The organism is Vibrio ouci (assembly GCF_004551525.1).
Taxonomy (GTDB): Bacteria; Pseudomonadota; Gammaproteobacteria; order Enterobacterales; family Vibrionaceae; genus Vibrio; species Vibrio ouci.
This window is the reverse complement of sequence record NZ_SATR01000001.1, coordinates 115,343-173,013: the sequence shown is the minus strand read 5'-3', so window position 1 is coordinate 173,013 and position 57,671 is coordinate 115,343. Positions and strand designations below refer to the sequence as shown.

The 57,671-nt window shown below is 45.6% G+C and carries 48 protein-coding genes and 1 other annotated feature (2 of these 49 running past the window's edge); of the genes, 21 read left to right on the top strand and 27 right to left on the bottom strand.

From position 1 onward, the window contains the following. Together ELS82_RS00740 and ELS82_RS00735 are read left to right on the top strand one after the other, a co-directional pair. On the top strand, positions 1 to 591 hold the 3' portion of the coding sequence (locus ELS82_RS00740; RefSeq protein WP_134833769.1) for a protein-glutamate methylesterase/protein-glutamine glutaminase. It extends 483 nt beyond the left edge of the window; only the last 591 of its 1,074 coding nucleotides appear in the window; its start codon lies off the left edge, out of view; the stop codon is at positions 589 to 591. Further along, positions 588 to 2,210, top strand: coding sequence for a bifunctional diguanylate cyclase/phosphodiesterase (locus tag ELS82_RS00735; protein WP_134833768.1), 1,623 nt, complete (start codon positions 588 to 590; stop codon positions 2,208 to 2,210). Before ELS82_RS00740 ends, ELS82_RS00735 begins: the two co-directional genes overlap by 4 nt. 38 nt (positions 2,211 to 2,248) lie before the next feature. On the opposite strand, the gene ELS82_RS00730 is transcribed toward ELS82_RS00735, so the two are convergent. Further along, positions 2,249 to 4,558 carry a YgiQ family radical SAM protein gene (locus tag ELS82_RS00730; RefSeq protein WP_134833767.1) on the bottom strand — a complete coding sequence of 770 codons (2,310 nt, stop codon included), beginning with the start codon at positions 4,556 to 4,558 and terminating at the stop codon, positions 2,249 to 2,251. Positions 4,559 to 4,740: 182 nt separating this feature from the next. Between ELS82_RS00730 and ELS82_RS00725 the strand changes: the two genes are divergently transcribed. The 4 genes from ELS82_RS00725 to ELS82_RS00710 all read left to right on the top strand — a co-directional run bounded on the left by ELS82_RS00725 (position 4,741) and on the right by ELS82_RS00710 (position 10,776). Then, the gene (locus tag ELS82_RS00725; RefSeq protein WP_134833766.1) at positions 4,741 to 7,224 is read left to right on the top strand and encodes an EAL domain-containing protein; all 2,484 of its coding nucleotides are present in this window, start codon (positions 4,741 to 4,743) and stop codon (positions 7,222 to 7,224) included. A gap of 54 nt (positions 7,225 to 7,278) precedes the next feature. Next, on the top strand, positions 7,279 to 9,753 hold the full coding sequence (locus ELS82_RS00720) for an EAL domain-containing protein (protein WP_134833765.1): 2,475 nt from the start codon (positions 7,279 to 7,281) through the stop codon (positions 9,751 to 9,753). A gap of 55 nt (positions 9,754 to 9,808) precedes the next feature. Continuing rightward, positions 9,809 to 10,489 carry an HI_1241 family integral membrane domain gene (locus tag ELS82_RS00715; protein WP_134833764.1) on the top strand — a complete coding sequence of 227 codons (681 nt, stop codon included), beginning with the start codon at positions 9,809 to 9,811 and terminating at the stop codon, positions 10,487 to 10,489. Between the two features lie 86 nt (positions 10,490 to 10,575). Continuing rightward, entirely contained in the window at positions 10,576 to 10,776 is a 201-nt protein-coding gene (locus tag ELS82_RS00710; protein WP_134833763.1) for a DUF4250 domain-containing protein, read from the top strand. Between the two features lie 37 nt (positions 10,777 to 10,813). Here ELS82_RS00710 and metR read toward each other — a convergent pair whose 3' ends face one another. Continuing rightward, positions 10,814 to 11,725 (bottom strand): HTH-type transcriptional regulator MetR, encoded by a 912-nt coding sequence (metR, locus tag ELS82_RS00705; RefSeq protein WP_134833762.1) that lies wholly within the window; start codon positions 11,723 to 11,725, stop codon positions 10,814 to 10,816. Between the two features lie 266 nt (positions 11,726 to 11,991). Here metR and metE point away from each other — a divergent pair, with 266 nt between their 5' ends. Beyond that, entirely contained in the window at positions 11,992 to 14,418 is a 2,427-nt protein-coding gene (gene metE, locus ELS82_RS00700; protein ID WP_370447424.1) for a 5-methyltetrahydropteroyltriglutamate--homocysteine S-methyltransferase, read from the top strand. An 88-nt stretch (positions 14,419 to 14,506) separates the two neighbouring features. Here metE and ohr read toward each other — a convergent pair whose 3' ends face one another. Next, a complete protein-coding gene (gene ohr / locus ELS82_RS00695) occupies positions 14,507 to 14,929 on the bottom strand; it encodes an organic hydroperoxide reductase Ohr (protein ID WP_134833760.1) in 423 nt (140 codons plus the stop codon). 124 nt (positions 14,930 to 15,053) lie between these two features. Here ohr and ohrR point away from each other — a divergent pair, with 124 nt between their 5' ends. Then, the gene (gene ohrR, locus ELS82_RS00690; protein WP_134833759.1) at positions 15,054 to 15,512 is read left to right on the top strand and encodes a transcriptional regulator OhrR; all 459 of its coding nucleotides are present in this window, start codon (positions 15,054 to 15,056) and stop codon (positions 15,510 to 15,512) included. Positions 15,513 to 15,531: 19 nt separating this feature from the next. Next, on the top strand, positions 15,532 to 16,089 hold the full coding sequence (locus ELS82_RS00685; RefSeq protein WP_134833758.1) for a GNAT family N-acetyltransferase: 558 nt from the start codon (positions 15,532 to 15,534) through the stop codon (positions 16,087 to 16,089). Positions 16,090 to 16,122: 33 nt separating this feature from the next. Here ELS82_RS00685 and ELS82_RS00680 read toward each other — a convergent pair whose 3' ends face one another. The 7 genes from ELS82_RS00680 to ELS82_RS00650 form a co-directional block, all read right to left on the bottom strand. Next, the gene (locus ELS82_RS00680) at positions 16,123 to 16,812 is read right to left on the bottom strand and encodes a DNA-3-methyladenine glycosylase I (RefSeq protein ID WP_134833757.1); all 690 of its coding nucleotides are present in this window, start codon (positions 16,810 to 16,812) and stop codon (positions 16,123 to 16,125) included. 135 nt (positions 16,813 to 16,947) lie between these two features. Further along, entirely contained in the window at positions 16,948 to 17,547 is a 600-nt protein-coding gene (locus ELS82_RS00675) for a thiol:disulfide interchange protein DsbA/DsbL (protein WP_134833756.1), read from the bottom strand. A gap of 82 nt (positions 17,548 to 17,629) precedes the next feature. After that, positions 17,630 to 17,974, bottom strand: coding sequence for a hypothetical protein (locus ELS82_RS00670; RefSeq protein WP_134833755.1), 345 nt, complete (start codon positions 17,972 to 17,974; stop codon positions 17,630 to 17,632). 110 nt (positions 17,975 to 18,084) lie between these two features. Next, on the bottom strand, positions 18,085 to 18,348 hold the full coding sequence (locus tag ELS82_RS00665; RefSeq protein WP_134833754.1) for a hypothetical protein: 264 nt from the start codon (positions 18,346 to 18,348) through the stop codon (positions 18,085 to 18,087). Positions 18,349 to 18,448: 100 nt separating this feature from the next. Then, positions 18,449 to 21,271: an Hsp70 family protein gene (locus ELS82_RS00660; protein WP_134833753.1), complete on the bottom strand. Its 2,823-nt coding sequence runs from the start codon at positions 21,269 to 21,271 to the stop codon at positions 18,449 to 18,451. A gap of 77 nt (positions 21,272 to 21,348) precedes the next feature. Continuing rightward, complete coding sequence (locus ELS82_RS00655; protein ID WP_134833752.1) at positions 21,349 to 23,274, bottom strand: Hsp70 family protein; 1,926 nt, start codon at positions 23,272 to 23,274, stop codon at positions 21,349 to 21,351. Beyond that, entirely contained in the window at positions 23,274 to 23,906 is a 633-nt protein-coding gene (locus tag ELS82_RS00650; RefSeq protein ID WP_134833751.1) for a DUF2760 domain-containing protein, read from the bottom strand. The genes ELS82_RS00655 and ELS82_RS00650 overlap by 1 nt, the downstream gene beginning before the upstream one ends. A 322-nt stretch (positions 23,907 to 24,228) precedes the next feature. Between ELS82_RS00650 and ELS82_RS00645 the strand changes: the two genes are divergently transcribed. Continuing rightward, positions 24,229 to 25,758: a sensor domain-containing diguanylate cyclase gene (locus ELS82_RS00645; RefSeq protein ID WP_134833750.1), complete on the top strand. Its 1,530-nt coding sequence runs from the start codon at positions 24,229 to 24,231 to the stop codon at positions 25,756 to 25,758. 88 nt (positions 25,759 to 25,846) lie between these two features. Continuing rightward, positions 25,847 to 26,377 (top strand): 3'-5' exonuclease, encoded by a 531-nt coding sequence (locus ELS82_RS00640; RefSeq protein ID WP_053438144.1) that lies wholly within the window; start codon positions 25,847 to 25,849, stop codon positions 26,375 to 26,377. 64 nt (positions 26,378 to 26,441) lie between these two features. Here ELS82_RS00640 and ELS82_RS00635 read toward each other — a convergent pair whose 3' ends face one another. The 3 genes from ELS82_RS00635 to ELS82_RS00625 all read right to left on the bottom strand — a co-directional run bounded on the left by ELS82_RS00635 (position 26,442) and on the right by ELS82_RS00625 (position 29,242). Next, positions 26,442 to 26,894, bottom strand: coding sequence for a tellurite resistance TerB family protein (locus ELS82_RS00635; protein WP_134833749.1), 453 nt, complete (start codon positions 26,892 to 26,894; stop codon positions 26,442 to 26,444). A 77-nt stretch (positions 26,895 to 26,971) separates the two neighbouring features. Further along, positions 26,972 to 28,873, bottom strand: coding sequence for a metallophosphoesterase family protein (locus tag ELS82_RS00630; RefSeq protein ID WP_134833748.1), 1,902 nt, complete (start codon positions 28,871 to 28,873; stop codon positions 26,972 to 26,974). A 3-nt stretch (positions 28,874 to 28,876) separates the two neighbouring features. Then, positions 28,877 to 29,242 (bottom strand): VC1380 family protein, encoded by a 366-nt coding sequence (locus tag ELS82_RS00625; protein WP_134833747.1) that lies wholly within the window; start codon positions 29,240 to 29,242, stop codon positions 28,877 to 28,879. A gap of 118 nt (positions 29,243 to 29,360) precedes the next feature. Here ELS82_RS00625 and ELS82_RS00620 point away from each other — a divergent pair, with 118 nt between their 5' ends. The 6 genes from ELS82_RS00620 to ELS82_RS00595 all read left to right on the top strand — a co-directional run bounded on the left by ELS82_RS00620 (position 29,361) and on the right by ELS82_RS00595 (position 39,334). After that, positions 29,361 to 30,686, top strand: a complete 1,326-nt coding sequence (locus ELS82_RS00620; RefSeq protein WP_134833746.1) for a MipA/OmpV family protein — start codon at positions 29,361 to 29,363, stop codon at positions 30,684 to 30,686. Positions 30,687 to 30,826: 140 nt separating this feature from the next. Beyond that, positions 30,827 to 34,771, top strand: coding sequence for an ATP-dependent RNA helicase HrpA (hrpA, locus tag ELS82_RS00615; protein ID WP_370447423.1), 3,945 nt, complete (start codon positions 30,827 to 30,829; stop codon positions 34,769 to 34,771). Between the two features lie 104 nt (positions 34,772 to 34,875). Beyond that, positions 34,876 to 35,373: an outer membrane beta-barrel protein gene (locus tag ELS82_RS00610; protein WP_134833744.1), complete on the top strand. Its 498-nt coding sequence runs from the start codon at positions 34,876 to 34,878 to the stop codon at positions 35,371 to 35,373. A 171-nt stretch (positions 35,374 to 35,544) separates the two neighbouring features. Continuing rightward, entirely contained in the window at positions 35,545 to 37,356 is a 1,812-nt protein-coding gene (locus ELS82_RS00605) for an ABC transporter ATP-binding protein/permease (RefSeq protein ID WP_134833743.1), read from the top strand. A gap of 53 nt (positions 37,357 to 37,409) precedes the next feature. Further along, positions 37,410 to 38,723, top strand: coding sequence for an ABC1 kinase family protein (locus tag ELS82_RS00600; protein ID WP_134833742.1), 1,314 nt, complete (start codon positions 37,410 to 37,412; stop codon positions 38,721 to 38,723). 161 nt (positions 38,724 to 38,884) lie between these two features. Next, positions 38,885 to 39,334, top strand: a complete 450-nt coding sequence (locus ELS82_RS00595) for a GNAT family N-acetyltransferase (RefSeq protein ID WP_134833741.1) — start codon at positions 38,885 to 38,887, stop codon at positions 39,332 to 39,334. 69 nt (positions 39,335 to 39,403) lie between these two features. Here the strand turns inward: ELS82_RS00595 and ELS82_RS00590 are convergent, their stop codons facing one another. From ELS82_RS00590 to trpL2, 8 genes are all read right to left on the bottom strand, one after another. Next, positions 39,404 to 40,663 (bottom strand): dicarboxylate/amino acid:cation symporter, encoded by a 1,260-nt coding sequence (locus tag ELS82_RS00590; protein ID WP_134833740.1) that lies wholly within the window; start codon positions 40,661 to 40,663, stop codon positions 39,404 to 39,406. A 338-nt stretch (positions 40,664 to 41,001) separates the two neighbouring features. Then, positions 41,002 to 41,808, bottom strand: a complete 807-nt coding sequence (trpA, locus tag ELS82_RS00585) for a tryptophan synthase subunit alpha (protein ID WP_134833739.1) — start codon at positions 41,806 to 41,808, stop codon at positions 41,002 to 41,004. Further along, positions 41,808 to 42,998, bottom strand: coding sequence for a tryptophan synthase subunit beta (gene trpB, locus ELS82_RS00580; protein WP_134833738.1), 1,191 nt, complete (start codon positions 42,996 to 42,998; stop codon positions 41,808 to 41,810). The genes trpA and trpB overlap by 1 nt, the downstream gene beginning before the upstream one ends. A 54-nt stretch (positions 42,999 to 43,052) precedes the next feature. After that, a complete protein-coding gene (gene trpCF / locus ELS82_RS00575; protein ID WP_134833737.1) occupies positions 43,053 to 44,480 on the bottom strand; it encodes a bifunctional indole-3-glycerol-phosphate synthase TrpC/phosphoribosylanthranilate isomerase TrpF in 1,428 nt (475 codons plus the stop codon). A gap of 21 nt (positions 44,481 to 44,501) precedes the next feature. Further along, positions 44,502 to 45,500, bottom strand: coding sequence for an anthranilate phosphoribosyltransferase (gene trpD / locus ELS82_RS00570; protein ID WP_134833736.1), 999 nt, complete (start codon positions 45,498 to 45,500; stop codon positions 44,502 to 44,504). A gap of 11 nt (positions 45,501 to 45,511) precedes the next feature. Continuing rightward, positions 45,512 to 46,102, bottom strand: a complete 591-nt coding sequence (locus ELS82_RS00565) for an aminodeoxychorismate/anthranilate synthase component II (protein ID WP_134833735.1) — start codon at positions 46,100 to 46,102, stop codon at positions 45,512 to 45,514. Positions 46,103 to 46,114: 12 nt separating this feature from the next. Beyond that, positions 46,115 to 47,689 (bottom strand): anthranilate synthase component 1, encoded by a 1,575-nt coding sequence (locus ELS82_RS00560; protein WP_134833734.1) that lies wholly within the window; start codon positions 47,687 to 47,689, stop codon positions 46,115 to 46,117. Between the two features lie 128 nt (positions 47,690 to 47,817). Next, positions 47,818 to 47,921 (bottom strand) — a sequence feature (Trp leader region). Next, positions 47,868 to 47,993, bottom strand: a complete 126-nt coding sequence (gene trpL2, locus ELS82_RS00555; RefSeq protein ID WP_004414369.1) for a tryptophan operon leader peptide — start codon at positions 47,991 to 47,993, stop codon at positions 47,868 to 47,870. It overlaps the preceding feature by 54 nt. 82 nt (positions 47,994 to 48,075) lie before the next feature. Here trpL2 and rnm point away from each other — a divergent pair, with 82 nt between their 5' ends. The 3 genes from rnm (at position 48,076) to rluB (ending at position 50,644) form a co-directional block, all read left to right on the top strand. Continuing rightward, the gene (gene rnm, locus ELS82_RS00550; RefSeq protein ID WP_134833733.1) at positions 48,076 to 48,942 is read left to right on the top strand and encodes an RNase RNM; all 867 of its coding nucleotides are present in this window, start codon (positions 48,076 to 48,078) and stop codon (positions 48,940 to 48,942) included. 36 nt (positions 48,943 to 48,978) lie between these two features. Then, on the top strand, positions 48,979 to 49,599 hold the full coding sequence (locus ELS82_RS00545) for an L-threonylcarbamoyladenylate synthase (RefSeq protein ID WP_134833732.1): 621 nt from the start codon (positions 48,979 to 48,981) through the stop codon (positions 49,597 to 49,599). 106 nt (positions 49,600 to 49,705) lie between these two features. Beyond that, a complete protein-coding gene (rluB, locus tag ELS82_RS00540; protein ID WP_134833731.1) occupies positions 49,706 to 50,644 on the top strand; it encodes a 23S rRNA pseudouridine(2605) synthase RluB in 939 nt (312 codons plus the stop codon). A gap of 129 nt (positions 50,645 to 50,773) precedes the next feature. Here rluB and ELS82_RS00535 read toward each other — a convergent pair whose 3' ends face one another. The 6 genes from ELS82_RS00535 to trxB all read right to left on the bottom strand — a co-directional run bounded on the left by ELS82_RS00535 (position 50,774) and on the right by trxB (position 57,202). Beyond that, on the bottom strand, positions 50,774 to 51,202 hold the full coding sequence (locus ELS82_RS00535; RefSeq protein WP_134833730.1) for a bactofilin family protein: 429 nt from the start codon (positions 51,200 to 51,202) through the stop codon (positions 50,774 to 50,776). Beyond that, positions 51,106 to 52,059, bottom strand: a complete 954-nt coding sequence (locus ELS82_RS00530) for a M23 family metallopeptidase (protein ID WP_134833729.1) — start codon at positions 52,057 to 52,059, stop codon at positions 51,106 to 51,108. The genes ELS82_RS00535 and ELS82_RS00530 overlap by 97 nt, the downstream gene beginning before the upstream one ends. 238 nt (positions 52,060 to 52,297) lie before the next feature. Further along, complete coding sequence (locus ELS82_RS00525) at positions 52,298 to 52,450, bottom strand: DUF1289 domain-containing protein (RefSeq protein WP_341867161.1); 153 nt, start codon at positions 52,448 to 52,450, stop codon at positions 52,298 to 52,300. A 141-nt stretch (positions 52,451 to 52,591) separates the two neighbouring features. Then, a complete protein-coding gene (gene cydC, locus ELS82_RS00520; protein WP_134833728.1) occupies positions 52,592 to 54,313 on the bottom strand; it encodes a heme ABC transporter ATP-binding protein/permease CydC in 1,722 nt (573 codons plus the stop codon). Further along, positions 54,306 to 56,093 carry a heme ABC transporter permease/ATP-binding protein CydD gene (gene cydD / locus ELS82_RS00515; RefSeq protein ID WP_134833727.1) on the bottom strand — a complete coding sequence of 596 codons (1,788 nt, stop codon included), beginning with the start codon at positions 56,091 to 56,093 and terminating at the stop codon, positions 54,306 to 54,308. Before cydD ends, cydC begins: the two co-directional genes overlap by 8 nt. A 146-nt stretch (positions 56,094 to 56,239) precedes the next feature. Continuing rightward, complete coding sequence (trxB, locus tag ELS82_RS00510) at positions 56,240 to 57,202, bottom strand: thioredoxin-disulfide reductase (RefSeq protein ID WP_134833726.1); 963 nt, start codon at positions 57,200 to 57,202, stop codon at positions 56,240 to 56,242. A gap of 403 nt (positions 57,203 to 57,605) precedes the next feature. Between trxB and ELS82_RS00505 the strand changes: the two genes are divergently transcribed. After that, positions 57,606 to 57,671: the 5' portion of a 2OG-Fe dioxygenase family protein gene (locus ELS82_RS00505; RefSeq protein ID WP_134833725.1), read on the top strand. It continues 591 nt past the right edge of the window; the window shows 66 of its 657 coding nt (coding positions 1-66); it begins with the start codon at positions 57,606 to 57,608; the stop codon falls past the right edge of the window.

Genomic DNA, 57,671 nt, shown 5'->3' with positions numbered 1-57,671 from the left:
TGTGCCAAAGGGTCTGGAGCAATGAAGGTGATTGTCATCGGTGCATCCACTGGTGGCACGGAGGCGGTTCGTCAATTCTTAAGTCAAACCTCATCAAATACCGCCCCCATTGTCGTTGTCCAACATATGCCAGAAAAATTTACCCGTGCATTCGCCAAGCGGCTTGATGATGAAGTGGCTCAACATGTGGTTGAGGCGGAACAAGGGATGCAGCTTCAGACTGGCTGGGTTTATATCGCTCCTGGCTCCATACACACCATGATAAAACGCATAAATGACGGATATTACCTAGAATTAAAAGACGGCCCGTTGGTCTCGCGACATAAGCCTTCGGTGGATGTGTTGTTTCGTTCTGCTGCGCAAGCCGTGGGTGAAGATGCCATTGGCGTGATCTTAACTGGCATGGGAGACGATGGGGCACAGGGGATGCTGGAGTTACATCAGTCTGGCGCAAGCACATTTGCTCAAAATGTAGAGAGCTGCCTTGTATATGGAATGCCAAAAGAGGCGGTCGAAAAAGGTGGTGTGTCTGGTGTTTATGCTTTGGAACTCTTACCTTACCAAGTACGTAAGTCTTTGGAGACGCGATGAAGAATTTGAGTGACCAAATTGAAGCAATGAATATCGCTTATGTCGTCGTAAATAGTGAAATGCAGGTGTTAGAAATTTCTACCCAAGCGTCGGAGCTATTTAGGGTCGACGGCGGGCAATATCTGTTTGGCTCAAATGTTAGCTTTATTGATGAAGAATTCAATTTTATCGATTTACCACAGCAGTTGCGCCGCGCAATAGAAGAGCAAATGGAAATCGAGCTAGAGGTTGGCTTGAGTTATCCCGACAAAAATGTGGAATGGGCCAAGCTATCACTGATTCGCTATAAAGATTTCTACATTATCTCCTTGATAGAACATGGTGAGCTTATTGCTGCGCGTCGTTTGAACCGCCAGCTGTCGACTCAAGACCCTCACACAGGGTTACTATACCGTGAAGCCTTCCTTTCCAAACTCAACCTTCTTGAGCAGAACGGCACCGTCTGCTGCGTAAGGATCTGTAATTATCAGCGCATCAATGAAATTTGGGGAACTGCGGTTGCCAATTTAGTGTTCATGGAAGTGCTCTCACGGGTACTGAGTGAGTTGCCTTCAGCGTTGTGCAGTAAGCATTCGACTGACAGTTTTAATCTGTTTATACCCCCAGAGACGGCATTTGATGTTGAGCGGTTTTATTCGCTCCTCAATGAGCCTTTTCACTTTAACCACCGTCACTTCTTTAGCAACGTTGCGCTTGGTTACTACGTTGAAAAAGAGGGCGATTCACATGAGCTGAGCCTCAACAAAGCTGAAATGGCGATTCTAGACGTGTTAACCGAACGTGTGCGGCTTGCCGAGTTCCAAGAAGAGCTAGCACGGCAAATTGAGCACCAAAACAACCTAGAAACTGAGTTTAGAGCTGCGTTAAACAAAGACAGGTTAGAGGAAGATTTCTATGTGCTTTTCCAACCTGTGCATGAGGCGGATTCACAGCGAGTTGCTGGTGCAGAATGCCTGATACGCTGGACGCTCAATGGGCAATTTGTCTCACCGGTGGAGTTTATTCCCATCGCCGAACGTATCGGTGATATTGGCTTACTGACGCAATTCAACATAGGTCAATTGTCTCGCTTAGTACTCAAGTTGGAACAGAAGGGCATTGATACCCAAACACTGTTATTCGCCTTAAATATTAGTGTGGTCGAAATCCTGGATGTCGAGTTTATTGATAAGCTAATGTCTTCGATCACTAAGCATCAACTGTCACCAAATCAAATTAAGTTAGAGCTAACTGAATCGGCACTGATCGACAACTTTAACTACGTCAATCAAACCTTAGAAAGACTCCAAGGTTACGGATTTAGAATATCGATTGACGATTTTGGTACCGGTTTTTCGAGTTTGAGTTACTTGTGCCGACTAAGCTTTGATGAGATAAAAATTGACCGAGCGTTTGTAACCAATGTCGTTGAGGATACCAAGCTTCAAACGGTGTTTAATTCTGTCGCATTGTTGGCGCAGAATATGATGAAGCCTGTTGTAGCCGAAGGGGTCGAGACGGTTGAGCAGCTTATCTATGCTAAGGCTAAAAAAGTAGAATATATTCAAGGCTTTTACTTTAGTAAGCCACTGCCAGAAGAGGAGTTCATCAACTATCTACTGGAGAGACAGCATACTTGAAACAAAAAATCGCAGCCTGAGCTGCGATTTTTACTGTGTTAACGATGTTTTGGTTTACGTCCTGCTGGCGGCTTGTTATTGCCTTGGCCAGCTGGCTTACCACCACGAGGTGTATTTGGTTGTCCACCTGATTTGCCATTACGGTTACCTTTGCTCTGGCTATTATTGTTACCTTGAGCATTAGGTTTACCGCGACCTTTACCATTACCACGTTGCTCACCATTCATCTTCTCGAATCCCGGTTGACTCTTCGTATGTTTGGTCGCAAAACGTTGTGAACCATGACGGCCTGACTTTCTGCGCTGAGCTGGCGTTTTTGCATCAACGTCTTCAGCAGGAACAAGACAGTTTGGTTTATCACCAATTAAATGCTTCTTACCCATGCTGATTAGAGCTCCGCGGATGATTGCCCAGTTATCAGGATCGTGATAGCGCAGTAACGCTTTATGTAGCCTACGCTGACGCTCACCTTTAGCCACTGGCACCTCTTCACGCTTTTTGTACTTCACGCGTTTAAGCGGGTTAGTTTCCGAGTAGTACATTGACGTCGCATTACACATCGGTGAAGGGTAGAAGTTTTGTACCTGATCACATTCGAAGTTGTTCTTCTTAAGCCACAGTGCCAAGTTGAGCATATCTTCATCTTCGGTACCTGGGTGCGCTGAGATAAAGTAAGGAATTAGGTACTGCTTTTTACCTGCTTCAGCACTGTACTTTTCAAACATTTCTTTGAAACGATCATAGGTGCCCATACCTGGTTTCATCATCAGATCCAGAGGGCCTTTCTCTGTGTGCTCAGGTGCAATTTTAAGGTAGCCACCTACGTGGTGAGTCACAAGCTCGCGTACGTATTCTGGCGATTCAATTGCTAAGTCATAGCGAACACCAGAGGCGATCATTACTTTCTTAACGCCTTCGACTTTACGTGCTTCACGGTAAAGGTCGATGGTATGTTGGTGATCGGTATTGAGTTTATTACAGATACCCGGGAATACACACGATGGGCGACGACAGTTGGCTTCTGCTTTAGGATCGCTACAACCCAAACGGTACATGTTAGCCGTTGGACCACCAAGGTCTGAAATTGTGCCAGTAAAGCCAGGTACCTTATCGCGGATCTCTTCTAACTCGCTCAAGATCGATTCTTTTGAACGGTTTTGAATAATACGACCTTCGTGTTCGGTAATCGAACAGAATGAACAACCACCAAAACAGCCGCGCATGATGTTCACAGACGTTTTGATCATGTCATACGCTGGGATCTTCGCTTTTCCATACATAGGGTGGGGTACACGGGCGTAAGCAAGACCGAACACATAGTCCATCTCTTCAGTCGATAGTGGGATAGGAGCTTGGTTGACCCAAAGCTCACGATCACCGTGACGCTGTATCAATGCACGACCAGAATACGGGTTGGTTTCAAGGTGCATAATACGGCTGGCATGAGCATACAAAATACGGTCGTTATTTAGCTTTTCAAACGGCGGAATTCGTACCGCTGTTGTCGCTGCATCATGGCGTGAAGGACGAATAGTAATTGGTTTCGCTTCCGGCTCTTCTGTTTTAGCCTTTGTGTCACATTGCTCTTCAACCGCATATGGGTTTGGCGGAATAAAGGCTTCTTTGCGCGGCTTTTCGATGCGCGAAGAGTCGATGATGTTATAGCCTTCAGGCTCGGCAGCTAGGTTTACTGCGGTACCACGAATATTGGTTAGAGTAGAAATATCTTCGCCATCAGCTAGACGGTGAGCAACCTCAACCAATGCACGTTCAGCATTACCGAACAGTAGAATGTCCGCTTTTGCATCAAATAGTACAGAGCGACGAACTTTATCAGACCAGTAGTCGTAATGAGCAAGACGACGTAAGCTTGCCTCGATGCCACCTAATACGAGTGGAACACCTTTGTAGGCTTCACGGCAGCGCTGAGAGTAAACAAGAGTCGCGCGATCAGGACGTTTACCACCTTCGTTATTAGGCGTATACGCATCGTCGTGACGAAGTTTGCGATCCGCTGTGTAGCGGTTGATCATCGAGTCCATGTTGCCCGCAGTAATACCAAAGAATAGATTTGGTTTACCAAGCTTCATGAATGCATCTTTATTGCTCCACTCTGGCTGGGCAATAATACCGACGCGAAAGCCTTGAGCTTCAAGCAGTCGGCCAATGATCGCCATACCGAAACTTGGGTGATCAACGTAAGCATCACCAGTAACAATAATAATGTCACAGCTGTCCCATCCTAGGGCATCCATTTCTTTTCGGCTTGTAGGAAGAAATGGCGCAGTGCCGAAGCATTCTGCCCAATATTTTTTGTGCTCATGAATAGGAGTAACGTTGCTGTACATATTTTGCTCTCAGTTTCAAGGAGCGCGAATTATAGCGACTTGGACGGCGACTATCTACCTCAAATATTTGTGATCTAATCGGCAGAAAGTACCCATAATTTACCTATGGAAATAGACGAGAGTTGAAAGTGTTAACCAAATAAAACATTGCTTCCATAAATTTCGCTACATTATGAGTCTGAGTGCTTATTTTGTCTGGGGGTATCGTGCCGAACGCGATCAATCAAATATCGAAGTCTCAAACCGTTCCGGTTCAGTGGGATAAATCTAGTGTTTATGATTGGCAAATTGATATAAAAAGCCAGATATTACAATGCGATGAAGAGCTTAAGGCTTTGTTGTTTGGTGACGAACAACATGAATTAAGTGCGGGGTTGTTGTTTGATTTATTGCCTAAATCGCAGCGTGCACAGATCAAACAAGCTTTTAAGTTGGTTTTAGAAAGCGGTAATTCGCAACGAGTGAGTTGTTGCTTATTAGCCCCAGATATTCTTTTTGCCTATGTTGAGATTAAGATTGAGCGGGTTAGTCCGCATCAACTTTCAGGCACCTTGTCCCCAAGCCTGGTCATCAATGATAAGCACCAATTAACTGAAGTGTTCTACTTTCTGTTCGAAAATCACCATCATGGTATTCTTGTCGCAGATGAGTTGACTAAAATCTTAGTCTGCAATCATCACTACGAAGAGTTAACGGGTTACGCCAATAACGAAATTACCGGACTGAAAACCAGTATCTTCAACGCAGAAAAGCACAGTGATGCCTATTACGACCATTTATGGGGGCAGCTAAAACAACAGGGTCACTGGAGTGGAACCATCCTAACTCGCCGTGCTGATGGTAGTGTTTTTCCTCAGGACCTGACCATTCAGAAGATTCAATCGACCAACCGCGCGCCTTTTTTTATCGGCCTCTCCGCTGATCTATCCGGTAAGTTAGAAAGAATCGACGACATTGAAAGTGGTGGCATCGATTTACTCACTCAATTACCCAATCGAGAAGGCTTCTTAGCGCTGCTCACTCACGCATGTAATGACATTCAAAAGGGGCAAGGTCTAGTCGTTGTTGCGCTGCAGCCAAAGCTGGACTCCACAGCGGAAGTGAAAAGGCAGTTTGCCAGTTATCTAAAAGACAATGCGAATACTCTTTGCTGTGGTTACCTAGGCCACGACTGTTTTGCTCTGTGTTTGCCGTTTGAATTTCAGAGTAATCAGCATGTGGTGGCTCAAATCGGCCGTTCTATTACCAAGTTATTTCATAGTTTTAAGCATGCTCAGTTACCAGTCGCCATGGCTTTAAAGTCAGGAGTTACCGGAGTTTCTGTGTTTCAGGCTGATGCGACCACACCGAGCCAACTTGTTTCTCATGCTTATCAGGCGGTTTTGGAACTGCACTCAGGCCATGAGCGAAGGATTAACTTTTATGATCGCCAGATCCATCAGCAGATTGAGCGCAAGAAACGTATTGAAGAACATGTCATTGCTACATTGAGCAAAGGCAACATCGAAGTCTACTTTCAGCCGATAGTTGACCTGAAGATGCAGCAGGTCGTGAAGTTTGAGGCGTTATGCCGTTTCCCTGACCATGAGGAGTTTGTCGCTTCAACCCAAGAGATGGTCGAGGCCGTTGAAGACCTAGATAAGGTGGTTGAGCTAGACGACCTTGTCTTAGTCAATGCGCTGCAGCAATTTCCAGATTTACAGCAACGTTTCGGTAGTCATGTTTCTTTGTCCGTTAACCGTTCATTGAAAACCACCACAGAGCTGACCGGCATTCTTGAGCGGGCAGCCAAGATCCTCGATGCTCAGGGAACGGAGCCTGAACTTATCACCTTTGAATTTACCGAAAGTGCATACTTTGATAGTGACGAAAAAAACAGGGAGATCTTATCGCTGTTGCGTGGCGCTGGCGTCAAAATCGCAGTTGACGATTTTGGCACGGGTAGCGCGTCATTTCGTTACTTGAAAGAGTGCTACTTCGATACCCTTAAAATTGATCGCACCTTTATTCAAAATATCACGCCTGATTCACGGCAGTACAATATCGTCAAGGCATTGGTACATTTATCCGAGAAGCTCGATTTGGAAGTGATCGCGGAAGGCGTTGAAACCGATCAGGAGCTTGATGCGCTGAGAGATCTTGGCGTCAACTTGATACAGGGTTACTACTTTTCTAAACCGCTTCCTCTGGCTGAATTGCGCACAGACCAAGATTGTTATCGAGTAGCGGAAAAGGAACAGCAGCTACTAGATGATTCTCTCGGTCATATTGTTGAGATTTCGCATCATATTGACCCAGGTGAACCACTTTCATTGATCTACCAGTACTTTAATGAAGGCGAGCATGAATGCTTCCCTGTGGTTGAAACAAAAGAGTGTGTCGGCTTTATCGACCGACCAAGCATCAATTTGCACCTTACTCCCAATATGGGGACGGATTTAGAATCAAACAAAGAAAATGCTTATTGGAATAAGCCGGCAAATAGAATCATGCAGCCTATTGTGACGACTTTGCATTGGCATACACCTCAAGCGGAAATTGCGCAACTTGTGGCAAATGCGACGCCTTTCCCGTGGTGCTTAGTTGATGATAAAGGAGAGTTTAAGGGTTTAGTCAGTCAGAAGTCTGCGTTGAAGTGCTTAGTTAATAATATTTATGTTACTTAGCCACTATTGTTCTAATCTTTAGTAGTAGTTATAGCTAAACTAAAGAGGCGAAAAATGGCCCAAGTGCATGGCTCTAGCACGAGTGCTCCGGCACTGTCGCGGTATTCTCACCATTTGTCTATCGAGTGGCGGTGGGATATTGCTAAGCATCGATTAGACATTGATGAAGAACGCTGCCGACAAGTTCTAAATGCTGATTTGCCTTCACTGACTGGCAATGTGTTAATGCCTTGCATGAGCTATCACGATCAAACCATCCTATTAGAGAAGTTGACCAACCTTAAGCCGAAAACGGGGTTGCAACGTTTTAATTGCTGTTTAAGGTTGGAGAGTGATCAATGCTGCTATGTTGAAATGACCTTTCAAACCGATGATGGAAAGCTGGCATCTGGGCATCTCACCCCCTTATTTTTCTTTCAAGCGACCGCTCTGAGTATCGGAGCCTTATTTGGTCAGTTGTTCAATAATGCCCATCATGGGGTGTTATTAATCGATGCAGAACGCAGCATTATAGTTTGTAACGATAATTTCCTGTCCTTGTCGGGTTACGCTAACTCTGAGTTAAAAGGGCAGCCTTTTGCGTCATTGCAGTCTGATCGGCATAGCGCCAATTTTTATACAAAAATGTGGTGTGAGATTGAGCAGTCAGGTCATTGGTCAGGGGTGATGCTACTTCAAAGCGCCGAAGGTCGAGCCTATCCTCAAGATGTGACAGTTCAACGTATCATGCTTGAAGAGGGCATCTTTTATGTCACAGTTCTGCTCGATCTTTCCAATAATATCTACCGTATTGAAGATGTCGAACATGGCGGGGTCGAGCTACTGACCCAACTGCCTACTCAAACCCAGTTCATTCGTGCAGTTACTTACCGAAGCCAACGCGAAGGAAGTCAAAAGGTGACCATGGTGGTTGCCTTTCAACCTCCGTTTGACCACACAGAGGACTTTGAACTTAAGGCGCTTCTATCTGAACACCTAACCAAAGAACCGCAAGCGGTAGAGGTAGGATATCTAGGCAGTAACCATTTCGTTGCCTGTGTGGAATGCAACAAAGTAAAAGGTCCATCTCAAGTAAGGATGATTCACCAAGCGATACGACGCTTTTTTTCCTCTATCAACCATCATGTCGGCACCCAGATTTACAATGCGATTATGACTGGTCGAATTGGCGTATCAGTGTTAGGTCAAGATACCCATGATCCCAAACTGCTGGTGGCTCACTCTGTTCAAGCAATGTTAGAACACAGCGTAACGAGTCGGGGACAAATTACCTTTTATCACGGCGTACTTCATAAACAAGTATTACGTAGAAAAGAGTTAGAGGAGTGGGCAGAAAAAGCCATCAAAACTAAAGATGTCGAGGTGTACTACCAGCCGATAGTCGATACCAAAAATTGGGACGTTGTGAAGTTTGAAGCATTGAGCCGTTTTAAAGGCCCAAATGGTAAGATGCTCAATACACAAGAGATGGTCAATATTGCCGAAGACCTAGATTTGGTTGCCGATCTAGACTGGTGTGTCGGTCAGCGAGCACTGCAGGACCTTAATCATATCCAAGAACGATTTGGTCAGCACTTAGGTGTGACGATAAATCGCTCCCTCAATACCAAGTTGGATACGGATGAGGTGCTCGCAAGCGCGGATTCGTTGGTCCATAAATACGCCAAACGTCCGGAAACCGTGACCATTGAATTAACCGAAAGTGCCTACTTTGACAGTGAATCTCGTCAGTCCTCTTTGATAAGAAACATTCGTCGTCGAGGGGTGCAGGTCGCGATTGATGATTTTGGCACCGGGTACAGCTCATTTTCTTACTTGAGTGACAGTAATTTTGATGTGATAAAAATTGATAAAGAGTTTGTCACCAACCTCATGGAAGGGACCAACAAATATTATATAGTCAAAATGATTACTCAATTAGCCCATACGCTTAATGTCAAAGTGGTTGCAGAGGGGGTAGAAACTCGAAATGAGCTTGAAGCGGTCTGCTCGTTAGGGGTTGATTACATTCAGGGATATTACTTCTCAAAACCGTTACCGATTCAAGAGCTTGAAAAGGCGTGGGACTATTGTGAAGAGCTTGAGCAGTTCCTCTCTGGCAAAGGCCGTAAATTGAAATCCAACATATTGAGTATTACTCAGGTGCACCTGCCTTGTTTATCGCCCGATGATACGATTGAAAGAGCGCGCTCGTTACTCACCTCAGATCAATATAACTTAGAAGTGATTCCGGTTCTCGACCGCAATGTGTGCGTCGGAGTGGTGGGGCTAGAGGAAGTGAATCTACATCTCTCGCCAACGGCGGGGACCAAGTTTGAAACCCGCAATGACATTGTAAATAGCCGCAAAACCTTAAATCAAGTCATGCGGCGAAATATCCATACTTTGGCGCTTGAAGAAAACAATGATCAAGTGGCTGAAACATTAAAGCAAGGGGTTAGCCCACCGTGGCTTGTGGTCAACTCGGTCGGAGAATATCTCGGCCTTGTGACGCACCAAGATATAATGTCTTACTTCACTGATAGCTAAAATCAACCAGTCTGCTATTATCCGCAGCCAGTAATAATTTTAGTTTGATGACACCATGATCCAGCAGCTACTTGCCGTGTTTGCGCCAATGTTATTGGGCGCTCAACTTCTCTTGACCCTTATTCTTGTTAAAGGTGATATTTGTCCCGGTCAACGAGGCCGTATCCATAAAATGTTGCCTTCTCTAGCGATACTTTGGCTTGCCGTTGCTTCACTGCGAATTGAAGCCATGATGATAGTGTTTGCTCTCGCTTATTTTTATTCTCAAGTGCAAACCAAGAAGACGCGTGACCAAGGTCCTATGTGGGTGATATATCTAGCCAATGGTCTTGCTTTGGCTTATGTCGGAATTGAGATCGGCGCACAAACTTCGATTGCTGCGGGTTTAAGTGTTCTATTCCAAGTGTTTTTGCTTGGCGCTTTACTGGCGCATTTATTACTTACTATCGCGCGTACACGTTTGCAGGCATTTCATCGTATTTTACCTGTCACGGGTGTGGTTGCTGCAATGATGATGTCATTAGCTATCTTGCTTAAAGCCTATGGCCTAGAGAGTGACGTGCTAACGTCTGTGACTCAGCCTCTGTTAACCAGTTTTGCGCTGCTGATTACTGCTATCGTTGCATGGGCTTGGCACTTGCTTGCATCGAAAGAGATCAACAAAGGCCAGCTTGCTATCGCACTGGTATTTTTGCTTCTATCAGCAACGTCAAATCAGGCGTTGTTTGTTCTGTAATCAGTTAAGAGTTTGAAGCTAGTTCACTTCAAGGCGGTGAATTTGCGTCTACTATAAAAAGAGTAGATGTGGAATAGGAGGCCGCCATGGACCTGAGCAATGTGAGCAACTTTGATAGCATCATCTTGTTAGGCATAGTGAATGAAAAGCTGCGTCTAGAGTGTGATAGCTTTGAAGAGCTTGTTTCTATGTATGAAATGGATGTAGAAACGGTGATTGGTAAGCTGGATGTGCTGGGTTATCAATACGATCCATTGACCAATCAGTTCAAATCTTATGAGAGATAGCAAAAAGGAGGCTTAGGCCTCCTTTTTAATTTTCTGCTTAAACAGTTTTGATCCCATCAAGATGACTTTGAGACTGCTGCCTCGCGGTATTAAAGAAAGCCTGCAAATAGCGTTTATCTTTGTCTGCATGACGCGTCGCTGCAAATAGGCGACGCCACAAACCACTACCCAGTGGAATACTACTGATTAAGCCTTGCCTCGAAAATTCACTGATTGCCCAGTTCGGCAAGGCAGCCACACCTAATCCAGCAGAAACCATCTGAATTAACATCAGTGTATTGTCGGCCTGTTTCCATTTAGCGGGTTCAATGCCAACCGGCTGCAAGAAATGCTTCACCACGTCTAAGCGGCTTTTCTGCACAGGGTAGGAGAGCATGGTTTGATCGGCAAGATCTTCAGGTTCGATGCACTCTTTTCCGGCCAATGGGTGCGAGATGGATGTCACCAGACGCATTTCAAAATCAAACAGCGGCTCATAATGCACTTCAGAACGTGGCTGAATGTCCGAAGTGATCACTAGATCCAGTTCGCCTGCCATTAAGGCGGGTAAGGGCTCAAAGCCAAAACCAGATGAAAAGTCGAGCGTCACACTCGGCCAAGCGACTTGGTACTCTTTAAGCGCTGGCATCAACCATTGGAAGCAAGAGTGGCACTCGATCGCCATATGCAGTCGACCGTTCACATCCTCTTTGAGACTCGCTATCTCATTCTCTGCTTTAGCCAATCGCGGCAGTACGTCATCTGCGAGCTTAAGTAAGATCTCTCCTTCCGAAGTAAACTTAACCGGTCTCGTTTTACGCAAAAACAGTTGCCCACCTATTCGAGCTTCCAAATCTTTAATTTGGTGAGAGAGGGCAGATTGAGTCAAGTGCAAGGTCGTCGCCGTTGCCGTGAGCGACCCTGTGTCTCTGAGTGTGGTGAGTGTTCGTAAGTGCTTTAGCTCTATCATGAATTCCCTTCAGCCAGACTGTTTAAGCATGAATATTATTAACCTAACGTGTTTTTGTAGGAGTGTAAACATCTAGACGTCTAAAAATCCAAGAGAGTTTAATTATTAGTTAAGTGGTTGAGAAACAAATCATCATGAAAAATTTTAATAAACAAGTTGAATATTTGTCGATTGTCGATCGTCCGGTTTAGCGAGATAGTTTAGCCATCCAGACATCCTAGGTGATGAGCTGAACAGAATAACAGATTTGAACTGCAGAATTAAGGATGAGCACAATGACTACTAAGACACACATACTCGGTTACCCTCGCATTGGTGAAAACCGAGAGCTGAAATTTACCTTAGAGAAATATTGGCGCGGAGAAGTCAGCCAAGCTGAACTGAAATCTGTCGGCAGCGAACTGCGCAATAAAAACTGGCAAACTCAGGCAGACGCGGGTCTAGACTTTGTCGCCGCGGGTGATTTTGCTTGGTACGACCATGTCTTAACCACGACACTGTTACTTGGGCATGTGCCTAAGCGTCACCAAAACGGCTTCCCAGATCTTGATACCCTGTTTAAGGTCGGCCGCGGTCAATCTCAAGCAAGCTGTGATTGTAGTGGTCATGCCGCATCAGACATGACTAAGTGGTTTAACACCAATAAACAACATAAAAGTGGTATCAGTGAAGATGAAAATTTAAACGAATTTGTGTCATGTCTGGACAAACCTTGTAACAAGGGGGCTGATGCTGCACCAAGTTCACTTTCGAAATGGTTTAACACTAACTACCACTATATTGTTCCTGAGTTCAGCAAAGACGATAGCTTTGAAGTGAGTTGGCCGCAGCTGTTTGAAGAAGTGAATGAAGCAGTTAAAGCGGGTCATAATGTAAAACCAGTACTGCTTGGCCCTCTGAGCTATTTATACCTAGGTAAAGAAGTTGAAGAAGGCTTTGACCGACTGTCATTGCTGCCACGTTTGTTGACTGCCTACCAAGCGATTCTGGCGAAACTCGCCAAGCAAGGTGTTGAATGGGTGCAGATCGACGAGCCTATTTTAGCGCTTGAATTGGACAAACCTTGGTTAGATTCATTTAAGCTGGCGTATCAGGTGATTCGCAGCGATGTAAAAGTATTACTGACCACGTATTTTGATTCAGTAGTTGATTCACTCGATAAAATCGTCGAACTGGCAGTAGACGGCCTGCATATTGATTTGTCGGCTTCTCCTGAGCAACTAGAGCAGGTTGCGGCGAAGTTACCAAGCAACTGGGTACTTTCAGCAGGTGTGGTCAATGGCCGTAACGTGTGGCGAGCAGATTTAAGTGCGCAACTTGAACTATTGAAACCAATAAAAGAGAAACTTGGTGACAAGCTTTGGGTTGCAAGTTCGTGTTCACTGCTGCATAGCCCAGTTGATTTAAACCTAGAGCCAGCTTTAAGTGACGAAGTTCAGAGTTGGTTTGCGTTTGCGAAACAAAAAGTGACCGAAGTGGCGTTACTCGGAAAAGCGCTGGATGGCAGCCAAGAAGCGATCCTTGCCTGTGATACCTACAGCGCGCTAATCCAGGCTCGCAAAACTGCAACCCATGTGAATAAGCCTCAGGTACAAGCTCGTTTAAACAACATCACTCAATCACTAACTGAGCGAAGTGCACCATACGCAGAGCGTGCAGCGCACCAGAATGAAGTGCTTGGTTTACCTCTGTTCCCGACCACGACCATTGGTTCTTTTCCTCAAACGAGTGAAATCCGAGTTCAACGCAGTGCTTACCGAAGCGGAAAGCTGTCTGAGCAGGAGTACCAAACGGCATTAAAAGGCCATATTGCAGACGCGGTAAAACGCCAAGAAGCACTGGATCTCGATGTCTTAGTACATGGTGAAGCCGAGCGAAACGACATGGTGGAGTACTTTGCGGAAAACCTAGCCGGTTTCCAAACCACCAAGTTTGGTTGGGTGCAAAGCTACGGTTCTCGCTGCGTGAAACCAGCCATTGTGGTTGCCGATATTGAACGTGAAAAACCTATCACGGTAGAGTGGTCTACGTACGCGCAATCATTAACTTCAAAGCAGATGAAAGGCATGCTGACTGGTCCGGTCACGATTCTATGTTGGACATTCCCGCGTGAAGATATCACTCGCAAACAAATCGCTGACCAGCTGGCATTGGCTCTGCGTGATGAAGTGTCAGACTTGCAAGATGCGGGTATCAACATTATCCAAATTGACGAGCCTGCAATACGCGAAGGCCTACCTTTGAAAAAGCGTGACCACAAAGCGTATCTAGAGTGGGCGGTAGATGCATTTAAGATCTCGGCAGCGAGCGCTAAGCCAGAAACACAAATTCATACACATATGTGTTACTCAGAGTTCAATGAAATCATCGACTCAGTCTCAGCACTTGATGCTGATGTGATTACCATTGAAACATCACGCTCAAACATGGAGCTACTTAAAGCGTTTGAAGAGTTCAATTACCCGAATGAAATTGGCCCAGGTGTGTATGACATTCACTCGCCTAACATCCCAACTAAGGAGTGGATCGAAGGCTTAATCAATAAAGCAGCCGAGAAGATCCCAGCTCAGCGCCTTTGGGTAAACCCAGACTGCGGGCTTAAAACACGAAACTGGCAAGAAACAGAAGCATCACTAGCTAACATGGTTCTTGCAGCGAAACAGTTACGTAAAGAGCATACCGAAGAAGCGTAATATACCTGCGATCATTTAACGCAAAAGCCGACCCAATTAAGGTCGGCTATTATATTGTCTATCGTATGGTGAGTTAGTTTGATAGCGCCTATATCGCTTCACCATTTACAGTCACAACCACATCAATATTTCCGCGTACGGCGTTTGAGTATGGGCAAACCTGATGAGCAACACGCACTAGCTCTAGTGCCTGCTCTTGAGGCAATTCGATAGCTGCAGCTAGGCTAACCGTTAGCGCAAAACCACCTTTGTCATTAGGGCCAATGCCCACTTCAGCAGTAACTGGTGCTTCTTTAAGTGCAACTTTACCTTCACGAGCGACGTGCAAAATTGCGTTTGAGAAACACGCAGAGTAACCCGCAGCAAATAGTTGTTCAGGGTTCGTTGCTAGACCTGAACCGCCCATTTCTTTTGGGTAAGACAGCTCAAGATCTAGAAGACCATCGTCAGTTTTTACATTGCCATTTCGTCCAGCTAGGGCAGTTGCCTGAGTTTTGTATAGAGTCGTCATGATGTCATCCTTATTAATTTAAGTTGTGCGCAATTTAATTGTTTGCAATATTAGATCGAGAAATGACTTGAATGCAAGTATATTGTGCGCAATTTATTTTTTAAATTACCTTTAGAAGGTGGATATGGCCAGTTGCGACAGTGACATGATTAGCGCTCAAGAAGAGAGTTTACGACTAGATAATCAAGTCTGCTTTCCTCTTTACAGCGCAGCAAATGCAGTTATTCGGACTTACCGTCCGCTACTTGATGCGATTGACCTGACTTACTCGCAATACCTAGTGATGATGGTATTGTGGGAAAGTGATGGTATTAGCGTCAAAGATATCGGTGCTAGGTTGCACCTAGACTCAGGCACCTTGACGCCTTTACTGAAACGACTTGAAACGAAAGGCTTTGTCAGCAGGGGTCGCAGCGAGCAAGATGAGCGGGTGAGGGTATTAAAGCTCACCGATGCTGGTGTTGAACTTAAGTCGACAGCGCTGTCTGTACCGCAAGCAATGAAATGCAAAATAGAGCTTGAGCTGGAAGAGCTAATTTTATTAAAGAAGCTGTGCGAAAAAGTTATTGCGACACTCGATTAATGATTAAGGGCAGGGAAGCATGTTAGAAACCGAACGTTTACGATTAAGGCAATGGCAAGATAGTGATGTTGAACCATACATTCGATTGAATGCTAACCCAGTGGTCATGCGCTACTTTCCATCTGTGATGACTGAAGAGGAAACGAGAGCCCAAATTGGCCGCGCGAAAGCTTACATTGAGAATAATGGCTGGGGATTCTGGGCGTTAGAGCTAAAAGAAACGGGCGAGTTTTTAGGCTTTGTCGGTTTGCTTGGGCAAGACGAACAACGAGAAATCCCTAACACGCCATTTGTTGAAATTGGCTGGCGTTTGGATGCGCAACATTGGGGTAAAGGTTACGCGCCAGAGGCAGCCAAAGCGGCGCTAGATTTTGCGTTCAACCAGCTCGATTTATTTGAGGTCTACTCGTTTACTGCGCTACCTAATCATCCTTCGCAACGAGTGATGGAGAAAATTGGTATGGTGAATACCCAGCAGAATTTTGACCACCCGAAGCTAGCCAAAGGGCATGAGTTAGAACGCCACTGTTTGTATCGAATAACTCAACAACAATGGCGAGACTCTAGTAAGTTCTAAAACCGGACCATTGAACCCAGCTACAAGACCCAATTATAAAACTCGGTTATCGCCTGTACTGTAGGCGATAACTTGACTGATCTGAGTTAGACTGCGGCCGCTTTCTTGTTGCCACTGAGCAAATGCCTCATTTGTCGCGGTCAGCGAACGTTTAGTATCTTTTCCGCCTTCAATAACTTTGCAGTTTCGTAGATAACTTTCGACATCTCCAGATAAAATGAAGGTATCTACACCTAATTGACGCAAACTATATGGTCCAGTATTGCCACCTAGTCGGTTACCATGTTTCTTCAAATAGAGCCACAAACCAGTAATATCTTCACTCGGCCAGTTGGCGACCATCTTAGCGAAAGAGCCGTGTTCGATAGACGCTTCATGGATCATTTGAGCATTGGCCAATATGGATTTCACTTTAGCGTGGTGACGAATGATTCGCGTATCCGCTGCTTTGTTATCCCATTGCTCTTCTGACAGCATTAATAACGGTTCAATCTTAAAACCGAAAAACACCTCTTCAAAATTTGGCCATTTGTTTCTAACCACTTTCCAAGAAATACCGCTTTGAAATACTTTCATACTGAGCGCTGCTAACCAGCGGTCATTGGGGATTTCTAACAGCTCCTCTCGACTTAAAGGAGTGGCCAATAGCGACTCTAAGTTGGCTTCTCCCCCTTTTCTAGCCGCGGCTCTATGGTAGATATCATCAAATTTCTCAAGTGTCATGGGGCGCTCAGTCTCGGAAGTTGCTATAGGTTTGCAGATATCCTACTACAAGTGATGACAGTTTCTTAGTCGGAAATAGGTAAACAAAAGCCAGAGTGAGTGGCTCTGGCTTTTATTCTATTAGGCTAACGTTAGTTACAGAGTCAGCAAGTAATTTACTAGCTTGTTGTACTCTTCGTATGAACGAATTTGGTCTGGTTTAACAATGTATTTGTCGTTGACCAAAACGCCTGGCACGCCAGTTAAAGTACTTTTCTCAAACTGCTTATCGAAGCCACGTTGCATCGAGTTGACGACAAAGCTGTTATAAGTTGAATCAAACTTGTCTGCATCAACGCCATTGTCGATAAACACTTGGCGTAGAGCCTGCTCATCTTTTGGTGCACTGCGCAGTTCATGGATCTGTTTAAACATGGCTGGAACCATGGTCTTTTCAGCATCAAGAGCGACCATAGTGGCATATGACTTCGCCATTGGAACAGCCATGTCGCTGCCCATAAACGCTACGTGTACTTTTTCAAATGTTGCGTTGTCAGGAAGTGACGCTTTAAGGTTATCGATCACAGGTTCAAATTTGTAGCAGTGCGGGCAATAGAATGAGAAAAACTCAGTTACTTTTGAGGTTGCTGATTTCTCAACATCCAGCACCTTGTAGTGAGTGCCTTCTTCAAATTGGGCCGCATGGGCAGAGAGTGACAGCGCCATAGTCGCGATAAGTGCGAATAACTTCTTCATTAGTGAAATCCTAAAATAATTCAGATAAATAGTTTTTAGACTCAATCAATTGATGGAGTCGAATCGTGGATTAGATTTAGGGTTACGCTATAGGAGGGCGGAAAAGCGTTTGAATACGAGAGACGGCTTTAGCAAATATATCTTGTCCTATCAGTGCTAAAGAAGCTGAGAGGGGATTGGTTAGCGATACAGACTGCGAAAGTGGCATCTTGAATAAGCATACTGAACCACAGCAGTGATGGCTTATGTTTTCGTTACCGTGATCGGTTTGAGGGCATTCTGCCGGATGCAGTTGACCGTTAACACTTTTGCTCAAATCACTGGATAAGTAGGAGAGCTCGTTTGTTTGTGCACTAGCAGCAACACCAGTCACAAAAACCAGTGCGAACGACATAAACAACGAGATGACTAATTTCCGATTGATCAAACTAGTGTTCCTAACCTACCTAGGCTGTAAGCTAACTAAAATCGCACCCAATGAGAAGAAAAGGTGTTTGAAGATGTTAACTTAAGGCCATTTTTCACGCTTGTGAGCGGTTACGAATTACGTGTTAACAGTCGAGATAGTTTATGGCCGATGGCAAAACAGACCACCATCACCGTCACAATGACTAGAACTGCGTAGACATGGCCAACCAGAGTTGATAAGCCAAAACCCCAGACGAAAGAAAATACCAGACCTTGGAACGCTTCATACGGCCATTGTAAGATTGGGAAATGTGAATCTGAGACGAGTAGCATCACCAGCCCCAAAAGCCCAAGTAAAGAAGTGAAACTACCAAAAATATTATGCTTATTCATGATTGTACTGCTGTTTGTTATAACGCCTTCAAGGGTACTTCTTGATTAGGAAGTATCAATGAAAAAGCATGCCAAACGAGATGTCGGCATGCTTTATCGGTTAATGATGAACTAAGGTTAAACCGCTCGGTAAAGCGTCACCAAAGACTCGCTTCGATTCGCTTTCTGACAATTCTTTCACTTGTTCGACGAGTGAGAGCCAAGAATCTGGAACCTTACTTTGTTTAAGCTTGGCGATGACCTGATTACGGAAGTCATCAGAGATATCAAATAGGCGATCGCCAGTTTTACGACAAATCATCACTGCCGCGAAGGCAATCATTGGCTCTTTCTGCCAGTTTTGCTCTAGCAGTTTTGGCAGCCATTGTTCAGCCTGTTCACGAGGGATCACACTGTGCTGACTACCGTACAATGGCGTGCGAGAGGCAAGTCGGCCTAATGCCCACCAATGCGCTTGTTCAAACTGGTTGTGGTTGATCGCCTTACTCAGACACCAAGAAGCGAGTAGCACTTTGTCTTCTACTTCTAAATGTTCTAACGATGCAGCCAAGCGCACCATAGATTCGTAACCCATATCTTGCGCCGCTTTGGCAGATTGAGGGTTCTTCATCGCGCCGGGGTGAAGATACTTGGCAATATCAGCCAGAATCGTTTCTTGTTGCTCTTGGCTAAGCCCGCCAGCGATACGACGCCAGAATACCCACCAATCAGTCCAGCCTTGGTGGTTCTTAAACTGAATCCCTTGTTGGTAGAGTCCCCACACTTGTTCTATACGCCATGAGTCGGTGGCATCGCCAAACCCAGGACGTAGTGAAAAGCCAGCCAGTCGTAACCAGTTTTTCTCGTGCGGTTCAGAGCGACGGCGACGTTTACGACCAAGAGCAAAAGCATCGAATAAATGGCGTAGAGTCGTGAAATCCCACTCATCACGTTTTCCGAGTTTTTTCTCTAGCTCTTTGGCCAACGTCTTAATTTCTTTTGAATCCGCACTCTTCTTATTACTGCTGTAAATGCGAGAAATCAGCTCTTTACACTCACCAAGGCGAGGGTGCAGATCTTGTTGCTGTTCGTCATCCGCTTTCTGATTGCGAACTTCAAATTCTAATGCCCAACGCTTTGAATCATCATCGACATGAACACATTCCATCTTAAGTGTGCCGACTTCAGTCAATTGGCATGCGAGTTGAACTTCGACCCGCTCTTTTTGGTTGGCTTGAAGTTCGGCACCTTCACCTTCTAATGTAGAGATGTAAGGTGGGAGAGGGGAGAACAAGTCAGGATCAACATCGACCATCACTCCGTTTTGAATCGCGGTGTTATTCGATAGCGTATCGTGAGTGGTTGTCAGTAGGTTGAAACGAACCGGTTCACCTAGAGTTAGCGAGAAGCGACGTCCGCTAAGACGAATTTCTTGACCTTCTTCGGTCCCTTTTGAGAGCAGGCAAAGCGCCTTACCCATCTTGTTCTTCTCTTGTAGGTGCAAGAAGTAAGAGCGTGCGGCGCCACCACCAATTTTTAGTTGAGCACCACGGCGAGCTTTACCAAAAGCTACTGCACCAAGCGCAACCGACCAGTCTGGATGTGGGTTATCTAATACCGTGACAGGAGCGCCGCGCCAATTACCGAGTAAGTTGGTGACACGCTCTGTAACTAGCTCACTGTTAAATACGCCACCATTGAGCAACAAGCCCACTGGTATCGCTGGCTGCGATTGGTCTTCTTGATTCAGCGCGGAGTAAGAAACTTGCTGATGCTGATTCAAAAACTCCGCGACGTGTTTACTCACCGCTGGGTCTGCGACATAAGGCAAACCAAATTCGACTACCGCACTGCGACGTTTGTCTGGCGTGTCATTAAAATCGCTGAGAGGGAAGAAACCATCTAGGGCAATTTGGTGCACTTCTTGTTTTGAAAGGCCGATACTCTTGGTGCCACCCAGCAGTTTTGAACCACTACCAAGCATAGTGATTTTTACTTCTTCAGGGGCATCTACGGAAAGCAGGTTCTCTTTCGCTTTTCGAGTTTGCTGAATTAGCTTAGTTAAGCTGGCGGCATTGAGTTTTTTCGATTGGTTAAAGCGAGTCTCTGCAAGGTGAGCGAGCGCAAGGTCAAGGTTATCACCGCCAAGCATCAGGTGTTCACCGACACCGATACGATCCAGTGACAACTCGTCTTGTGCGCCACTTTCAGCATTAAAGCGTGCTTCAATTAAGCTTAAGTCAGTGGTACCACCGCCGACATCACAGACCAGAATCAAAGGTAACTGTTTTAGCTCATCAGCAGCAGTGTGCTGGTGGCGAGCATACCAGTCGTAGCAAACAGCTTGAGGCTCTTCTAACAGCACGATCTTGTTAAGGCCAGCGAGTTGCGCCGCTTCTAGTGTCAGTTTACGCGCCGTTTCATCAAATGAGGCTGGCACTGTCACCACAACATCTTGGTCTTCGAGTTTATTACTTGGATTACGGTAGTTCCAAGCTTGGCGAATATGGTTGAGGTAACTCGCGCTAGCAATGACCGGAGAAACTTTATCGACGTCTGTAGCACCTGCCCAAGGCAGAATGTCACTACTGCGATCGACGCCTTGGTGAGAAAGCCAGCTCTTAGCACTAGAGACCTGACGACCTTCGACTTTAGCGCCTAGCTCACGTGCCCATTCACCAACGATAACGTTGCGGATGTCTCCCTCTACGGGTTGATCTTCCCAAGGTAGAGTGAGGTCGGATGGTGAAATTTGGCCTTGTGCAGGGTGGTAGCGAAATGAAGGTAGTAGAGGTTTACGTACTACTTCGCCGGGGCCAATTAACTGATCAATGTTGAATAGGGATACATCGGATTGTTGTAAGTCGTCGGTAATTTCACAGAATGCGACAACCGTATTGGTTGTACCTAAATCAATACCGACAAGAAAACGAGGAGATGCCATACAAACCCTTATTTTGCCAATGTGATGACGAATTCTTATTATAAAAGAGCGGCACCCAAGAGGGTGCCGCACATTGATTAAATTTGCTCGTTGTCAGCTGCGTTAGTGTCTTCGCGGACATCGAACTCAACGTGCCATTTTTGACCGTTGTCGGTTGCGATGGCTTCTAGGTAGAGTGTACCGAGCTCAGTAACGCGTGAGGCTAGAGTGACAGGAACCACTTCACCTTCACGGCGGCCTTCTGACACTGGAAGCGTCACTTGAATCTCTGGTAACTCATCAAGCTCTTCTGGACCCCAATGGTCGAGATGTGTTCCTGCTAGGTCTTCACGACGAACCGTTGAACCGAAGAACTGGAAGTTAACTGGCTGACCGATGATCAAACCGAATTCTTGACTCGGTACATCAACACTTGAACCTTCTTCCATACCAAATGGTGCCACACATAGAGCTTCCATTGGCGGCGCCATACCTGGAATTGCAGGCATCGCACTTTCGATACCTACGTAGTAGCTTGATGCGATACCGCCGCGGATACGAACACCTTGACCACGACGTACAGAACCGTAGTACGAAGCCCCACTTGCTACTGCAAGATCTAGGTCAACACCGGTAAGGCGTTTTGCCATCTCTGCATCAGCAGTAAGTAGCCACTCATTGATGGTATCTTCTAAACGAGTAGCCAGTAGACCAGACTTAAGCACACCACCGTTAAATAGGATTGCGGTAGGCTTGATGAAGTCAGCAGCAGATCCACCGCCCATACCCGGCATGTTAGCAAACGGGTTAAAGTCTTGTGCTGGAGTTTCACCGTTCTGTGCGTTAGCTTGTTTGGTTAAGAACGCAGCAATATGGCGCGTAATACCCGCATCTTGAGCATACGGCAGACCCATTTGAGTCAAAGCACCACGATTGCGTTGAACAGGGTGCTCGGTTACTGCAACTTGTGGGAAGAAACCATCGACTAGCGTCTGTTGCACTTCTTGCTGAGTCAGTTCAGTCTTTAGCGTAGCGCCTAGTAGCTTAGAGCCTCGGCTAGGTACGACGATAGGCACCGACTGAAGCTCACTGTCGTTAAGCAGTGCTTCTTTAGCATCACGACAAGCATGTGTCATCGCTTGAACTTGCCATGGTTGAAGCTCTTTACCTTCTTGGGCTAGCTTCATTTTTAAGCGGTACGCAAGTGCTAAGTCCATGTTGTCACCGCCAAGTAGGATATGCTCACCTACAGCGATGCGGTTTAGAGTTAGGTTGCCTTCGTCTTCAGTGACTTCAACTAAAGAAAGGTCGGTGGTACCGCCACCAATGTCGACAACCAGAACAATATCACCCACAGCGACTTCATCACGCCACTTGTCATTACTGTTATCAATCCAGTTGTAAAGTGCCGCTTGTGGCTCTTCGAGCAAGGTTAGGTGAACAAAACCGACGTTGCGTGCTGCTTCGGCTGTTAAATCACGAGCAGCAGGGTCAAATGACGCAGGGACAGTGATAGTCACGTCTTGCTCAGCGAGCGGGTTACTTGGGTTAGTATGATCCCATGCTTGCTTTAGATGCTCTAGGTAAAGCTCAGTTGCGCGCAGTGGCGATACTTTTTCAACTTCTTCTGGGCTATCTGCAGGTAAGAATGCGTCACGGCGATTGACACCACCGTGGCATAGCCAAGATTTTGCGCTGGCGATAAGACGAATTGGCGTCTTCGCACCAAGGTTACGTGCAATCGCACCAACCAGTGCCGTTGGCTCTGATGACCAAGGCAATACGCGCGATGATGGGTTCATTTCATGTTCGTGTGGTTGATACAGGAACGAACCAAGTTGGCTGCGCGTTTCTACTGTTCCCGGCGCAGTTAGCTGCGGGATAGGCATGACTTGGACGCGCGAATCTTCTTGCGTGGTATCTACATAAGACAACACACAGTGAGTAGTACCTAAGTCGATACCAACACTGAACTTAGGTGTTTCAGATACTGATGCTTGTTGTGTTAGATCTTGGTGTTCCATTACAGCTCAACCTCAGCTGGAGCAATAACAGAAGCATCATAATTCTCAGCCAGTTTAGGCAGGTTCATTGAACTTGCTTTCCAACCTTTGTGAACAAGTGTGCCGTTGAAAGGTGCGCTGCCAGTCACGTTACCAGTTAAACGTACTTCTTGAGGGTTGAAGCCTTCTTGTACTGTGATACGAGTTTCTTCATCTTCACTGCGGATGTGCTCTAGCGTTACGTAGTCAGCAAGAACTTTTTGTCCGCCGGTATGAATAACGCGAGCCGCTGCGCCGACTTCTTCATCAGAGAATGACGTTAGGTCTTCTTTTAGGAAGTCAATTAGGCGCGCTTCTTGTTGCATGATTGAAAGCAACTGCATTGCAGAGTCTGTTGATGCGGTCGCTAGCTTTGATTCGACTTCAACGACTTTCTCGATTACTTTCTCTACTTCGACCACTTTTTCAACTTCAACGATCTTTTCGACAGGCTTTTCAACCTCAACGATCTTTTCTACTGGTTTTTCTACTACTTTCTCAACCACTTTTGACTTGCGTGAAACAGCGATTAGAAGCAGAAGAACGCTTGATGCAGTCAAACCCGCATGAAGCATATCGAACGTTTGAGGGATCATTTGTAAATCGACAATCATGACAATTCTCTTTTGTTTAAGTGTACTGAGAGATTGGCTCAATCTCTGCTGTGGCTCTACTAATAAATTAAGAGCCAATTTATTCTGATAAATTGGGGCTGATAGTAGCATAATCAAGGTGCCATCCGGCTACAAAAACAGGTCTAATCTTATGTTTAAACGATTAACTGGTTTGTTTTTGAGCGAATCACGGAGCGTAAAAGCGGCGAAGATCATAGAAACGAAGGATTTTGTTTCATCTGGTTAATAGTTCTTTCAGTCAATAAACCGATGTGGCTAAAATGAATGGTCATTTTCGATAGGCTAAAACTGATAACGCCTTATGCAACGATTTACTCAAAAGAAATTCTTATACCCAATACTGACTTTTGTAATTACCGTCTTAGTGACTACCTACGCGGTGCATTTTGTCTATAAGACGCAATTTGACCATACCGTATCAATGGTGAACAAATTAGCTGAACAGCAATCTGAGAACTTACAAAAAGTGGTCGAGAGTGATCTGCACTTTATCGGTGCGGGGGCAAATTTCTATCACTCAACTGAGCGAGACAACTGGAGTCGCTTTCCAGTTTTTGCCGAAGAGTTGGTCTCAAAATCTGAAACCTTGATCGCCTTACAGTGGATGCAGAAAGTTGAAAGTAGCGACATCGCTGAGCATACCGCTAAAATGCGCCGTACTTTTCCGCATTTTGAACCTTATACTATCCCTAAGGATGGACCTAAAACATCCGGTTATATTATGGCAGACAATCAGCCGATTTTCGTTGCCTCCGATATCTTCCCGCGTAGCGAAGCCAACTTAGGTCTACTAGGCTTTTACTCTTCACGCTTACGTTTTCAACTTATTCTCGATGGTTTGATGGCAATGGGCGAACCGAATGTCTCGGATAAAGTCCGATTGCTTCAAGACGGCCTCGACCAAAGTCTCAAGAAGACCGGTATGTTGGTCTATCACCCGGTGTTTGATATCGAAAACAAGCAAGAATTAATTGGTGTTGTCGTCGGAGTCATTAGAACGACTCGCTATTTTGAGGGGTTAGTAAAGCGCACTGCAACAGAGCAAGACTTGCTGATCAAAGTTATTGATATGGGGTTTGATGCTGAAGATGATCCGGTTCTCTATCAAAGCGAAGGGTGGGATAGCTCCGCTGGTATTGAGATCACTAAACGAGTCGTCCTACCAAATCGTGAGTGGTTAGTGGATTTTAAGTTAGTTGATAGCGTCACTGAAAATGAGCGCTTTGTACTGACTTGGATTGCGCTGGCGGGTGGCGTTATTGCGGCGCTGCTCAGCTATATCGTTTTATTGTTAGTTCGAGAGAAAGAGCACCTTGCGTTTCTACTCGATGAACGAACACAAGAACTACAATTTATGGTTGAGCACGACTCTTTGACTGGCCTATACAATCGACGTGCGTTTAATCGCTTTTTATCGGATCTGGTTGAACGGGAACAAAACTTTGCATTGGTTGTTTTTGACATAGATAAGTTCAAGTCGATCAACGACTACTTTGGTCATGTTGCCGGAGATGACATGCTGATCTTCGTTGCTAATACTGTCCAAGCACAGTTGGATGAGAGTGATGTTTTTGTTCGTATGGGCGGCGATGAGTTCTGCATTATTACCCGTAAGATTGACCGCGATGAGCTGTTTACTTACTTAAACAATGTCTGTCGAGTAATGGCGAGTTCAGTCCATGAGCTGGGCAATCACAAGATACGCTGTACATTGAGCATCGGCGCCGCGGTGAGAATGTTGGAAAGTGAAGAAGAAATACTTCGCACAGCGGACGCTCAACTGTATAAGAGTAAACAAGCGGGCCGAAATTGTGTCACCGTTGCAGATTAACTGACCAGTTAACGGATCAATATTCGAGTTTTATGCGATTCTCATGTAGAATTTTGCGCTTTCTCAATTGTTTGAACATAGGCGAATCATGAACCATAACCGTGTAGTTTGTTTCGATTTAGAGATGTGCTGTTGGAATGAAAACGGTGTCGGTACGACTGGCGAAATTATTGAAGTAGGGCTAGCTGAAATTGATCTTGTTAATGGCAAGATAGTTAAGCGTGCTCAATATTATGTAAAGCCAGAGCATGATGAAGTGTCGCTGTTTTGTTCTCAATTAACAGGGATCACGCCGCGCAAAGTGGAAAAGCAAGGTCGACCGCTTGAAGAAGTACTCAAGTCGATGGTTAAAAATTTCGGTGGCGCAAACAAAATCTATGCGGCCTGGGGGCGCGATGACCGTATCTTGATCAAAGAATGTCAAGACAAGGGTATCGAAATGCCTTTTAACGAGTTCATTAACCTAGCGACCTTGTATCGAATCCAAAATCGCCTTAAAGACAAACGCATTGGTCATAAAGCAGCACAAGAAGCAAAAGGTATTGAGTGGGAAGGGCGTCAGCATTCAGGTTATGTTGATGCGTATAACCTCGCGAAACTGGCTTTAACCATGTTTTAAGACAGACCAAAAGATCAAAAAGGGAGCATTACGCTCCCTTTTGATATTTAGCGTTTTGATTCGTTTAATGCTTTGATTCGGTCACGCCTAACTTAGCGCGGATAAAGTCGCTGTGATCCACATAGAGTAATTCGGCGGTCTTACGAATCACAGAATCTTCAAGTGGGTCGATTTCACCATCGGCATGAGCGACCTCCCACATCGCTTTAATTAACTCAAAACGTGTTTCTTGGCTGAGTTCGCGCAGTTGCGAAGTAAAATCATACAAAGAGGCGGACTCTTTGCTTTTGGCTTCTGCACGAGATAGCAATGCGACCGCATCACTCTCTTCAATATCCAATAATCTTGTTAGCAATAGCCTCTTCGCTTCAACCTCTACTTGTTCAATTTGATGGTCTGCACCGGCGACCTCACACAGCAAGCAGGCAATGGCGAGATTGCTGTCTGCGTGAGAGGCGTGGCCTAAATCGTTCCCTTCAAGGAGCTGCTTGAATAGCGAAGTAATAGAGTTGAGCATATAACGAGCCTTTATTGGGGTGTTATTGATATAGATAGTGCTTATCGAATCACAACTCAAGGCTCTTTACAGAAACCTTACTTTTCTTCTATCGGTGGAAAGTCCCATTCAACGCCTTCACCGGTCAGTATAGAAATACGCTGTGGCTTACCATGACTATCGAGTTTTAACTCACCAATAGCGCTGGTATTGACTAATCTACGGCGGCCGGGTGTGTTTGGATCTCTTTTCTTAATCTTGAGTCGCTTACGCTTAGTTAAAAAGTTAAGCGGAGAACGAGGCGAGTAAAGTAGGCGGTCTGCGTGGTCACATCCTGCCAGCAGCGGCTCTGGGAATTGATTCTTAAATCCACTACAGGTTATTTGGTAGATGTTAGGGCTGTTGCGCCTAAATCTTAATTTGATGTCATATGCGAATGAGTAGTGTACGTCGCCTGACAGAATAACAAAGTTGGTCGGCGTTTTCGTGTGAGTAAAAATACTCAACAAGGTATTGGCACTACCAGGGTGGGCCATCCAGTTTTCAGCATCAATCAAAAGTGGTTGAGCCGCCATTGTTGCCGCCTTTTGCATTGCCTCAATGACCTTAACGCCAAACATCGGCGCAGCGGAGACCACAACGACTTTGTCTTGGTGCATCAGTTCATGTTGAAACTCGATCAGAGCTTCCCAATCCATCAGGCCAGAAGGCTTATTCATACGTGACTCTGAGCGCCAACGACGGGTGCGGGTATCGAGTACTACGACCTTCGGCGAAGTATGAATGGTGTAGTGCCAGCGCTCAAAGGTGTAAAGGTATTGAATAAACTCATCTTGATAGCGCTCACCAGGCTCGGATAAGAAGCGTGTCGCAACTGACATAAACTCTTGATTGAAGTTGTCAGGTTCATTACCCCAACCTTGGCAAAGCCAGTAGGCAATCAGACCGTTACCTATGATTCGGTTAGAAAAAGGGTTGCTGTAAGCCGCTTTCTCCCAACCAATGGTGAGGTTCCAGTCATCAGTGACATCATGATCGTCAAAGATCATATAGGTGGGAATGTGGGCGAACAAACGTTGTACCTGAGGCAGGCCACTAACGAACTGGTCGATAATGGCTTTTTCTTCTCGCCACTTTTGTTGCCATTTAGGCTCAAGCTCTTGACCCGCTTGGGTGAACTTGTTGTCGTGTAGGCGCGAAGTATTAAGCACTGGCCACAATGTTGGCGACCAAACTAACAGGTACATGGCAAAGAATTCTGAGAAGCTCACTAGGTGATTCTCTGCTTCGCGTGAGCTGAAAATAGGCGTATTACGATGCGGGAATAGCTTAGTTAATAAGCTGCCGTCATCGACATAGTGCGGTAAGATTTTATCGCGACCGTAATAACAATCAGCATGGCTAAACAGCTCCGTTGCTGATGAAATCGGTGCTTCGCCATATCGCTCATCCGGTAGACCCAACAGTTCAATGGTTTGAATAATTGCATCGAGTGTCGGTCCAGCAACATGATCGGCATAAATTTGATCGCCACTCATCATCAACATATCAGGACGCTCTTCAATTGGCAGCGTTGCGACCTTGTTGTCAGCACTGACTAACGCGTCAGGGCTAGGGTGGTGAGGGTTGCGGCAAGAGCCATGCAAAATGTAGTCGGCTTGCGTAGATATCTTAAAGGTCAGCCGAGTTTCATCGCCATACAGCAGCTCAGGGTAAAGCTGACTTAATGGACCTTGGTCAGTATGGAACTCGTAGCTAAGCGCGACATTGGCAGGGAAGTCTCCACGAAAATGAGCCTGTGTAAGATAGCAGTGACTGCCGATTTGCAATTGGCTGCAACTATTTAAGTCTTCGCTAAAAATCTGCCCTTGGTCAGGCTCTAGATTAAGCGAGAAATGGCCTTTAAGTGGCTGACTGGTAACAAGCCAGAAAACCAGCTCATTGGGAGTCACTTTACGTAAAATTGGGCCTGCAATAAGAAAAGGTAAACGCGTTTTCATTCACTACTCGGTTGGGTCTTTAGGTACGTCAGGATCTTCGAGTATTTCGATGATTTCAGAGCTGGAAAGTTCATGTCCCATTAAAAATAGCGCCAACATCGCATCCGCTTTGGTTTTGATATCCTCGCTATCCATCAAGATTTGCTCAAAACGGTATCGAATCATGTCAATTTCATGTTCAACGAACCCTCGTCCTTCTTCATCGCCTTGGATATCTTCTGGCGCAGAATCGAATTCAAGAAACATCAGTTCGCCGTCGAGTTTTGCATCGACTAAACGTTCAGGTAGCCACTCTTCGCCCATCACAATTTCTGGGTCGCTATCGTCCGGTAAGGAGTCGAGTAATCTTTTTAATTCTGAGGCTTTCACTATTTTTAGATTTGATGGATTATATATTCATATTTTAACGACCAATCGCCAATAAACATAAGTATTAACGGGATTAATTGGTCAGAATTTGAGTGCCTTCGGTACTTTTGAGTAAAAAATGTCAAATTATAAACGTCTAGCAGGCTTATTTTTAGCCAGTAGTGGATTAGTAACAACGTCGGTACAAGCGGAAGAAACCTCAGTAGTAGCAGAACAGGACTGGGGTATAGCCGCGGTTTATCGTACCGCTTCAATCCCTTTTGATACTCAAAGTGGGGATCAAACAGTAGGTACATTTGTACCTATGATGTTTTTTGAAAACGAGCATGTTTTCATTAATGGTTTAGAAGGCGGCGCGTATCTTTTTGAAACCGCTGACGAACAGTTTCAGCTTAATGCACTTATGCGTTTGCGCTTCGTCGATATTCCAGCATCGGCGCAGAATGCTAATGAAGGTGATTCGGCCGACTTCGGTGGTCAACTTCGTTATCGAATCAATGATGAGTGGACGCTGGATACTGAGTTACTCGCCGATAAAGACTTCCGCTTTCACGGTAATTTAACCGCAACTGGTGATTATGAGTTTGGCGACTGGGAGTTAAAGCCACACCTTACGCTGCGTTACAAAGATGCGGACTTTAATAGTGAGTACTACGCGTTTAAGAGTTACAGCGGTGAAACGGTAGGAGCGGGCATCGATATGAATGTCGGGGTGAGCGCTCGCTATCATGTTGCTTCCAACCTTTACCTGTTAGGTGCAACCAGCGTGACGCGCCTTGACGACAATGCGTATAACTCTTCGATCGTTGAAGATAGGTATCAAGGTGAGTTTTACCTTGGTTTTGGCTTCTTCACTGATAAGAGTAAAGAGAGAAAATCAGAGTTAACCAATAAACGTTACGTTCGAATTGCGCATGGCTGGGCTACCCCTTCTAATATCGGCGACATCATGAAGTTTAACGCCGAAAAAGACCCTTACAATAACCAGCTGACGTCGTTTTTCTATGGTCATCCGTTAACGGATGAGCTGTTTGGTTTGCCGATTGATATTTACCTGACTCCGGGTATTGTTCATCACTGGTCGTCAGACGTTCAGTCATCTTCAACGGAATACGTTGCTGCGATTAAAGCGTATTATACGTTTGATTGGCCGACCAAGTGGCGTTTTGGCGTCGCGGAAGGTATGTCGTACATCGACAACATCACTTATATCGAAGGAAGCGAAATGGAGCGTAAGGGGTATACGGCGAGTAACCTTCTTAACTACTTAGATTTTTCGTTTGATATGAATGTTGGCGACTTAATTAATAATCGCGATTTAGACAATATGTGGGTCGGCTACTCGCTTCACCACCGCAGCGCTATCTTCGAACAAGCGTCTCAATACGGCCGAATCAAAGGCGGCAGTAACTACAATACGATTTACGTGCAGTTCGATTTTTAATGAGTCGACGCTAATGACATTAAAAGCCGTGAGTTAGACGCTCACGGCTTTTTTGTTTCCCAATTATCTAGTTAGGCGATTACTCGCTGATATGTGATACAATTCACGCAGTTTTATCGATAAAAAGAATAGGTAACGCTTTGACTTCGTCACAGCCAGAAAAATCGACCGCAGCTGAGGGTAAAGCTCAGGCCAATAATGCGGCGTCACTTCGTAAAGCACTTAACCAGTGCATGATTAAAGACAGCTTCCGTTTAAGTAAACGTATTTCCGGCGCAAATAAAATTAAGAAAGATGCCGCTAGAAATGCAGTTTTCGACGAGATCGCATTAGATATCGCTAAATCCATGATGGATGCTGAGCAGCGCGGTAGCTACACACCCACCATTGAATACCCAGAAATTCTTCCTGTAAGTCAGAAAAAAGATGACATCGCTAAGGCGATTGAAGAAAACCAAGTGGTGATTGTTGCTGGTGAAACCGGTTCAGGTAAAACCACTCAGCTGCCGAAGATCTGTGCCGAGCTTGGCCGTGGTAAGTTTGGTTTAATCGGCCATACTCAGCCTCGTCGTCTGGCTGCTCGCTCTGTAGCGAATCGTATTGCAGAAGAGATGGAAACCAAACTTGGTGAGTTTGTTGGTTACAAGGTTCGATTTAACGATCAGATCTCTGAAAATACCCAAGTCAAATTGATGACTGACGGTATCTTGCTGGCAGAGATTCAACATGACCGTTTTCTCAATCAATACGACACCATCATTATCGATGAAGCGCACGAGCGCAGCCTGAATATCGATTTCATTTTGGGTTACTTGAGAGAGTTACTACCTTGTCGCCCAGATCTAAAAGTGATCATTACGTCGGCGACCATCGATCCTGAGCGTTTCTCCAAGCACTTTGATAATGCACCGATTATCGAGGTGTCGGGCCGAACTTACCCAGTTGAAACACGTTACCGTCCACTTCGCGGTGATGATGACGTCGATCGTGATCAGCTTGAAGGTATTTTTGAAGCTGTTGATGAACTGTGCGATGAAGGTTTAGGTGACATCCTGATCTTCATGAATGGTGAACGTGAGATTCGTGATACCGCGGATGCATTGTCTAAACGTAATCTGAAGAGTACGGAAATCGTACCGCTTTACGCGCGTTTGTCGGCCGGTGAACAGAACAAGATTTTCCAACCTCATGCGGGTCGTCGAATTGTACTGGCGACCAACGTTGCTGAAACATCGTTGACTGTTCCGGGCATTAAATACGTCATTGACCCAGGTACGGCGCGTATTTCTCGCTACAGCTACCGCACTAAGGTTCAGCGCTTACCGATTGAGCCAGTTTCGCAAGCGAGTGCCAATCAGCGTAAAGGTCGCTGTGGTCGTGTTGAAGAGGGTATCTGTGTTCGTCTTTACTCTGAGGACGACTTTAACTCACGTCCAGAGTTTACCGATCCAGAGATCCTACGTACCAACCTAGCATCGGTTATCTTGCAGATGACGGCGCTTGGGCTAGGCGATATTCAAGCATTCCCATTTGTGGAAGCACCGGATAAACGTAACATCCAAGACGGTGTTCGCCTGCTAGAAGAGTTAGGAGCAATCAATGCGGAAGCGAAAGATCCCGTTTCTCAAGGTAGTAAGAAGCGCTTAACCAGTATTGGTCGTCAACTGGCGCGTTTGCCAATCGACCCACGTTTAGCGCGCATGGTGCTTGAGTCGCCAAAATACGGTGCAACCAAAGAGTTGATGATCATTGCTTCGGCGTTATCAATTCAAGATCCGCGTGAACGTCCAAGTGACAAACAGCAATCGTCAGATGATAAGCACAAGCGTTTCTTCCATGAAGAGTCGGATTTCCTAACGTTTGTGAACCTGTGGGACTACATCCAAAAGCAACAGAAGAAGCTTTCAGGCAATCAGTTCCGCAAGCAGTGTAAGCAAGATTACCTAAATTACTTGCGCGTTCGTGAGTGGCAAGATGTCTACTTCCAAATCCATCAATCAATGCGTGAGATGAATTTCAAACTCAATGATGAACCAGCGTCGTATCAAGGCGTGCACTCAGCAATCTTGGTTGGTTTGCTGTCGCATATTGGTATGAAAGACCAAGAGAAGAATGAATATCAAGGTGCGCGTAATGCTCGCTTCCATATCTTCCCTGCATCTGGCCTATTCAAAAAGCAGCCTAAATGGATCATGTCCGCTGAGCTGGTGGAAACATCTAAGCTTTGGGGGCGAATTATTGCCAAGATTCAACCAGAATGGATTGAGCCTTTAGCAAAACACCTGATTAAACGCAGCTACAGCGAACCGCATTGGTCGAAGAAGCGCGCTGCCGTTATGGCTCACGAAAAAGTGATGCTTTATGGTGTGCCAATTGTACCAAAACGCCTAGTCAACTATGGCAGTATCGATTCAACGGTAAGCCGAGAGATTTTCGTTCGCAGCGCGTTGGTTGAAGGTGAGTGGGAAACCAAACATGCGTTCTTCAAGCAAAACCGCAAGCTATTGCGTGAGGTTGAAGAGCTAGAGCACAAGTCCCGTCGCCGCGATATCTTGGTTGATGACGATGAGCTGTTTGATTTCTATGACCAACGCGTCGGTACTGAAGTTGTATCTGGCAAGCACTTTGATACTTGGTGGAAGAAAGCTTCGAAAGAAAACAGTGAACTGCTGAACTTTGAAAAAGAGATGCTGTTCAAAGGCGATGCGAGCCACGTTACTGATCTCGATTATCCAAACTTCTGGCATCAGAATGGGCTTAAACTCAAGTTAAGCTACCAATTTGAGCCGGGTGAAGACAATGATGGTGTGACGGTTCACTTACCGCTGCCGATTCTTAACCAAGTTGAGCCGGGTGGCTTTGATTGGCAGATCCCTGGGCTTCGCCACGAATTGGTGGTGAGCTTAATTAAGTCACTACCTAAGACTATCCGTAAGAACTTTGTTCCTGCGCCAAACTACGCGGATGCATTCTTGGCACGTGCAACAGCGATGGAAGCGCCGCTTCTAGACTCGTTAGAGAAAGAGCTGCGCCGCATGACGGGTGTCGAAGTACTGCGCGAAGACTGGAAGCTTGACCAAGTGCCAGAACACTTGAAGGTGACGTTCCGAGCGGTGGATCACCGTAATCGTAAGCTGAAAGAAAACCGCGACTTGCATGAACTTAAAGAGAGCCTAAAAGACAAGGTTCAAGAGACCTTATCTAAGGTTGCCGATGATGATATTGAGCAACAAGGTTTGCATACGTGGAGCTTTGGTGAACTGCCTAAAGTATATCAACAGAAACGTGGTGGCTACGATGTGAAAGCGTACCCAGCATTGGTTGATAGCAAAGATAGTGTCGAAATTAAGCTATACGAAACTGAGTATGAGCAAGTCACTGCCATGAAAGCAGGTCAACGTCGCTTAATCTTGCTCAATGTGCCATCACCGATTAAGTACCTGCATTCGAATCTACCGAATAAGTCGAAGCTTGGTTTGTACTTTAACCCTTACGGCAAGGTACTTGATCTCATTGATGACTGCATCGCTTGTGGTGTTGATAAGCTTATCGAAGAGAAGGGCGGCATCGTTTGGGAACCAGAGCAGTTTGAAGCCCTAAAAGAGCACGTAAGAGCGGAATTAGGTGACACTGTGGTGGAAATCGCTCAGCAGGTTGAGACTATTCTGACAACCGCATTTAACATCAATAAGAAGTTAAAAGGTAAAATAGATTTCACGATGGCTTTTGCCTTATCTGATATCAAAGCTCAGGTTGAAGGGCTGATATTTAAAGGCTTTGCAACCGAGTGTGGCTGGAAACGTTTGACAGATATTTTACGTTACATGAAAGCAATAGAACGTAGAATGGAGAAGCTACCCATCGATCCAAACAAAGATCGTTTGCACATGCTCAAAATTGAATCAGTAGCGAATGATTACAAAGAGTTACTGAACAAAATACCAAAAGGTGTCGCGGTACCTGACAATGTTAAAGAGGTTCGCTGGATGCTCGAAGAGTTGCGAGTAAGCTATTTTGCGCAGCAACTTGGAACACCTTACCCAGTATCAGATAAGCGCGTGAAAATGGCCATAGACGCTTGTTAGGCACATTAGTTGCATAATTATTGGGTATCAATCGGAATTTTGACTATAATGGCAGAGGTTTGCCGCAGCGAACTTCTGTTTTAAATAACTAGAGAAGGTTTATTATGAAAAAGACACTACTAGCGCTAGCTCTAATCGGCGCATCAGCTACAGCTTCTGCTGATTCTTGGATTTACGGTAGCGCAAGTGTAGGTCAGGCGGATCTGGGCAATGAATCATCAACGTCATACAACGTACACGTTGGTACAGGTATTCTTCCTTTCATTGGTCTAGAAGCGGGTTACCAAAACTTTGGCGATTTCGACAACGTTAACTACGGTGGTGTAGTGCGTGATCTAGAAGGTTCAGCAGTTTACTTCGCAGCGAAACCAAGCATTGATTTTGGTCCTCTGCACGTATACGCAAAAGCAGGTCTTCACTCTTACGAGCTAAACGAAAAGGGCGGTAGCTTCAAAGAAGACGAAGTCGACATGATGTACGGTGTTGGTGCTGAGTACTTCGTAATGGGCCCTATCTCTCTAGGCGCTAGCTACAACGTATTCTCTATGAAAGAAGAAGACGTGAAGAACTTCTCTCTAAACGCGACATTCCACTTCCTATAATGAATTCGCGGTTGTGATTTAAAAAGCCTGACTTCGGTCGGGCTTTTTTGTGGTTACTGATCGCTAGTCGGTGTATCACAACGCACACTATTCACCCATACGACTTGCGAAAGTTATATATGCCCCAATAACTTATGTTAGAGCGCTAACGTATGGTGAAAAGGTATCTAAATGCAATCAGCATCAAATCTCGAATCAGATAATCCCCAAGTCACCAAGAAGAACCTTGGAATCCTTTTTGAGCTACTAAAGTTCATTAAGCCTTACCGAGTAAAAGTTGGTGCAGCACTCGTTGCTCTGATCTTTACGGCTTCATTGACGCTTACCGTTGGCCATGGTGTGAGAATACTGATCGACCAAGGCTTTGCTCAGCAATCAACATCTGAGCTCGGTAGTGCGATTGGTTTTATTCTGATCGTTACCGTTCTTATCTCAATCGGTACATTCTTTCGCTTCTATTTAGTGTCGTCAGTGGGAGAGCGAGTCAGTGCTGATATAAGGCTGGCCGTGTTTAACCATATCGTCACGCTCCACCCAAGTTATTTTGAGACCAATGGTAGCGGCGACATCATGTCTCGCATAACCACAGATACCACTTTACTGCAAAGTATCATTGGTTCCTCTTTCTCGATGGCGATGCGCAGCGCTCTAATGTGTGTTGGCGCTATCATTATGCTGTTCGCCACCAACATCAAATTGACCCTCATCGTGTTGGCTTCAGTGCCTTTCGTTTTGGTACCTATTCTGTTTTACGGCCGCAGAGTTCGAGCTCTGTCACGCCAAAGCCAAGACTCTATGGCTGATGTGGGTAGCTATGCTGGTGAAGCGATAGAACATATTAAAACTGTACAAAGTTATAGCCGAGAAGCTGAGGAGAAAAGCCACTTCTCTCAAGAGGTAGAGAAAGCGTATGACATTGGCCGTAAACGGGTAAAGCAACGCGCGATTTTGATTTCGGGTGTGATTGTTATCGTCTTCAGTGCGATTTCTGGAATGTTGTGGGTTGGTGGCAGTGACGTCATTAACGGCACAATGTCAGCGGGTGACTTAGGTGCCTTTGTCTTCTATGCGATTATGGTTGCCTCTTCATTAGCGACGATTTCTGAGGTGATGGGAGAACTGCAAAGAGCGGCCGGAGCAACCGAGCGATTGGTCGAAATCCTTCAGGTCAAAAGTGCCATTGTCGCGCCTAATGTGTCGACCAGACCGTCGTCAACTTTGACTGCCGAAGTCAGTTTCAATGATGTGACGTTTCATTATCCCTCACGACCAGATACTCCCGCTTTAGAGCAGTTAACCTTACAAGCCGAAGAAGGCAAAGTACTGGCGTTGGTTGGGCCTTCTGGGGCAGGCAAAAGTACTCTGTTTGAGTTGTTACAGCGCTTCTATGACCCGCAGCAGGGAGCTGTGACGTATGGCGGTGTTGACGTGCGAAACTTTGCGCCAAGTGAACTTCGTGAACAGATGGCGCTTGTTCCTCAGCAACCTGCTTTGTTTAGTAATGATGTCTTCTACAATATTCGTTACGGAAACCCTGATGCTACCGACGAGCAAGTCATTGAGGCAGCGAAGAAAGCACACGCCCATGATTTTATTATGAAACTGCCGGAAGGTTATCAGAGCTTTTTAGGAGAGCGAGGCGTACGCCTATCTGGTGGGCAACGCCAACGTATTGCCATTGCGAGAGCCATCCTAAAAGATCCAAGTATCTTATTGCTTGATGAGGCGACCAGTGCGCTAGATAGTGAAAGCGAGCATCATGTCCAACAAGCGTTAGATGAGCTTATGCGCAATCGAACTACCATTATCATTGCACACCGACTCTCTACTATCCAACATGCTGACAAGATCGCAGTCTTTGACCACGGAAAGCTGGTGGATGTTGGTAACCATCAACAGTTGATGGGCAGTTGCGAGCTGTATCAACGCTTAGTTGAACTTCAATTTAAGCACCTTAACGGAGAACAAATCGTTGCTAGTTAAGCCAAAGTAGTCTGTTGAACGTATACAAGTGTGAATCATTAAAGAGATAGTTCATGTCGACAAAACAGAAAAACATACCTACCCATCGAATCTCCCGCTTCGGGAAGCTTGCGTCGCTGGCCACTCGTGTTGCAGGTAACGTTTTAACAGAAGGGACTAAGCAGTTAGCAAAGGGTCAAAGGCCTAAGGCGAAAGATCTGATTCTGACACCAGCGAATATCTCAAGACTCACCGAACAACTGGCACACTTACGTGGAGCGGCGATGAAGTTGGGCCAAATGCTATCCATGGATGCTGGTGACGTTCTTGAGCCAGAACTCGCGGATATTCTCGCTAGGCTTCGCTCAGATGCCGACCCGCTACCCGCAAAGCAGCTTAATCAGGTATTAGAAGGTGCGTTAGGGGCGGATTGGAAGCTTCAGTTTGCTGCTTTCAACTTTAAGCCAGTAGCCAGCGCCTCTATTGGTCAGGTTCACCAAGCCTATAATGATGATGGTGAAAAGCTGGCGGTGAAAGTTCAGTATCCGGGAATCAGAAAAAGCATCAATAGTGATGTCGATAACGTGGGGACATTGCTAAGTATCGTTGGCCTGATTCCAGAGTCTGTTGATTATAAGGGCTTACTCGAAGAAGCGAAAAAACAGCTACATGATGAAGCGGATTACCAGCGTGAAGCGAACTTTGCACAACGTTATTATCAAGCTTTGCAAAACACGGATCACTTTGTGGTACCTAATATTCATACTGACATAACCTCCGAATCTGTCTTAGCGATGGATTTCCTTGAAGGTATTTCAATAGAGAATGTAGAAACGTTAGCGCAGCCTGACCGTGACCTTGTCATGCACCGTTTGCTTGAGTTGATGTTCAGAGAGTTGTTTGACTTCAAAATGGTTCAGACTGACCCTAATTTCGCTAACTACCTTTACATGCCAGAGAGTAAGCAGATTGGTTTACTCGACTTTGGTGCTACACGAGAATACAGCGACAGGTTCAGTGACGGATATCGTAAGGCTTTTTCATCGGTGGTGCAGGGAAGCGAGTCGGGCTTGAACGATGCCTTAGAACAAATCGGTTTTTTCAGCCAGGACATTTTACCGGAGCAGCGCCGAGCCATTCTCAACTTGGTTAAACTTGCCTGTGAGCCTATGCTGGTGGATGAAGAGTATGATTTCAGAGCCAGTGGCTTAGCTATGCGTTTAAGAGAAGCCGGAACGATATTAAGTATGGAGCAAGACTACTGGCACACACCTCCAGCTGATGCACTGTTTTTACACCGCAAGATTGGTGGTATGTATTTACTGGCTGCCCGTTTAGGCGCAAAAGTCAATATCCATCAATTAGCCACGCCTTACTTACAGGTCTAAAGGGATCTATCTAGAGCGTGTTTCACCTGATTACTTAGACGATATAAAGATCAAAGGCTTAGCTTTGAGACATGCCTTTTAAAGTTTAATTTAGACGTTGAGATTTATTGGGTCGATTGACACTATCTAAAGTATTCAAAACAAGGAATGTGAGAACACCATTGACTACTAACATCATTAGAGCCACCGTCGAACAACTAGACTTGGTTGCCGACCTATTCAACCAGTATCGAGTTTTTTATGGTCAAGAGAGTGACCTTAAACTCGCTCATCACTACATCAACGAAAGACTTTGTAATGAAGAGTCAGTTGTATTTCTAGCAGTGAATGCTGATGGCGAAGCGGTAGGCTTTACCCAGCTTTATCCGACCTTCTCGTCAGTTTCAGCACAGCGTAGTTGGATTTTAAACGATCTGTTTGTGACTGAGAGTGGCCGTTCGGGGGGAGTAGGCAGAGCATTGATGAATGCCGCTACCCAGCATGCGATAGAAACCGGCGCGAATGGTCTTAGTTTAGAAACGGCCAATGACAATGTTATCGCTCAAAGCCTTTATGAATCATTAGGCTATAAAAAGGAGACGGCTTACCTAAGCTATTTTTTGAGCGTGTAGATTGAGGTTTCCAATCATTAGAAAAGCCACTCGATTGAGTGGCTTTTGTCTGTCTAGAGCAAAGAGTATTTAAGCTTGTTGTTTTTGTAGCTCAGCTTCTTTTGCTTCGTCTTCGATTAGCGAGTCAACGATAACCGCACACGCTGCATCACCAGTGATGTTTAGTGCTGTACGAATCATGTCGAAGATACGGTCAAGAGCAAACAGTAGCGGTAGACCTTCGATTGGAATACCAGCCGCTAGAAGTACTGCAACGACTAGGAATGAAGGACCAGGAACACCTGCTTGACCTACAGCACCTAGCGTAGAGGTTACAATGATCGCTACGTAAGCGCCCATACCTAGGTCAATGTTGAATAGCTGAGCAAAGAAGATAGCAACCAAACCGTAGTAGATTGCGTTACCGCTCATGTTGATGGTTGCACCTAGAGGAAGAACGAACGACGCCGTAGAGTTCTTAACACCTAGCTCGTGCTCAACGGTATCAAGTGTTACTGGTAGAGTTGCCATAGATGACGCTGTTGATAGTGCAACCGCTTGAGGTTTCTTCATTGCAACTAGGAACTTCTTCGCAGAAGTCTTAGTGAAGATGTGCACCATTAGAGGGTAAGCAATAAAACCGAAGATAAGAATCGCAGCAACGTAAACAACGAATAGCTTGAACACCACCATTAGTGCGCCAAAACCAAACGTACCAACCGCTTCAGCCATTAGACCGAATACGCCGATTGGTGCAATGATCATTACTTTGTTGATCATCCAAACCATAGCGTCAACGATAGCGTTTACACCGTTGATGATTGGCTCACGTTTTTCTTTCGCTTGCTTAGAAATCGCAATACCAAAGAACATACAGAATACTAGGATCTGTAGGATGTTTGCTTCATTCAGTGATTGGAAAACGTTGGTTGGGATCATACCAGTGATGGTCGCCCAGAAAGTAGGAAGTTCACCTTTTGAAGCGTATTCAACTGAGAACATGCCCTCGACACCAGAGACGTCGATGCCCATGCCAGGCTTGAATACTTCACCCATAAATAGGGCTAGTGCTACTGCTAGTGCAGACGTTAGGCCGAAGTAGCCCAAAGTCACCACACCAACTTTACCAGCTGATTGGCTATTACCCAAGCCAGCAGCACCAGAAATCAGTGCAACGGCTACCAATGGGATAACCAGCATTTTAATTAGGTTGATAAAGATCGCACCTAGAGGAGCGAACATGGTTGCGCTCTCGCCCATGAAGGCACCAACGGCAGTACCGATAATCATGGCGATGACAACTTGTACACCAATATTGCTTAGCAAACTCTTTTCTTTTAACACTTCCATAACCTCTGTGCTAATAAAATTTAAAAATCCAGAATTACCATCTGAGTTAAAACTCGAACATGGTTAATAATTTCGTCTCGCTTTTTACACTTAAATTTTACAATTAGCAATACGTGTCAGTAGTAATAGAGGAATTTAAAAACACATTTGTTGATAAGTGACAATTTTTTGCTCAATAGCAAACGTTTGCTTGGTGGGTTATAACTCTGATGTGTATTTTAGTTTATAGATCTATTCGGAATTTCAATGATGGGAATGGTGGGGTGAATGTTAATAAAAAGATCGATTTCTTGCGGTATTAAGAAATCGATCTCATAGAAGTTTAGATGGCTAACACGTTACTTTTGTGTCGCAGCCTTCATCGATGAAACAAAGTTTTCGAGCTGCTGTAACATATTCTCTGGCTGCTCGACATTGTTTTCGATGATTTTCACAACGGCAGAGCCGGAAATTGCGCCTGCTGCACCGGCATCAATAGCTTGTTTTACTTGCTCTGGTTCAGAGATACCAAAGCCCAGTAGCGCTGGTGGAGCATCAAACTGATTTAGGCGGTCAAGTAGCGTGCTGACTGGCATGTTGGCTTTGGTTTCTGCACCAGTTACACCGGCACGTGAAAGTAGGTAAGTGTATCCACCACCCAGTTTTGCCACTTGGTCTAGAGTTTCGTCAGAAGCGGTTGGCGGCGCAATAAAGATTGGCTCAACATTATGCTTTCTCGCCGCTGCAACAAACTCTTCACTCTCGTTAGTCGGAACGTCCGCAATAAGAACTGAGTCGATACCTGCTTTGGCGCAGCGCTCGTAGAAGTTATCAATGCCACGAGAGTAAACAAGGTTGGCGTACATGAGCAGACCAATCGGAAGGTCTGGGTACTTAGCGCGAATTTGGCTAATCAGATCAAAACAAATATCAGGAGTCGCGCTAGAATCCAGTGCACGAATGTTCGCACCCTGAATCGTTGGGCCATCCGCTAATGGGTCTGAAAACGGAATACCAAGTTCTAGGGCGTCAGCGCCAGCTTCAACCAAGGTTTCCATGATTTTTAGAGACTGCTCAGGATTCGGATCGCAAACTGTTACGAACGGAACGAAAGCACCTTGATTTTTATCGTTTAGGCTCGCGAATAGCTTTTCATAACGGTTCATTAGATCGCTCCTTTTTGTTGCAGAATGTCATGTACAGTAAAGATGTCTTTGTCGCCGCGACCAGATAGGTTAACCACCAGTAGTTGTTCTTTCTCTGGGTTTTCACGAGCCATACGTAGTGCGTGTGCAAGAGCGTGAGATGACTCAAGAGCAGGGATGATACCTTCGCTACGCGCTAGCTCTTGGAATGCATCCAGCGCTTCATCATCGGTGACGTTGTCGTATTCAGCGCGACCAATTGCGTTAAGGTGCGCGTGCTGTGGACCAACTGATGGGAAATCGAGACCAGCTGATACAGAGTAAGACTCTTCAACCTGACCATTTTCATCTTGCATCAATGGTGCTTTCATACCAAAGAAGATGCCGGTTTTACCGTGTTTCAGCGGAGCGCCGTGTTGGTCGGTATCGATACCTTTACCTGCTGGCTCAACACCGATTAGGCGAACGGTCTCTTCTTCAATGAAGTCTGCGAACATGCCGATGGCATTTGAACCACCACCCACACAGGCGATCACTGCGTCAGGTAGGCGACCTTCACGTGCCAGAATTTGGTTCTTAGTCTCTTCACCGATCATGCGTTGGAAATCACGAACAATAGTTGGGAATGGGTGAGGACCTGCTGCTGTACCTAATAGGTAGTGAGCGTCTTCGTAAGTTGCTGACCAGTCACGCAGAGCTTCGTTACAAGCATCTTTGAGTGTTGCAGAGCCAGAGTGTACAGGGATAACCTCTGCACCCATTAGTTTCATACGGAATACGTTCGGGCTTTGACGCTCAACGTCTTTTGCACCCATGTATACACGGCATTTAAGACCAAGTAGGGCACACGCCAGCGCAGTAGCCACGCCATGTTGACCCGCGCCAGTTTCAGCGATGATCTCTTCTTTACCCATACGCTTGGCGAGCAGAGCTTGGCCTAATACTTGGTTAGTTTTGTGCGCACCACCGTGAAGAAGGTCTTCACGTTTCAGGTACAGTTTGGTTTTCGTACCTTTAGTTAGGTTACGAGTCAATGTTAGCGCGGTAGGGCGGCCTGCGTACTCTTGCAGCAGAGTCATAAACTCGCTACGAAACTCTGGGTCTTCCTGCGCGTCAATAAAGGCTTGCTCTAGTTGCTCAAGAGCAGGGACAAGAATCTGTGGTACATACTGACCACCGTATTCGCCGAAGTAGGCATCTAATTTAGCCATGGTGTAAATCCTTCATTTTGGGATAGCGCCAGTTATCACTCACGCTACAAATAATTAGTAGTTTCGAATTGCTGCAAAAGCTTGTTCAAGTTTTTCTGCGTCTTTCTTACCTGGAGAAGACTCAACGCCGGAGTTTAGGTCTAAACCCAGACAACCCTGCTCTGAAGCTTTTTGGGCGTTGAACGGAGTAATTCCACCTGCCAGCATCACCTTAGATGGGTCGCCAATCAGTGACCAATCAAATACAAGGCCTGTACCGCCGACTTGTTTACCAACTTTAGTGTCCAATAAGTGACGGTCGATATGCTCAGCAATCAGCGTTGGCATAGATTCGCTAACGCCATACGCTTTCCAAATCTCTACCTGCTCTGGAATCTTAGACTTGAGCTCAGAAACAAACGCTTGGTCTTCGTCGCCGTGCAGTTGCACGCCAGTTAGGCCAAGTTGCTCGGTAGTGTCTGCGATATGCTCGATGGAGTGGTTTTGGAACACACCAATGTACTTTAGCGGTGCGCCGCTCATGGTTAAGCGCGCTTCTTCTAGGTTAACGAAGCGTTTAGAGGCTTCAACGAAAATCAAACCACCAAAGATAGCACCTGCTTTATATACCTTAGCGGCATCATCTGGGTGAGTCAGGCCGCATACCTTATTCTCACCTAATGTCACTTTACGTACTGCAAGTTCTAAGTTGTCTTCAGCCATCAGTGAACTACCGATAAGGAAGCCATCCGCAAATGTTGCCAGATCTCTGACTTGCTGATGCGTGTAGATGCCAGACTCTGAAATGATGGTTGCTTCAGGCGCTAGCTCGCGAATGGTTGGCGCAAGCTCTTTGGTACGATTTAGGTCAGTCGAAAGGTCACGCAGGTTACGGTTATTAATACCGATAACCTTGGCACCTAACTTAACGGCGCGATGCAGTTCTTCTTCATTACTGATTTCAGTCAACACACCCATTTCAAGCGAGTGGGCAACTTCAGCAAGTTGTGCATACTCTTGGTCGTCGAGTACAGATAGCATCAGCAGGATTGCATCCGCTTGGTAGTGGCGCGCCAAGTAAACTTGGTAGCTATCAACCATAAAGTCTTTACACAGGATAGGTTGCTTCGCTTGTTTTCTAACTTGAGGTAAGAACTCAAAGCTACCTTGGAAATATTTCTCGTCGGTCAGCACTGAAATCGCATTTGCGTGATTGTTGTATACCGACGCAATGTAATCTAAATCGAAGTCATCTCGGATCAGACCTTTCGAAGGAGATGCTTTTTTACACTCAGTAATGAATACCGTGTTTTGGCTGTTAAGAGCATCGTAGAAGCTACGATCAGAAGCGGTCAGCTCGCCCTTAAATGTATCAAGTGGCTGTTGCTCTTTGCGCTCGGCTACCCATTGATACTTATCTGTGACAATTTTTGCCAATACTTCAGCCATTTCAGCTTCTTTTACTGAAACGTGCTCGGATAGCTTATTTTTAACCTCAGTCATGATGTTTCCTTTTGCTCTGGGTTACGCGTGCGCGGCAAGTTTTTTGACAAGCTCGTAAGCTTTACCTGAATTCATAGCGTCGATGGCTTGCTGGGTATTGGCTTTAAGATCTTCATGGCCGAATAAGCGCATTAGCAGGGCAACATTGGCAGCAACTGCGCCAAGCTGAGCATCTGTCCCTTTACCCGTTAGCATGTTTGTGATGATCGCTTTGTTCTCTTCTGGATCGCCACCTTTAATCGCTTCAAGTGGATGAGACTCTAAACCGAAGTCCGCAGGGGTTAGGGTGTACTCAATAATCTCACCGTCTTTGATTTCAGCGACTGTGGTATCACCGTGAATCGCGACTTCATCTAAACCACTACCGTGTACCACGGCCGCGCGCTTCATTCCCATTTGCAGCATGGTTTCTGCGATAGGGCGCACAAGCTCTTGCGAGTACACACCCATCAGTTCGATGTTTGGACGCGCTGGGTTAATCAATGGGCCTAAGATGTTGAAAATCGTACGCGTCTTCATAGTTTGACGTACAGGCATCGCATGACGAACACCACCGTGGTACTGCGGCGCGAATAAGAAAGCCACGCCGATCTCATCGACGGCTGTACGAGTATCTTCTGCACTCATTGCTAGGTTAATACCGAAAGAATCCAGTAAGTCAGAACTGCCGGATTTGCTCGATACACTGCGGTTGCCGTGTTTAGCGACTTTTAGGCCACAAGCTGCAGCGACAAACGCGGCCGTCGTTGAAATATTAATCGTGTTATGACCATCACCACCCGTACCGACGATATCAGCGAAATCATAATCCGGGCGTGGGAAAGGATTAGCATTTGCTAACAGTGCTTTTGCTGCACCCGCAATTTCGTCTGGGGTTTCACCTTTGATTTTTAGCGCCGTTAACGCAGAGGCCATTAGGATTGGATCTAGCTCACCACGAATGATGACATCAAATAGCTGTTGGCTCTCTTCTTGAGTGAGTGACTGCTGCTCGTAAAGTTTATTAATAATCTGTTCCATGACGTTATTCCTTATTTGTCGTTCTTCTTTAGAGCCCACTCAATCGCATTGGCCAATAAGGTCGCGCCGTAGGTGGTCATAATCGATTCTGGGTGGAATTGGAATCCACACACTTTGTCTTCTTCTTGTACTACAGACATCACTAGGTCATCAACTTCAGCTGTGATGGTTAGCGATTCTGGGACATGAGTTGCGACTAATGAGTGGTAACGTGCAATTGCAAGTGGAGAAGGCAATTGAGCATAGGTCGCATGATTTTGGTGTTCCATCATCGACACTTTACCGTGGATGATTTCACCAGCGCCAGCAACGGTACCGCCATACGCTTCAACAATTGCTTGATGACCGAGACAGATACCAATCATTGGTACTTTGCCTTTTAAGCGCTGAATGATCTCCGGCATCGAGCCAGCGTCAGCAGGTGCACCAGGACCTGGCGATAATAAGACGACAGGGTTTTCTAGCTGTTTAACCGCTGACTCAATCGTGTCAGCGGCAATATTGTTGCGATAAATTTTGACTTCATGACCTAGGGAGCGAAATTGATCAACTAGGTTGTAAGTGAAAGAGTCAAAGTTATCGATAAATAGGATATTCGCCATCTCTTCCACCTATTACTTATTTTGAATTGGCTGATGAGCCGCTTGAATCGCAGAGATCACAGCCTGAGCTTTACCGCGCGTTTCATCTGCTTCCGCTTGCGGGTCAGAATCAAACACCACGCCAGCGCCAGCTTGTACTTGAGCAATGCCGTTTTCTACATACGCTGAGCGAATCACGATACAGGTATCTAATGTCCCTTCACCAGTTAGGTAACCAACTGCGCCGCCGTAGCTGCCACGACGTGCTCCTTCTACATCGCGAATCAGCTGCATTGCGCGAATCTTAGGTGCGCCGGTTAGCGTGCCCATGTTCATACAAGCTTGATAAGCATGTAGGGCATCTAGGTCGTTACGTAGTTGGCCAACCACGCGAGAAACCAAGTGCATCACGTGGCTGTAGCGGTCAACCTTAAGTAGGTCAGCCACATGGCGGGTCCCGGCTTCAGAAATACGAGCGACATCGTTACGTGCTAAGTCAACCAGCATCATGTGCTCGGCGTTTTCTTTTTTGTCGGTACGAAGTTCTAGTTCAATGCGGCAATCGAGATCGAAATCAATGTCACCATTTGGGCGTTTGCCACGGCGGCGAGTACCGGCAATAGGGTAGATTTCAACTTGGTTGGTATGAGTTTCGTACTTAAGTGCACTTTCAGGTGAAGCGCCAAACAGAGTAAACAGTTCATCTTGCATGTAGAACATGTAAGGACTTGGGTTTGACTGCTTCAGTTCTTTATATGCCGCGAGAGGAAAAGGGCACGGTAAGGTAAAGCGGCGCGATGGTACGACTTGAAATACATCGCCCTTAACTACGTACTGTTTTAAGTCACGTACGGTTTGACAGAAGTCTTCATCCGAAACACTAGGTACTGCGCTGGTATCTGCTACAGGGGTTGCATTTGGTAACTGCTTCAGTGCTGTACAAGCTAGGCGTATTTCTTCTAAACGTGCTTCAAGTGTTGGCTTTTGTTGGTCATTAGCAAACAGTGCTGCTTGCAAGTCACAGCTCTGTTTTTGGTGATCGACAACTAACAGAGTCTCAGCGACATAGAATACGTAATCTGGGCATTGATTGGTTGCCTGCGCGTGACCTAATGGCTCAAAATTGGCCACAAGATCGTAAGCGAAAAGACCACCGATAAATATCGCATGCTTGTGCAGCCCTTCAATATGGAAGCTGTGCTGAATCAGTCTTAGTGCATCAAAGGAAGAGGCTTCACGCAGTCGTGAATCTTCATCAAGGGTATCGCAAGGAGATGTGTACTCTAGAACAAGCTCCGTTCCGTCAAAGCGGTGTTCAATACCGTCGTTAATGTTATGAGTTAAGTGAGAAAGTAGGTGCTTACCGTTTTCAGTCAGCGCGGTCATAGTGACAGTGTGACCAAAACATACGATACGTACTGCTGAATCAACAATCAGTAAGCTTTGAAGATCTTGCTTTGAATCGATCTCGGCCGATTCTAGCAACAGGCTATCCGTCTTGTTCTCGCATAGAGTATGGAACAATTGCGTTGGATCCTGAGCGTAAGGCGCGGTTGTGCGAATGAGCTCAAGGTTACCTAGCTTTTGAATATTAATGGCCTTGTTCACAAGACCTCCTTTTCTCTTAATAATTTTTCTTCCTGCCGTACATAGTCGCATAAAGCAAACGTTCTCCCAATTAAGATTTGGTCAAATCTGGTGATTGTTTAAGCACTTAGGTGTGAGGCAGACAACAAAACAAAAAGCCCGCTATGGTAGCGGGCTTGATATACATGAAATCTATAATTTAGAAGTACACGTTAGCCCACCAAGAACTTGTCCAAGTGCGCCACCAAGCAAGGTCAGCTGAACTACGATTAATCGTATCAGCGTTAACTTTTGCGTTTTGCTTTAGGTTGATGTCTTGTAACATAATGAGCCCAAATTCAGGTACTTCGTATTTGTGTACTAGTTAACTAGTGCAGAGGTAAAAAGTCAACTAAAAAAACAAAATTATGAGAATTGATTTACATAGCCACACTACCGCCTCTGATGGACGATTACCTCCGAATGAACTTATTGATAGAGCACTAAGCTTTAACCTCGAAGTTTTAGCTATTACTGATCATGATACGGTCGATGGTTTGGATTTGGCGCATCAGTACATTCATGACAATGAACTACCAATCAAATTGATTAATGGTATTGAGATCTCAACGGTTTGGCAGAATAAAGACATTCATATCGTTGGTCTAAATATCGACCCGACAAACGATGCGTTGCTGTCTCTTATCGACCAACAGAAAAGTCATCGTGAATCTCGTGCAGAGCTGATCGCCCAGCGTCTGGAAAAAGCGACCAGAGAAGGGGTGTTAGCCGAGGTAAAACTCATTGCTGGAGATGCGCCAGTGACTCGCGCCCACTTTGCTAAGTGGTTAGTTGACAATGGTTATGCCAAGACCATGCAGCAGGTATTTAAAAAGTACTTAACGCGTAATAATCCAGGCTATGTGCCACCGACATGGTGTTCAATGAAAGATGCGGTTGATGCGATCCACGCGGCTGGAGGGCAAGCCGTTTTAGCTCATCCTGCGCGTTACGATTTGACCGCCAAATGGATCAAGCGTCTATTGGCGGCTTTTGTTGAAGCTGGTGGAGATGCGATGGAAGTTGCTCAACCTCAACAAGGACAACAAGAAAGACGCAACTTGGCTGATTATGCTATACAATACAAACTATTAGCCTCACAAGGCAGTGACTTTCATTATCCGTCACCGTGGATGGAGCTAGGACGAAACCTTTGGTTACCGTCAGGTGTCGAAGCGGTATGGAAAGATTGGGGTATTGAGCCTTCTAAATCAGATTCAATCAATACCAATTAACTATAGAGTCGTGAGACTCGATATTGAGGAATTACAATGAGCCAGTTTTTTTACGTTCACCCAGAAAACCCACAGGCTCGCTTGATCACCCAAGCTGTAGCAATCATACGTAATGGTGGGGTAGTGGTTTACCCAACCGACTCAGGCTATGCCCTAGGCTGTCAGCTTGAGAACAAGCAGGCGCTAGAAAGAATTTGTCAAATTCGCCGTTTAGATGACAAGCATAACTTCACGCTACTATGCCGTGACCTTTCTGAGTTGTCACTTTATGCACGTGTTGATAATGGCGCATTTCGTCTACTGAAAAACAACACTCCAGGTCCTTACACTTTTATCTTTAAAGGGACTAAAGAAGTGCCACGTCGTTTGATGAATTCAAAGCGCAAGACGATTGGTATTCGTGTGCCGGATAACCGTATTGCTTTGGATTTGTTAGAAGCACTGGGTGAGCCTCTAATGTCGACGTCGCTTATCTTGCCGGGTAACGACATCACTGAGTCAGACCCTGAAGATATCCGCGATAAACTAGAGCACGCTGTTGACTGTATTTTGAACGGCGGCTACCTAGGCGAACAGCCAACGACAGTCATCGATTTTAGTGATGAAGAACCTAAAGTAGCTCGTTTAGGTTCCGGTGATCCAGCCCCTTTTGAGTAATCAAAAGTTAGTGATTTCCTCCACAGTTTTTGCCATAATGTGCGGCCGCGATTTTGGGTCGCACTTGTTTATTCGACGTCTGAGAAGACGACACATAGGTAGATAAATGAACGAAAAATTACAGAAAGTATTAGCTCGAGCTGGTCATGGCTCTCGTCGCGAACTGGAAGCTTTAATTAAAGCGGGTCGCGTGAGTGTGAACGGTGTTGTAGCTAAGCTTGGTGAACGACTAGAAGATGAAAACGCCGTTGTGCGTATCGATGGTCATACTGTTTCTGCTAAAGCTCAGGAAGAGGTGGTTTGTCGAGTTCTTGCGTACTACAAGCCGGAAGGTGAATTGTGTACTCGTCATGACCCTGAAGGTCGCCGAACTGTATTTGACCGTCTACCTAAAATCCGTGGTTCTCGTTGGATCTCAGTTGGTCGTCTAGATGCAAACACATCTGGTCTACTGCTGTTTACAACGGATGGTGAACTTGCTAACCGTCTAATGCACCCTAGCCGCCAAGTTGAACGTGAATACTTGGTGCGTGTTTTTGGTGACGTCACTGAACAGAAAGTGAAGAACCTAGTACGTGGCGTAGAGCTAGAAGATGGTATGGCGCGTTTCGAAGATGTTGTCTACGCAGGCGGTGATGGTATGAACCACACTTTCTATGTTGCAATTAACGAAGGTCGTAACCGCGAAGTCCGTCGTCTTTGGGAATCTCAAGATACGACAGTAAGCCGTCTGAAACGTGTACGTTACGGTGATATCTACCTAGACAAGAAATTGCCTCGTGGTGGATGGATGGAACTTGATCTGAAAGAAGTGAACTACCTGCGTGAACTCGTAGAACTTCGTCCAGAGAAAGAAACGCTACTTGATGAAAACAAAGCGAACACTTCTCGTAAGCGTGAGCGTTCTCGTAGCCAGAAGATTCGTCGTGCAGTTAAACGTCACGAAGAGCGCGTAAATAGCGGTGGTGGTCGTAGTAACAACCCATCACGCCGTAAGCCTAAGAAAGGTGCGGGTAAACCAAACGCACGTAATAAGCAGCGCTAAACAGTACTCTTAGCTAAGCAGATTCTAAATCCGAGTGTTGAAAAACACTCGGATTTTTTATTTCTGAAGTTCTAAGAAATTATTACTGAATTAAGCGGGTTGATTCTGTTCTATCGAACCGCTGATAGGCTAGGCGCTTTTGTGGCTTGAGAATGGTTTAGTTTGGCCTTCAGCCGATGGTTTATTTAGGCTCACTACTTCTTTTTCAGGCAGCTCTGCCGCTTCTCCGAAGAATTTACCACCCGGCTCAATACTTAAATTATTGCTCCAAATTTTACCGCTAACACGCCCTTTTGATAGTACTTGAACACGTTCCACGTAGCAGTTGCCATCAAGAATACCGTTGACGATAAGCTGTTTAGCGTAAATTTCTCCTTTCACGCAGCCACTTTCTGCAACGACTAAGGTGCCGTCTACGTGCAGTTGACCTTCTACGATGCCATCAATCTGAATATCGCTTTCTACCTTGAGTTCTCCGCTAACAGCACATCCTTTGGCGATGATAGTTGAAGTTGCTGAGCTACTCGCTGTTCTACGGTCTCGATTAAAGATTCCCATCGTATTTGTCGCTCCTTAGTAAAGATCTCTTCAAAATTATTCAGGTTCCAGTCAACGAATGACCTAGGATTTAGTGCTCTTCCGACAAAACGCACCTCATAGTGAAGGTGGGGACCAGAAGAGAGCCCGCTATTGCCAGAGATTGCGATGAGTTGTCCTTTTCTGACGAATTCACCGCTTTTGACTTTGAACCCTTTTAAGTGTGAATAAGAGCTCGAAAAGCCGAATGAATGCTGTAAACGTAAAAAGTTGCCCGAGCCTTTATTGCTATGCCTAGTCACTTCGACCACGCCATCGGCTGGGGCGTATACCTTTGTGCCTGTATTGGCAGCAAAGTCCAATCCTCTATGCATTTTGCTGGTTTTGGTTACGGGGTGAATACGCTTACCAAAGCCTGATGAAAGGCGGACATCACCGACTGGAGAGCCGCTCGGAATTTGGTTGAGCATCGCCAGTCTGACGTTGGAGGTGATGGCAGCGATATCTAGGCGAGCATCTAAACTGTGCTCGGTGCTCTCGCTAGCGACACCCAGTACTTTTTCTAACTCGACCAATCTTTCCGAGACCAATTGCACGCGCTCTTCGCGCTCGGACAAATCATTTTCGAGTTCGGATTTGAGAGTCTTCAAGCTATCTAGCTCTTGGCCAATATTTCGCGAATGTTCAGCCAGTTCTGATTGCTTTAACATCGCATCTCCAACTTGAGAGTAGAGATGATCAATAAGAAACACGGTTGCTGTGATCGCCAGTGCAAGCACAACTAAACAGGTTTTGAAGTGACGCTGCATCGCTTTGCTGAAATACCAATGCTTGGAGCCATTGATAGTCGAAACAGTAATCGTTAATTGGTCTTTCATGGTGTCTATTGATTCATTGACTTAATTGTTCTTCGTTATTGATAACTGTGACTGTAAGGAAAAATGGTCGTTACTGCTAGGGCTGCACACGAATGAATTGTCAGGGCGTGAGCTGTTTTCAGACTATCAACAAAAGTTATTTACGCGCTTGAATCTTACGAGAAGTTTGTTTTGCAGAATAGGGCAATGAGTCAATTTTGAGAGGGTGCAATGCTAATAATGATTATATTGAGTGAAGTTAATTTTGGTTCGTTTGTGCTCTTCTTTGCTTACATCTCGCCAAGATGGTTTGCTTTTGTTCATTGGATGACTGCGACCAATGTAGAATTTCTTCAAGCGTGCGAAAGCACCCCAAGCAGACATCGTTTTCGTCGAGACAGCAGTTGCGCACGCATGGGTTAGGGAAGGTGGGCTTTTCATCAGGTGTTGCGTTCAAGAACTTGTTACCCGTATTTGTCTCATAGGTATAAATATACAAAAAGACCCAGCACAACGAGAAGTCGTGCTGGGTCTTTTCTATCAATCACTCTGTCTATAAGGTTTGATTAAGCGCGTAGTAACGTCCTTGCTCTGCCATCAGCTCATCGTGGTTGCCATGCTCAACGATTCTGCCTTGCTCAATCAGACAAATAGTGTCCATCTTATCGAGGTCGACCAATCGGTGAGTAATGAACACTACGGTCTTACCTTTAAAGTGCTGCTCGAACAACTGCATCATTTGCTGCTCAGTCTGCTTATCTAAACCTTCAGTTGGTTCATCCAATAGCAAGATTGGCGCATTGTGTAATAACGCTCTTGCAATACCGATACGGCGCTTTTCCCCACCAGATAACTGGCGGCCGCCGTCACCTAACCAAGTATCGAGTGCGGTATCTTCTAACAGTTTCGATAGACCCACTTTTTCCAGTGCTTGAGCGAGCTCTTGGTCATCCGCGTCTGGTTTTGCCATCACAAGGTTATCACGCAGCGAGCCATTCAATATATCAACACGCTGGCTAACGACACTGATTGCTTGGCGAAGTTGACTTTCACTCCATTGGTCAATTGGCTTTCCTGCTATCTCAATCGTGCCTTGCTGAACATCCCAATAGCGGTTCAATAATTGGAGTAGGGTAGATTTACCTGAACCTGTTTGACCGACAATGGCGATACGATGCTGAGCAGGAATGGTCAGCTCGACATTTGAGATAACTTGGCTATCGCTGTCTGGATAGTGGAAAGAAATATCTTTGTACGCAATAGAGAACTCTTCGCCGTGCTCAATACGCTCTTCAGGAAACTGTACATCTGGCTCTGAAAGAATGATGTCATTGAGTCGACGCGCAGATGTTAGGGTTTGACCCAGATGCTGGAAGGCTCCGGCTATCGGCATCAGTAACTCGACACTTGCCATCGTTGCAAATGCGACCAGTGCGATCATTGGGTCAGGGGTGTTACCACCAACACCATCGGCAGCAAGCCACAGCATGAGAACAACCGTCCAGCCGTTAGCTAACATCAGTAATGCTTGAGCAATGCCGGAAAAGTGTGCATTGAAGTACTGGTTTTTTAGTAGCTTATCTTGAGCATTAAGAATCGCATTGCGGTAGCGTTCTTCTGCGCCAAATAAGGTTAGTTCACTATAGCCCTGAAGCCAGTCGAGTGTCGAAATACGTAACTGAGCTTTATGCTGAGTCAATTCGCTACCGTTACGCTTACCCAGTTTGTAGAACAAGACGGGCCAAGCAAGAACCAGCGACATTAAAATCGCGCCAAGCGTTAGGCCGAGCTCTCTATCAAACCAGCAGACTAGGGCGGTTAGGCCAAGAATACCGAGGGTTCCAACAACCATAGGACTGATAAGGCGCAAGTAGACATGGTCCATTGCATCAACGTCGGCGACAAGGCGGTTGAGTAGGTCTGCATCTCGCAGGTTCGAAACTCGACCTGGAATGAGAGGCGCTAACTTCGAAAAGAAGAATACGCGCAGATCAGTCAGGAGCTTAAACGTGGCGTTGTGGCTAACGACGCGCTCTCCCCAACGTCCTGCGGTTCGGCCCATAGCGAAGCCGCGTACAAAAGCACCCGGAAGCATGTAGTTGAAGGTTTCACGAGCAATGGTTAAACCAGCGACTGCTGCTGCCGATAGGAACCAGCCTGATAGGGTCAACAGACCAATCGATGCCGCTACGGTCAAAAAGGCCAGTAGCATACCAAGAGATAGGCCAAACCAGTGCTTTTTATACAGCTTTAAGTAGGGAAGTAAATCACGCATCTAGGTTCCCCTTATTCGCTTGGTTTAAGGCTTGGTTAGCTTGCAGCATTGACTGGAATAGACCTTGCTCTTGGGCTAGCGTTTCAAACTCGCCTGATTGAACCAGAAGTCCATTTTCCATAACGAGTATTTGATCGACATTACGAAGTGGCGTCAGCTGGTGGGTGACCATAAGCGCAGATTTACCTGCAACTTGATTGTCTAAGCCTTGCATGACTAGCTTCTCACTGCGCGCATCTAGGCTTGCAGTCGGTTCATCTAATAACCAGAATTTGCCGTTTTGAACCATAGCTCGAGCTAGGGCTAAGCGCTGGGCTTGACCTACAGATAGGCCACCTGAACGATCGGAGATCGAGTAGTCTAATCCGTGTTGATTAACAAACTCTGCTGAAAATGACTCTTCTAATGCGAGGTTGATGTTTTCGTCACTTACATCGGATTTACCTAGGGTGATGTTGTCGCGAATCGAACCGTGTAATAGGAGAGGGTTTTGACCAACCCAACTGATCTTTTCACGCCAGTTTTCTAATGAGAGCTCACTGCGCTCTATACCATTGATAGTGAGCGAACCTTTGTACGGTAGGAAACCAAGAATTGCATTGATTAAGCTGGTTTTTCCTGCACCACTTGGGCCAACGAGCGCAGCCGTTTGCTTGGCATTAAGTAAAAAGCTGATAGGACCGACGAGCTTTTTCCCTTCAGGTGAATAGACTTCTAAATCTTGCGCTTGGATTACAATATCATCGTCATCATTGAGCGCCTTTTTACCTGAACTGACGGTTTCAACATCGGTTTCGATAAACTCGACAATGCTTTCAGCTGCGCCGACAGCTTGTTGCTTGGCATGATAGAAGGTCCCTAAATCACGCAGCGGCTGATAGAACTCGGGAGCCAGAACAAGGATAAATAAACCTGCAAACAGCGTAACCCCTGCGCCGTAATCACCGAAGTTCAATTCACCAATGAAGGCAAAACCGAAGTAGACCGCAGTAAGCGCAATAGAAATTGAAGTGAAGAACTCAAGGACGGCTGACGATAGGAAAGCGATCTTTAACACATCCATAGTACGCGTACGGAACACTTCTGATGCACCGTGCATAACCTCGGTTTCTGCTTTGGTACGATCAAACAATCGGATGGTTGTCATTGATTGTAAACGGTCGTAGAAATGGCCAGAAAGGCGCTGTAAGGCTTTGAAGTTTTTGCGGTTTGCATCCGCTGCTTTCATACCGACTAATGCCATGAAGAGAGGCACAAGTGGCGCTGTGATTAAGAAGATCAACCCCGCAGCCCAGTTAACAGGGAATACCACGATTAGAATAACGAAAGGCACCAAAACGGATAAAGACATTTGCGGCAAGTAGCGGGCAAAGAAGTCGTGCATGTCTTCGACTTGTTCAAGTAGCAAGGTTGCCCACGCACCGGCAGGTTTGCCTTTAATGTACGCCGGTCCTAATTCACGCAGTTTGTCTAAAATTAACTGACGGATATAGACGCGGATCTGTTCGCCGCAACGGTAACCTGCGATTTCTCGTCCCCATGAGCAAAGGGCACGGACCGCAATGATAGCTGCTAGGCCAAGAAAGTGAGGAACAAGCTCGTATTTGTCGACATGTTCTATGATGAGTTGGTGCAAAATAGTGGCAAGCAAAGCGGCTTGGGCCAAGAGAAATATGCTTGAAAGAACACCGAGACCGACAGCTATCATAAGCCAGCGCTTGGCGAGCTTACTCTGCTGCTTGAGCCATTGATTCAAGCTGCGTTGTTTCTTTTTATCCATCGTGAAGGCTTAATGAGAATTATTATTACGAATTAGAATGGCGCATTATACAAAAGAAAGCCCTGCGGGAATACCGCAGGGCTTTAAGGATTTGAGCTAAAAGTGAAAAATATTATTTACGTTTAGCGTGTAACTTATAAATGAGGTTACTTGTTATCAGCTAATCCATCTAAGAAACGTTCAGCGTCTAGCGCAGCCATACAACCAGTACCAGCAGAGGTAATCGCTTGACGGTAGTTATGATCCATCACATCGCCAGCGGCAAAGATACCTGGAACACTGGTTTGCGTCGCGTTACCTTCAAGCCCTGATTGAACGATGATGTAGCCATCTTTCATCTCTAATTGGCCTTCGAACATTGAAGTGTTTGGCTGGTGACCAATCGCAATAAACGCGCCCATCACATCAATTTGTTCGATAGCGTCTGACTGAGTGTCTTTAATACGAACGCCAGTCACGCCCATATCATCACCAACAACTTCATCAAGTGTACGGTCAGTGTGCAGAACGATGTTGCCGTTTTCTACCTTATCCATTAGGCGCTTAACGAGAATCTTTTCAGCGCGGAAGGAGTCACGACGGTGAATCAAGTGAACTTCAGATGCGATGTTTGAAAGGTAAAGCGCTTCTTCAACCGCAGTATTACCACCACCAACGACGGCGACTTTCTGGTTACGGTAGAAGAAACCGTCACAAGTGGCACAAGCTGAAACACCGCGACCCTTGAAGGCTTCTTCAGATTCTAAGCCTAGGTACTTAGCAGAAGCACCTGTCGAAATGATTAAAGCATCACAGGTGTATTCGCTGCTATCACCCTTGAGACGAAACGGGCGCTGACTAAAATCAACCTCGTTAATATGATCGAACAAAATTTCAGTTTCAAAGCGTTCAGCGTGCTCTTTCATTCTGTCCATCAAACCTGGGCCAGTTAGACCTTCAGGATCACCAGGCCAGTTTTCAACTTCAGTTGTGGTGGTTAATTGTCCACCTTGCTGCATGCCCGTCACTAGAACAGGGTTAAGGTTAGCGCGAGCAGCATAAACTGCTGCTGTATAGCCAGCTGGTCCTGAACCTAGGATTAGAAGGTTGCTATGTTTTACGTCGCTCATTTGTGCTCCATTAGCGGTGACGCTTTATCATCTATTTGAGTTCGATTGTATGGAATATATGGGGGCTTTTAAAGCGTTAGCAAGGCAGGGGAATGTAATAATTGGTTATAGATTAGAACGCAAACGTTAACTTATCGAATAGAGATAAAACTCTAACATATTGATGAATATAGTGATTTATAAATAGACTAGTGAAGTCATCTAGTTTTCGACATTGCGACTTTCTTAAACTGGTTTATGTCTCTAACTTTTTATTATTTTATAGTTTATGCGTCTTTATTTTAATTTTTGATGGATTGAAATGCTAAATAAAGTTGATCTCCCGATATATATGCGCAAATAATAAATGTGAACAAGATGTTAATTATAACTAAGAGTATGTACCTTCATTAAGGAGATGATGATGCTGCATCAGCGAGAAACAACCCTACAACTGACTAAGTTAAGTGATTCTGCCATTTCTCAACTA

Bases quoted from the DNA above. Each gene is read 5' to 3' on its own strand.
- ELS82_RS00735 (WP_134833768.1), top strand. From the start codon at position 588: ATGAAGAATTTGAGTGACCAAATTGAAGCAATGAATATCGCTTATGTC.
- ELS82_RS00730 (WP_134833767.1), bottom strand. From the start codon at position 4,558: ATGTACAGCAACGTTACTCCTATTCATGAGCACAAAAAATATTGGGCA.
- ELS82_RS00720 (WP_134833765.1), top strand. From the start codon at position 7,279: ATGGCCCAAGTGCATGGCTCTAGCACGAGTGCTCCGGCACTGTCGCGG.
- ELS82_RS00715 (WP_134833764.1), top strand. From the start codon at position 9,809: ATGATCCAGCAGCTACTTGCCGTGTTTGCGCCAATGTTATTGGGCGCT.
- ELS82_RS00710 (WP_134833763.1), top strand. From the start codon at position 10,576: ATGGACCTGAGCAATGTGAGCAACTTTGATAGCATCATCTTGTTAGGC.
- metR (WP_134833762.1), bottom strand. From the start codon at position 11,725: ATGATAGAGCTAAAGCACTTACGAACACTCACCACACTCAGAGACACA.
- metE (WP_370447424.1), top strand. From the start codon at position 11,992: ATGAGCACAATGACTACTAAGACACACATACTCGGTTACCCTCGCATT.
- ohr (WP_134833760.1), bottom strand. From the start codon at position 14,929: ATGACGACTCTATACAAAACTCAGGCAACTGCCCTAGCTGGACGAAAT.
- ohrR (WP_134833759.1), top strand. From the start codon at position 15,054: ATGGCCAGTTGCGACAGTGACATGATTAGCGCTCAAGAAGAGAGTTTA.
- ELS82_RS00685 (WP_134833758.1), top strand. From the start codon at position 15,532: ATGTTAGAAACCGAACGTTTACGATTAAGGCAATGGCAAGATAGTGAT.
- ELS82_RS00680 (WP_134833757.1), bottom strand. From the start codon at position 16,812: ATGACACTTGAGAAATTTGATGATATCTACCATAGAGCCGCGGCTAGA.
- ELS82_RS00675 (WP_134833756.1), bottom strand. From the start codon at position 17,547: ATGAAGAAGTTATTCGCACTTATCGCGACTATGGCGCTGTCACTCTCT.
- ELS82_RS00665 (WP_134833754.1), bottom strand. From the start codon at position 18,348: ATGAATAAGCATAATATTTTTGGTAGTTTCACTTCTTTACTTGGGCTT.
- ELS82_RS00660 (WP_134833753.1), bottom strand. From the start codon at position 21,271: ATGGCATCTCCTCGTTTTCTTGTCGGTATTGATTTAGGTACAACCAAT.
- ELS82_RS00655 (WP_134833752.1), bottom strand. From the start codon at position 23,274: ATGGAACACCAAGATCTAACACAACAAGCATCAGTATCTGAAACACCT.
- ELS82_RS00650 (WP_134833751.1), bottom strand. From the start codon at position 23,906: ATGATTGTCGATTTACAAATGATCCCTCAAACGTTCGATATGCTTCAT.
- ELS82_RS00645 (WP_134833750.1), top strand. From the start codon at position 24,229: ATGCAACGATTTACTCAAAAGAAATTCTTATACCCAATACTGACTTTT.
- ELS82_RS00640 (WP_053438144.1), top strand. From the start codon at position 25,847: ATGAACCATAACCGTGTAGTTTGTTTCGATTTAGAGATGTGCTGTTGG.
- ELS82_RS00635 (WP_134833749.1), bottom strand. From the start codon at position 26,894: ATGCTCAACTCTATTACTTCGCTATTCAAGCAGCTCCTTGAAGGGAAC.
- ELS82_RS00630 (WP_134833748.1), bottom strand. From the start codon at position 28,873: ATGAAAACGCGTTTACCTTTTCTTATTGCAGGCCCAATTTTACGTAAA.
- ELS82_RS00620 (WP_134833746.1), top strand. From the start codon at position 29,361: ATGTCAAATTATAAACGTCTAGCAGGCTTATTTTTAGCCAGTAGTGGA.
- ELS82_RS00610 (WP_134833744.1), top strand. From the start codon at position 34,876: ATGAAAAAGACACTACTAGCGCTAGCTCTAATCGGCGCATCAGCTACA.
- ELS82_RS00605 (WP_134833743.1), top strand. From the start codon at position 35,545: ATGCAATCAGCATCAAATCTCGAATCAGATAATCCCCAAGTCACCAAG.
- ELS82_RS00600 (WP_134833742.1), top strand. From the start codon at position 37,410: ATGTCGACAAAACAGAAAAACATACCTACCCATCGAATCTCCCGCTTC.
- ELS82_RS00590 (WP_134833740.1), bottom strand. From the start codon at position 40,663: ATGGAAGTGTTAAAAGAAAAGAGTTTGCTAAGCAATATTGGTGTACAA.
- trpA (WP_134833739.1), bottom strand. From the start codon at position 41,808: ATGAACCGTTATGAAAAGCTATTCGCGAGCCTAAACGATAAAAATCAA.
- trpB (WP_134833738.1), bottom strand. From the start codon at position 42,998: ATGGCTAAATTAGATGCCTACTTCGGCGAATACGGTGGTCAGTATGTA.
- trpCF (WP_134833737.1), bottom strand. From the start codon at position 44,480: ATGACTGAGGTTAAAAATAAGCTATCCGAGCACGTTTCAGTAAAAGAA.
- trpD (WP_134833736.1), bottom strand. From the start codon at position 45,500: ATGGAACAGATTATTAATAAACTTTACGAGCAGCAGTCACTCACTCAA.
- ELS82_RS00565 (WP_134833735.1), bottom strand. From the start codon at position 46,102: ATGGCGAATATCCTATTTATCGATAACTTTGACTCTTTCACTTACAAC.
- trpL2 (WP_004414369.1), bottom strand. From the start codon at position 47,993: ATGTTACAAGACATCAACCTAAAGCAAAACGCAAAAGTTAACGCTGAT.
- rnm (WP_134833733.1), top strand. From the start codon at position 48,076: ATGAGAATTGATTTACATAGCCACACTACCGCCTCTGATGGACGATTA.
- ELS82_RS00545 (WP_134833732.1), top strand. From the start codon at position 48,979: ATGAGCCAGTTTTTTTACGTTCACCCAGAAAACCCACAGGCTCGCTTG.
- rluB (WP_134833731.1), top strand. From the start codon at position 49,706: ATGAACGAAAAATTACAGAAAGTATTAGCTCGAGCTGGTCATGGCTCT.
- ELS82_RS00535 (WP_134833730.1), bottom strand. From the start codon at position 51,202: ATGGGAATCTTTAATCGAGACCGTAGAACAGCGAGTAGCTCAGCAACT.
- ELS82_RS00530 (WP_134833729.1), bottom strand. From the start codon at position 52,059: ATGAAAGACCAATTAACGATTACTGTTTCGACTATCAATGGCTCCAAG.
- cydC (WP_134833728.1), bottom strand. From the start codon at position 54,313: ATGCGTGATTTACTTCCCTACTTAAAGCTGTATAAAAAGCACTGGTTT.
- cydD (WP_134833727.1), bottom strand. From the start codon at position 56,093: ATGGATAAAAAGAAACAACGCAGCTTGAATCAATGGCTCAAGCAGCAG.
- trxB (WP_134833726.1), bottom strand. From the start codon at position 57,202: ATGAGCGACGTAAAACATAGCAACCTTCTAATCCTAGGTTCAGGACCA.